Origin of the sequence: Paraburkholderia ginsengiterrae (assembly GCF_001645125.1) — a bacterium.
GTDB classification, from domain to species: Bacteria; Pseudomonadota; Gammaproteobacteria; order Burkholderiales; family Burkholderiaceae; genus Paraburkholderia; species Paraburkholderia ginsengiterrae.
This window is the reverse complement of record NZ_LXKA01000349.1, coordinates 115,343-171,802: the sequence shown is the minus strand read 5'-3', so window position 1 is coordinate 171,802 and position 56,460 is coordinate 115,343. Positions and strand designations below refer to the sequence as shown.

General features: G+C 62.1%; 55 protein-coding genes (2 of these 55 only partly in view). 23 read left to right on the top strand and 32 right to left on the bottom strand.

The features are described from left to right. The 3 genes from A6V37_RS30810 to A6V37_RS30800 all read left to right on the top strand — a co-directional run. A protein-coding gene (locus tag A6V37_RS30810) for an NAD(P)/FAD-dependent oxidoreductase (protein ID WP_242665864.1) crosses the window boundary here: on the top strand, positions 1 to 623 show its 3' end. 715 nt of this gene lie to the left of the window's left edge; only the last 623 of its 1,338 coding nucleotides appear in the window; its start codon lies off the left edge, out of view; the stop codon is at positions 621 to 623. Between the two features lie 10 nt (positions 624 to 633). Further along, entirely contained in the window at positions 634 to 1,038 is a 405-nt protein-coding gene (locus tag A6V37_RS30805; protein ID WP_064269789.1) for a RidA family protein, read from the top strand. A gap of 98 nt (positions 1,039 to 1,136) precedes the next feature. Further along, positions 1,137 to 2,684, top strand: coding sequence for a methyl-accepting chemotaxis protein (locus tag A6V37_RS30800; RefSeq protein ID WP_064286675.1), 1,548 nt, complete (start codon positions 1,137 to 1,139; stop codon positions 2,682 to 2,684). Between the two features lie 190 nt (positions 2,685 to 2,874). On the opposite strand, the gene A6V37_RS30795 is transcribed toward A6V37_RS30800, so the two are convergent. Then, positions 2,875 to 3,726 (bottom strand): phytanoyl-CoA dioxygenase family protein, encoded by an 852-nt coding sequence (locus tag A6V37_RS30795; RefSeq protein WP_064269785.1) that lies wholly within the window; start codon positions 3,724 to 3,726, stop codon positions 2,875 to 2,877. 230 nt (positions 3,727 to 3,956) lie between these two features. On the opposite strand from A6V37_RS30795, the gene A6V37_RS30790 reads away from it, so the two are divergent. Then, positions 3,957 to 4,541: a TetR/AcrR family transcriptional regulator C-terminal ligand-binding domain-containing protein gene (locus tag A6V37_RS30790; protein ID WP_064269783.1), complete on the top strand. Its 585-nt coding sequence runs from the start codon at positions 3,957 to 3,959 to the stop codon at positions 4,539 to 4,541. A 185-nt stretch (positions 4,542 to 4,726) separates the two neighbouring features. Here the strand turns inward: A6V37_RS30790 and A6V37_RS30785 are convergent, their stop codons facing one another. From A6V37_RS30785 to A6V37_RS30775, 4 genes are all read right to left on the bottom strand, one after another. Further along, a complete protein-coding gene (locus A6V37_RS30785; RefSeq protein ID WP_064286701.1) occupies positions 4,727 to 5,842 on the bottom strand; it encodes a helix-turn-helix transcriptional regulator in 1,116 nt (371 codons plus the stop codon). A gap of 352 nt (positions 5,843 to 6,194) precedes the next feature. Then, positions 6,195 to 6,359, bottom strand: a complete 165-nt coding sequence (locus tag A6V37_RS43260) for a hypothetical protein (RefSeq protein ID WP_157447912.1) — start codon at positions 6,357 to 6,359, stop codon at positions 6,195 to 6,197. Then, the gene (locus tag A6V37_RS43255; protein WP_425262290.1) at positions 6,356 to 6,541 is read right to left on the bottom strand and encodes a methyl-accepting chemotaxis protein; all 186 of its coding nucleotides are present in this window, start codon (positions 6,539 to 6,541) and stop codon (positions 6,356 to 6,358) included. Before A6V37_RS43255 ends, A6V37_RS43260 begins: the two co-directional genes overlap by 4 nt. 40 nt (positions 6,542 to 6,581) lie before the next feature. Continuing rightward, positions 6,582 to 7,040, bottom strand: coding sequence for a porin (locus A6V37_RS30775; protein WP_242665863.1), 459 nt, complete (start codon positions 7,038 to 7,040; stop codon positions 6,582 to 6,584). Here A6V37_RS30775 and A6V37_RS30770 point away from each other — a divergent pair. After that, positions 6,987 to 7,541, top strand: coding sequence for a winged helix DNA-binding protein (locus A6V37_RS30770; protein ID WP_064269963.1), 555 nt, complete (start codon positions 6,987 to 6,989; stop codon positions 7,539 to 7,541). The genes A6V37_RS30775 and A6V37_RS30770 overlap by 54 nt on opposite strands. A 292-nt stretch (positions 7,542 to 7,833) precedes the next feature. Here A6V37_RS30770 and A6V37_RS30765 read toward each other — a convergent pair whose 3' ends face one another. Beyond that, complete coding sequence (locus A6V37_RS30765) at positions 7,834 to 10,047, bottom strand: penicillin-binding protein 1A (protein WP_064286674.1); 2,214 nt, start codon at positions 10,045 to 10,047, stop codon at positions 7,834 to 7,836. Positions 10,048 to 10,258: 211 nt separating this feature from the next. Beyond that, positions 10,259 to 10,537: a hypothetical protein gene (locus A6V37_RS30760; protein WP_064286673.1), complete on the bottom strand. Its 279-nt coding sequence runs from the start codon at positions 10,535 to 10,537 to the stop codon at positions 10,259 to 10,261. A 325-nt stretch (positions 10,538 to 10,862) separates the two neighbouring features. Here A6V37_RS30760 and A6V37_RS30755 point away from each other — a divergent pair, with 325 nt between their 5' ends. Beyond that, positions 10,863 to 11,483, top strand: a complete 621-nt coding sequence (locus tag A6V37_RS30755; protein WP_064269962.1) for an outer membrane lipoprotein — start codon at positions 10,863 to 10,865, stop codon at positions 11,481 to 11,483. Positions 11,484 to 11,634: 151 nt separating this feature from the next. Here the strand turns inward: A6V37_RS30755 and A6V37_RS30750 are convergent, their stop codons facing one another. The 4 genes from A6V37_RS30750 to A6V37_RS30735 form a co-directional block, all read right to left on the bottom strand. Beyond that, positions 11,635 to 12,834 (bottom strand): porin, encoded by a 1,200-nt coding sequence (locus tag A6V37_RS30750; protein ID WP_064269776.1) that lies wholly within the window; start codon positions 12,832 to 12,834, stop codon positions 11,635 to 11,637. Positions 12,835 to 12,908: 74 nt separating this feature from the next. Further along, a complete protein-coding gene (locus A6V37_RS30745) occupies positions 12,909 to 13,739 on the bottom strand; it encodes a 3-oxoadipate:acetyl-CoA acetyltransferase (protein WP_064269773.1) in 831 nt (276 codons plus the stop codon). Positions 13,740 to 13,797: 58 nt separating this feature from the next. Further along, positions 13,798 to 15,105 (bottom strand): shikimate transporter, encoded by a 1,308-nt coding sequence (gene shiA / locus A6V37_RS30740; RefSeq protein ID WP_064269772.1) that lies wholly within the window; start codon positions 15,103 to 15,105, stop codon positions 13,798 to 13,800. A gap of 228 nt (positions 15,106 to 15,333) precedes the next feature. After that, complete coding sequence (locus A6V37_RS30735; protein WP_064286672.1) at positions 15,334 to 16,221, bottom strand: shikimate dehydrogenase family protein; 888 nt, start codon at positions 16,219 to 16,221, stop codon at positions 15,334 to 15,336. A 137-nt stretch (positions 16,222 to 16,358) separates the two neighbouring features. On the opposite strand from A6V37_RS30735, the gene A6V37_RS30730 reads away from it, so the two are divergent. After that, the gene (locus A6V37_RS30730) at positions 16,359 to 17,129 is read left to right on the top strand and encodes an IclR family transcriptional regulator domain-containing protein (RefSeq protein ID WP_064286671.1); all 771 of its coding nucleotides are present in this window, start codon (positions 16,359 to 16,361) and stop codon (positions 17,127 to 17,129) included. A gap of 77 nt (positions 17,130 to 17,206) precedes the next feature. Here the strand turns inward: A6V37_RS30730 and A6V37_RS30725 are convergent, their stop codons facing one another. Next, positions 17,207 to 18,286: a porin gene (locus tag A6V37_RS30725; protein WP_075643583.1), complete on the bottom strand. Its 1,080-nt coding sequence runs from the start codon at positions 18,284 to 18,286 to the stop codon at positions 17,207 to 17,209. A 291-nt stretch (positions 18,287 to 18,577) separates the two neighbouring features. Further along, positions 18,578 to 19,465 (bottom strand): LysR family transcriptional regulator, encoded by an 888-nt coding sequence (locus A6V37_RS30720; protein ID WP_064269765.1) that lies wholly within the window; start codon positions 19,463 to 19,465, stop codon positions 18,578 to 18,580. Positions 19,466 to 19,785: 320 nt separating this feature from the next. Between A6V37_RS30720 and A6V37_RS30715 the strand changes: the two genes are divergently transcribed. The 3 genes from A6V37_RS30715 to A6V37_RS30710 are packed head-to-tail and all read left to right on the top strand — an operon-like array spanning position 19,786 to position 20,920. Beyond that, positions 19,786 to 20,316: a flavin reductase family protein gene (locus A6V37_RS30715; protein ID WP_075643582.1), complete on the top strand. Its 531-nt coding sequence runs from the start codon at positions 19,786 to 19,788 to the stop codon at positions 20,314 to 20,316. A gap of 46 nt (positions 20,317 to 20,362) precedes the next feature. Next, positions 20,363 to 20,623: a CDGSH iron-sulfur domain-containing protein gene (locus A6V37_RS43250; RefSeq protein ID WP_075643581.1), complete on the top strand. Its 261-nt coding sequence runs from the start codon at positions 20,363 to 20,365 to the stop codon at positions 20,621 to 20,623. Between the two features lie 21 nt (positions 20,624 to 20,644). Continuing rightward, positions 20,645 to 20,920 (top strand): CDGSH iron-sulfur domain-containing protein, encoded by a 276-nt coding sequence (locus A6V37_RS30710; protein WP_064269761.1) that lies wholly within the window; start codon positions 20,645 to 20,647, stop codon positions 20,918 to 20,920. A 201-nt stretch (positions 20,921 to 21,121) separates the two neighbouring features. On the opposite strand, the gene A6V37_RS30705 is transcribed toward A6V37_RS30710, so the two are convergent. The 5 genes from A6V37_RS30705 to A6V37_RS30685 all read right to left on the bottom strand — a co-directional run bounded on the left by A6V37_RS30705 (position 21,122) and on the right by A6V37_RS30685 (position 25,488). Further along, positions 21,122 to 21,496 carry a cupin domain-containing protein gene (locus tag A6V37_RS30705; RefSeq protein WP_064269760.1) on the bottom strand — a complete coding sequence of 125 codons (375 nt, stop codon included), beginning with the start codon at positions 21,494 to 21,496 and terminating at the stop codon, positions 21,122 to 21,124. Between the two features lie 38 nt (positions 21,497 to 21,534). Next, positions 21,535 to 22,764 (bottom strand): MFS transporter, encoded by a 1,230-nt coding sequence (locus A6V37_RS30700; protein WP_082902780.1) that lies wholly within the window; start codon positions 22,762 to 22,764, stop codon positions 21,535 to 21,537. Between the two features lie 229 nt (positions 22,765 to 22,993). Then, positions 22,994 to 23,941 carry a catechol 1,2-dioxygenase gene (catA, locus tag A6V37_RS30695; RefSeq protein WP_064269759.1) on the bottom strand — a complete coding sequence of 316 codons (948 nt, stop codon included), beginning with the start codon at positions 23,939 to 23,941 and terminating at the stop codon, positions 22,994 to 22,996. Between the two features lie 77 nt (positions 23,942 to 24,018). Next, positions 24,019 to 24,309, bottom strand: a complete 291-nt coding sequence (gene catC, locus A6V37_RS30690) for a muconolactone Delta-isomerase (protein ID WP_064269758.1) — start codon at positions 24,307 to 24,309, stop codon at positions 24,019 to 24,021. Positions 24,310 to 24,351: 42 nt separating this feature from the next. Next, complete coding sequence (locus A6V37_RS30685; RefSeq protein WP_064269757.1) at positions 24,352 to 25,488, bottom strand: muconate/chloromuconate family cycloisomerase; 1,137 nt, start codon at positions 25,486 to 25,488, stop codon at positions 24,352 to 24,354. Positions 25,489 to 25,844: 356 nt separating this feature from the next. Here A6V37_RS30685 and antA point away from each other — a divergent pair, with 356 nt between their 5' ends. The 4 genes from antA to A6V37_RS30665 all read left to right on the top strand — a co-directional run bounded on the left by antA (position 25,845) and on the right by A6V37_RS30665 (position 29,886). Further along, positions 25,845 to 27,233, top strand: a complete 1,389-nt coding sequence (antA, locus tag A6V37_RS30680; protein ID WP_064269756.1) for an anthranilate 1,2-dioxygenase large subunit — start codon at positions 25,845 to 25,847, stop codon at positions 27,231 to 27,233. A 3-nt stretch (positions 27,234 to 27,236) separates the two neighbouring features. Further along, positions 27,237 to 27,734 (top strand): anthranilate 1,2-dioxygenase small subunit, encoded by a 498-nt coding sequence (gene antB, locus A6V37_RS30675; protein ID WP_064269755.1) that lies wholly within the window; start codon positions 27,237 to 27,239, stop codon positions 27,732 to 27,734. A 16-nt stretch (positions 27,735 to 27,750) separates the two neighbouring features. Further along, entirely contained in the window at positions 27,751 to 28,791 is a 1,041-nt protein-coding gene (gene antC, locus A6V37_RS30670) for an anthranilate 1,2-dioxygenase electron transfer component AntC (protein ID WP_064269754.1), read from the top strand. A gap of 96 nt (positions 28,792 to 28,887) precedes the next feature. Next, on the top strand, positions 28,888 to 29,886 hold the full coding sequence (locus A6V37_RS30665; RefSeq protein WP_064269753.1) for an AraC family transcriptional regulator: 999 nt from the start codon (positions 28,888 to 28,890) through the stop codon (positions 29,884 to 29,886). A gap of 113 nt (positions 29,887 to 29,999) precedes the next feature. Here the strand turns inward: A6V37_RS30665 and A6V37_RS30660 are convergent, their stop codons facing one another. Then, the gene (locus A6V37_RS30660) at positions 30,000 to 31,451 is read right to left on the bottom strand and encodes a carboxylesterase/lipase family protein (RefSeq protein ID WP_064269752.1); all 1,452 of its coding nucleotides are present in this window, start codon (positions 31,449 to 31,451) and stop codon (positions 30,000 to 30,002) included. Between the two features lie 216 nt (positions 31,452 to 31,667). Between A6V37_RS30660 and A6V37_RS30655 the strand changes: the two genes are divergently transcribed. Next, positions 31,668 to 32,606, top strand: a complete 939-nt coding sequence (locus A6V37_RS30655; RefSeq protein ID WP_064269751.1) for a LysR substrate-binding domain-containing protein — start codon at positions 31,668 to 31,670, stop codon at positions 32,604 to 32,606. Here A6V37_RS30655 and A6V37_RS30650 read toward each other — a convergent pair. The 5 genes from A6V37_RS30650 to A6V37_RS30625 form a co-directional block, all read right to left on the bottom strand. Continuing rightward, positions 32,603 to 33,697 carry a porin gene (locus A6V37_RS30650; protein ID WP_064269750.1) on the bottom strand — a complete coding sequence of 365 codons (1,095 nt, stop codon included), beginning with the start codon at positions 33,695 to 33,697 and terminating at the stop codon, positions 32,603 to 32,605. The genes A6V37_RS30655 and A6V37_RS30650 overlap by 4 nt on opposite strands. 483 nt (positions 33,698 to 34,180) lie before the next feature. Next, on the bottom strand, positions 34,181 to 35,674 hold the full coding sequence (locus A6V37_RS30640) for an aldehyde dehydrogenase (protein ID WP_064286670.1): 1,494 nt from the start codon (positions 35,672 to 35,674) through the stop codon (positions 34,181 to 34,183). Positions 35,675 to 35,732: 58 nt separating this feature from the next. Further along, positions 35,733 to 36,104, bottom strand: a complete 372-nt coding sequence (locus A6V37_RS30635; protein ID WP_064269747.1) for a cupin domain-containing protein — start codon at positions 36,102 to 36,104, stop codon at positions 35,733 to 35,735. Between the two features lie 73 nt (positions 36,105 to 36,177). Further along, a complete protein-coding gene (locus A6V37_RS30630) occupies positions 36,178 to 37,470 on the bottom strand; it encodes an NAD(P)/FAD-dependent oxidoreductase (RefSeq protein ID WP_064269746.1) in 1,293 nt (430 codons plus the stop codon). 11 nt (positions 37,471 to 37,481) lie between these two features. Then, positions 37,482 to 38,603 carry a polyamine ABC transporter substrate-binding protein gene (locus A6V37_RS30625; protein ID WP_064269745.1) on the bottom strand — a complete coding sequence of 374 codons (1,122 nt, stop codon included), beginning with the start codon at positions 38,601 to 38,603 and terminating at the stop codon, positions 37,482 to 37,484. Between the two features lie 279 nt (positions 38,604 to 38,882). Between A6V37_RS30625 and A6V37_RS30620 the strand changes: the two genes are divergently transcribed. The 4 genes from A6V37_RS30620 (at position 38,883) to A6V37_RS30605 (ending at position 43,641) form a co-directional block, all read left to right on the top strand. After that, a complete protein-coding gene (locus A6V37_RS30620) occupies positions 38,883 to 39,725 on the top strand; it encodes a helix-turn-helix transcriptional regulator (RefSeq protein ID WP_064269744.1) in 843 nt (280 codons plus the stop codon). Positions 39,726 to 39,983: 258 nt separating this feature from the next. Continuing rightward, positions 39,984 to 41,174: an amidohydrolase family protein gene (locus A6V37_RS30615; protein WP_064269743.1), complete on the top strand. Its 1,191-nt coding sequence runs from the start codon at positions 39,984 to 39,986 to the stop codon at positions 41,172 to 41,174. Between the two features lie 300 nt (positions 41,175 to 41,474). Continuing rightward, positions 41,475 to 42,695: a cyanate transporter gene (locus tag A6V37_RS30610; RefSeq protein ID WP_064286700.1), complete on the top strand. Its 1,221-nt coding sequence runs from the start codon at positions 41,475 to 41,477 to the stop codon at positions 42,693 to 42,695. Positions 42,696 to 42,870: 175 nt separating this feature from the next. Beyond that, a complete protein-coding gene (locus tag A6V37_RS30605) occupies positions 42,871 to 43,641 on the top strand; it encodes an ABC transporter substrate-binding protein (protein ID WP_064269742.1) in 771 nt (256 codons plus the stop codon). A 79-nt stretch (positions 43,642 to 43,720) separates the two neighbouring features. Here the strand turns inward: A6V37_RS30605 and hutU are convergent, their stop codons facing one another. From hutU to hutH, 3 genes are read right to left on the bottom strand one after another with little or no spacing between them, the layout of a single operon-like run. Continuing rightward, on the bottom strand, positions 43,721 to 45,409 hold the full coding sequence (gene hutU, locus A6V37_RS30600) for a urocanate hydratase (protein ID WP_064286669.1): 1,689 nt from the start codon (positions 45,407 to 45,409) through the stop codon (positions 43,721 to 43,723). Positions 45,410 to 45,463: 54 nt separating this feature from the next. Then, positions 45,464 to 46,159: a histidine utilization repressor gene (gene hutC / locus A6V37_RS30595; protein ID WP_064269615.1), complete on the bottom strand. Its 696-nt coding sequence runs from the start codon at positions 46,157 to 46,159 to the stop codon at positions 45,464 to 45,466. 25 nt (positions 46,160 to 46,184) lie between these two features. Then, positions 46,185 to 47,708: a histidine ammonia-lyase gene (hutH, locus tag A6V37_RS30590; RefSeq protein WP_064286668.1), complete on the bottom strand. Its 1,524-nt coding sequence runs from the start codon at positions 47,706 to 47,708 to the stop codon at positions 46,185 to 46,187. A 326-nt stretch (positions 47,709 to 48,034) separates the two neighbouring features. On the opposite strand from hutH, the gene A6V37_RS30585 reads away from it, so the two are divergent. The 4 genes from A6V37_RS30585 (at position 48,035) to A6V37_RS30570 (ending at position 51,150) form a co-directional block, all read left to right on the top strand. Then, positions 48,035 to 48,808 (top strand): ABC transporter substrate-binding protein, encoded by a 774-nt coding sequence (locus A6V37_RS30585; RefSeq protein ID WP_064269741.1) that lies wholly within the window; start codon positions 48,035 to 48,037, stop codon positions 48,806 to 48,808. A 127-nt stretch (positions 48,809 to 48,935) separates the two neighbouring features. Further along, entirely contained in the window at positions 48,936 to 49,625 is a 690-nt protein-coding gene (locus A6V37_RS30580; protein WP_064269959.1) for an ABC transporter permease, read from the top strand. Beyond that, on the top strand, positions 49,622 to 50,335 hold the full coding sequence (locus A6V37_RS30575) for an ABC transporter permease (RefSeq protein WP_064269740.1): 714 nt from the start codon (positions 49,622 to 49,624) through the stop codon (positions 50,333 to 50,335). Before A6V37_RS30580 ends, A6V37_RS30575 begins: the two co-directional genes overlap by 4 nt. A 47-nt stretch (positions 50,336 to 50,382) precedes the next feature. After that, the gene (locus A6V37_RS30570) at positions 50,383 to 51,150 is read left to right on the top strand and encodes an ABC transporter ATP-binding protein (protein ID WP_064269739.1); all 768 of its coding nucleotides are present in this window, start codon (positions 50,383 to 50,385) and stop codon (positions 51,148 to 51,150) included. A 97-nt stretch (positions 51,151 to 51,247) separates the two neighbouring features. On the opposite strand, the gene A6V37_RS30565 is transcribed toward A6V37_RS30570, so the two are convergent. The 5 genes in view from A6V37_RS30565 to A6V37_RS30545 are tightly spaced (at most 32 nt apart) and all read right to left on the bottom strand, a layout consistent with a single transcriptional unit that may run on beyond the window. After that, a complete protein-coding gene (locus A6V37_RS30565; RefSeq protein WP_064269738.1) occupies positions 51,248 to 52,699 on the bottom strand; it encodes an amidohydrolase family protein in 1,452 nt (483 codons plus the stop codon). 21 nt (positions 52,700 to 52,720) lie between these two features. Continuing rightward, entirely contained in the window at positions 52,721 to 53,926 is a 1,206-nt protein-coding gene (locus A6V37_RS30560; RefSeq protein ID WP_064269737.1) for an amidohydrolase family protein, read from the bottom strand. Continuing rightward, positions 53,923 to 55,401: a sodium:solute symporter family protein gene (locus A6V37_RS30555; protein ID WP_064286667.1), complete on the bottom strand. Its 1,479-nt coding sequence runs from the start codon at positions 55,399 to 55,401 to the stop codon at positions 53,923 to 53,925. The genes A6V37_RS30560 and A6V37_RS30555 overlap by 4 nt, the downstream gene beginning before the upstream one ends. Then, a complete protein-coding gene (locus A6V37_RS30550) occupies positions 55,398 to 55,616 on the bottom strand; it encodes a DUF3311 domain-containing protein (RefSeq protein WP_064269735.1) in 219 nt (72 codons plus the stop codon). Before A6V37_RS30550 ends, A6V37_RS30555 begins: the two co-directional genes overlap by 4 nt. A gap of 32 nt (positions 55,617 to 55,648) precedes the next feature. After that, positions 55,649 to 56,460 carry the 3' portion of a porin gene (locus A6V37_RS30545; RefSeq protein ID WP_064286666.1) on the bottom strand. The gene runs 274 nt beyond the window's last position, so only the last 812 of its 1,086 coding nucleotides appear in the window; the start codon falls outside the window, past its right edge — the gene reads right to left on this strand; its stop codon occupies positions 55,649 to 55,651.

Here is a 56,460-nt window from a genome sequence, read left to right as displayed (position 1 = left end):
AACGCGTCGTCATCTGCACCAACGGGCACGCAGGCAATCCGTTCTTCGACGAACTGGCGCGCACGCAGTTTCCGCTGGTGGCATGCGGGATGGCGACCCGTCCTTTGCCCGCATCGCTTCTCGACAGCATCAACGCGACACGCGCGGCCGTCACGCAATATCCGACCGGCCTCTATCCGATGGTGATCGACGGCCGCAACCGCATCATCACCGCGACTATTCCGCATCCAGGCCGCGCACACGATGCCCAAATTTACTTCGGCTACTTCCTGCGCCACCTGCATCGCATCTACCCGCAGACGCGCGGCGTCGACATCGAATTCGAGTCGTACTGGACCGGCATGACGGCGAATTCGTCTTCGGTCTACCACGCCGACTATCCGAAGCTCTATGCGGTCGCCGACGGCGTGCTCGCACTGATGAACCTCGGAACCTGGGGCAACGTCATGGGCCCGCAGCTCGGCATGAGCCTCGCCCACGCGATCGCAGAGGACCGGCTCGCGGACTGCGTGCTTCCGCTCGAAGCGCCGAACGCCGTGCGCTTCCCGCGTCTGTTCGAGTACAAGACCCGCCACATCATGATTCCGGTCGCGAGACTCGTCGACCGCCTCAACCTTGCCTAAAGGAACTACCATGACCATCGAGCACATCAACCCTGACCGCCTGCTGAAATTCGCCCCCTTGAGCCAGGTCGTCGTCGCCCATGCCACCCGGACCGCGTATATCGCGGGGCAGTCGGCCTGCAACGAGAACTACGACATGGTCGGCACCGACCATTACGAGCAGTCGCTGCAGGCGCTAAGAAACCTCAGGACTGCCATCGAAGCCGCAGGCGGCACAGTCGACCGGATCGTCAGCAGCACCGTTTATCTGAAGAACCTGACGCCGGAGGCGGGTGGCCGCTTTATCGATGCGTTGTCGAGCGCGCTGGACGGCCAGCCTTTTCCCGCCCATGCGTTTTCGATGATCGGTGTGGAGGCGCTCGCCAGCCCTGAAGCGTTGGTGGAAATCTCCGCCATCGTCGCTCTGCAAACCTGAGCACCGCCTCTCGCCAACAATGCCGTCGGGCGCCTCGACGCGCCTGGCGGTCTGTAAAGGCACCCTCGAAGTTTCGCGTGCGAAGAACAAGGAGAAGCATGAACCGAGGCATCAGCATCAGATCGCGGTTGACGTTCGTCACAGCGGCTCTGTGTCTGCTTCTGACCGGTATGGGCATTTTCGGCTTGAGCAGCCTGAGCAGGGCAAATGGGTCATTGAAGGCCATGTACGAGAACCGGCTCGTTGCGATGGGGCAGCTGGATTTGATGGTGCGCGTGCTCAACCGTGTGCGCTATAACGTCGCCGCTGCGTCGGGCAGCGTCGATGCCTCCGCGATCGACGAGAAGCTGAACCAGTTGAAGAAGGACCTGGCTGCCGGCGAAGCGGCATGGGCGGCCTACCGCAGCGCCACACTGACGCCGCGGGAAGCCGCACAGGCAAACGAATTCGCGGCGGCCTACCAGAGGTTTTTCGAGGAGGCCGTAAAACCCGCGCTGGCCGCCTTGCAAGCCCACGACATGGTGCGAGTCGCGATGCTCGTCGACGGGCCGATGGAGTCGCGGTATCCGTCCGTGCAGAACGCCCTCAACGCCCTGATTGCAACTCAGCTCGACGCCGGCCGACGGCAGTACGAAGGCTCGCAGCAAACGTATACGACGGTATTCATCGTGTCGATTGCCGCCATCGCGGCTGGCGCGGTAGCCGCTGCGTGCATAGGCTGGTGGCTCATTCGCGCGATTTCGGTGCCGCTCGACCGGGCGGTCCGGGTCGCGCAGTGCGTCTCGCAGGGCGATCTGACGCAGCCAATCCAGGTAGGCCCGCTCGACGAGACCGGGTACCTGCTGCAGGCGCTGAGCGACATGAGGCACAGCCTGACCGGGATGGTCCGCGCAGTCCAGGCGTGTACTGAAGCTATCGACGGCACATCGAACCGGATCGCAATGGACAATTTCGACCTGTCGTCACGCACGCGTCATCAGGCAGCTTCGCTGGAGGAAACCGCGCTGTCCGTGGCGCAATTGATCTCGACGGTCAGGATGAATGGAGAGAACGCCCGCCTGGCCGATGAACAGGCGCGCGCGGCGTCGGAGGTGGCAGCCCGAGGCGGGGACGCGATGTCCAGGGTGGTGCTGACCATGAGTTCGATCGAGCAATCGTCGAAGCGCATTGTCGAAATCATCAACGTGATCGACAGCATCGCGTTCCAGACCAATATCCTCTCGCTTAATGCGGCGGTCGAGGCAGCACGTGCCGGCGAACACGGCCGCGGCTTTGCGGTCGTCGCGACCGAGGTGCGTGGCCTCGCTCAGCGTTCCGCCGCGGCGGCAAAGGAGATCAAGAACCTGATAGACGATTCGGTCGCCAAGGTCGATGCCGGCAGCCGGCTAGTTCACGAGGCGGGCGGCACGATTACGGAGGTCGTGGCCGGCACCCGTCGCGTAGCCGACATCATGATCGACATCACTGCGGCCAGCCAGGAGCAGTCGCACGGCATCGAAGAGATCAATCGGGCGGTCATGCAGATCGACGGTGCCACGCAGCAAAACTCGGCGATGGCCGAGAAAGCGACCGTCGCCGCACAGGCGCTTCGGGACGAGGCATCTCAACTGGCGCTAGTCGTTGCGGCATTCAAGCTGGAGGGCTGACGCCGGGGCACGGCTAAGCGTGCGTGCAGTGGCGGCTGCGCCGCCGCATCCGTATTGCGTGGGTAAGCCGGTGTTGCAGCGGCCGGCGCACCCGCCATACGCCGCCCCCAAACCGGCAAGCGAGCGCGCCCGGCCCGCAAGCGGCGCTCGCGCAGACGGCTACGCCTCGCATAGCCGTCCGGGAAAGGCATCAGAGTTGCCCGGCGTTGAGCAACTCGATCGGATCGCGCATGTCCACCATACCCAGGTAGCCACCCTGGATCTTGATTGCGTCATGCACGCCATAGCCGATCAAACGCTGAGCGCGGTTCGAAAGCCGGCGTGCTTGCGCGGGCGGAATCGCCAGCATGTTGTTCTCTTCCGTGCGCAGCCAACCGAGCGTATAGCTCATGTGGAACCCGCGCCGCCACTCGTTGGCCGTCGTGTTCGCACCGCCCGCATGCAACGTCGTCCCAAGGTAGATCACCGCCGACCCCGCCGGCATGTCGGCATACGCGTATTCGGCTTCGGTGGCTTCGCGCTCCTCGGGCCAGCGATGGCTGCCGGGAACCACCACCGTCGCCCCGTTTTCCCGGGTGAAATCGACCAGCGCGACCACCGATGCAAGCTGGAGCAGCGGGCGCGGCGGCTGGTAGTGCTTCCACACAGCCTCGTCGCGGTGAATCATCTGCCCGTGCGCACCCGGGCCACGTTCCATCAGGTGTCCCAGGTTCAGTTGATACTCCGCGCAGTTCGGCAGCAGAAAGCGATCACAGAGTGCCAGATACACCGGATGACACATCACGCGCTCCGCAAAGATCTCAGACTTGCCGGCGAGTCCGGTCAGGTGCCGCACATGCGTCCCGTAAAACGCCGCTACCCCCGGATTCAAATGCGCCATGGCCGGGTCCGTAGCCGCGACGAGCGGATCGAGTTCGCGATTGATCTGCTCGACTGTCGGGGCGTCGAGGAGCCCTTCGACGATCACTGCCCCATCCTGCTCCAGGCTGTTGCCGATGGTCTCCAACGGCGTCGTAACGCTGTACCGGGCAATGTTGGCCATATCTCACTCCTTCGTTTGATGATTTGATGGCCTGCGCCGGCAAGGCGGCAAGCCGCAATGGTCCGGGGCGGACTGCACCGCCCCGCTACGGCATCAGCGTGCAGGCGATCCCGCTTGCCTTCGGCTTGACGATGCCACTAATGCATCTCATGATGCATTAGTGGCATCGTAGCTTTGGCCCGCAGGTGCGTCAAGCTATGATGTCCGGCTTGTGCAAAGGAATGCATGGAATGGATACGAGTGTCAGGAAAGGCCCGGGGCAGACGCGGCCTGGCGGCCGAACGGAACAGGTGCGCAAATCCGTCGCGGCCACAGTCCTCGCGTTGATCGAGGCGGGGCAGCTGGACTTCGAGATACAGGAGGTGGCACGGCTTGCGAACGTCCATCGCACGACCCTTCATCGGCGCTGGCCGGACCGTGCATCGCTGATTGCAGAGGCACTGAGCGAGCACACCTCGCGCATTGACGTCACATTCACCGGCGACTGGCGCGCCGATCTTGCCAGCGTGGCGTTCAAGCTGCGGGACTTTCTGAGCGACCCGGTGGAAGTGACGATGAATTCGCTGCTGGCCAGCACGGGCAATGCGGAGTTCCGCGCCTTGACGTCGGCGCATTGGATGCCCGTGCTGGAGCTCTTGCAGCAGCCAATACGCGACGCCCAGGCGCGTGGAGAAATCGACGCGCGTCACGATGCAGAAATCCTGATTGCGATGCTGATTTCCCCGATCGTTTCGTCGATCGTCTTTCTCAAGCGAACGCCGGATGACGGCTATATCAGCCGGCTCGTGGCGCAGCTGATCGAGGCGTGCGGCTGAAGCCGGAAGGCGCTAGCTTCTGATCCGAAGGGATGAATTGCGCCGCATAACGCCGATGGGTCCGGCACCCGGAGGGTGTCCCTGCATACGGCGTCAATCCGGGTGTCGTCGCGACGCAAGCATTGAGGGCGACACTGCCCGATGCCGGTGAACTTGAAACTCGCTGCGAAACTGCATGATTCCCGTCAGCGGACATCCACTGGCGCGGTCGCTGAAGTGCCAAGGAGCATGACGCTATTGAGGAAAAAGCGCACCAGTTCTGTCTGGCGACGCACACCCGTCTTCGAAAAAATCGACCGCAGATGCGCACGGGCTGTATTGCGCTTAATGTTGAGTGCCACGATAGCTTCTTCCAGCGACAGACCATTGGTCAGCTGGATCGCGAGGGCGGTCTCCGCCGGCGTGAGATCAAAAAGCTGCTGTGCGAGCTTGACCGGAGGATGCGACGCGCTTTCGGGGTCGCGCACGAGGATCGCCGCGACCGGGCGATGGTTGCCTTCCGGACACGCGTCTTCCGCCAGCCTGCGCACGACGACGCCCCAGCCCACCCGGCCCGATGGTCGGCTCACAGCCATCGCATCGAAGTAACAGTGCGTCGCTTCGGCCTGCAGCGCACCGACCACAAGGCGCTGCAACTTGTGATTGTCCGCCGGGTAGACTGCAGCCACGCGGTTACCCACGATTTTCAGGCCATCGCCGGCCTGCAGCACCTTTCTCCCAATCGCGTTGCATTCGAGAATCCTGCCGCTCTCGTCGAGTACGATCACGCCGACCATCAGTTGCACCATCGCCTCGCTATACAGCGAAGCGATACAACGATTCTGCTGAGTCGACCGACGCAAATCGAGAGCGCGCTTCAAATGACGCACGAGCCGCTCACAGAGCGCACGATCGTCGTTCGAAAACGGTGATGCGCTCTCTGGCCGCGTGAGCCGGACTCCGTATAGCGACTGGTCGCCGGCCGAAAAATCAATCGCCATCACGTGAAATACGCCGCGCGGCGCGCACCACGCCTGGTAATAGCTCGATGCGCGCCAGTCCGCATCCGAAAGCATGTCGCCGTTCGTCACGACCATGTCGACCGGCAATGCCGAAAAAGGGCTCTGTGCAAGGTGAGGATTGCGCCGGTCCACGATGCGTCGGTCTGCGCTGCCGGAGAAGATAAGACTGTCCTCCCGCGTAGGCGCAGATCGACGAACGATCAGCGAAGCATAATTCGCGGAGAATTCGTTGCATACCTCCTCGAAGCAACGGCCCCACTTCGTGGCATCCATGGCCGCGTCGTAAATCGTTTCCAGCATATGGCTGAACCTGTCCACTGAAATCGCTGGCACGCGCCCGGTATACGTATCCACACTCACCTCAACTCCCCACAAGTTATTTGCCCAGTGTGACGAGCGTCACCCATATCGTCACGGTAAAGACCTAGGGCGGCTCTTTCAATTTGCCATCTCGAACGGCCGCCGCTAACTTGATAACGACCGCGAGGGCTTGTTCGCGCCAAAAAGAGAACCCGGCTGCGCAAACTGAAGGCGGCAACCAGGTGCGCGAGCTGAGCGGTTTGGTTACGCAGCGAAGTCGCCGCGGCAGCCGCCTCCTCGACGAGAGCGGAGTTTTGCTGGGTACCCTGGTCCATCTGTATAACGGTCCGCTTCACCGGTTCAATGCCCACCGGGGCTGCTCATGGCTCGTTGCCGTGATCTCCCCCATGATGGCCGTCACGCGGTGCACGCTTTCGACGACCTCGATCGTCGTCGTGCCGGCCTCGCCCACGCGCGGGCTACAGGCTTCGACCGCGATCGCCGAATCGTCGATCAACGCCTTGACGTCCGTGGCCGCCGGCGCCGAACTCTCGGCGAGCCCGCACGTGCTGCTTCCACCGCGGCGTTCAATGCAAGGATATGGGTCTGGAATGCGATTCCATCAATCACCGCGATGGCATCGACGATCTTCCCGGATAATTGGTTAGGCAAACTTATCATCTCCACGATCTGCGACACCGCCGAGCCGCCACCCACTTCGCTCGGGCCAGCGGAAAAGTCACATCCGCAAGAGCAGCAACTGCCGGGCCGTGATGCATCTCGGCCGATTGCCCCTGAGAGACGTCGGGACGCCGCTAGTGATCGTAGTGATCGAACCGTTTGCGAGTGAGACCTGATTGACCAGACGAAATTTCGCTTTCAGGCCACCGCCGAGGTCCTCCGCTCCATCCACGCCAAAGATATTCGGAACAGCAATGTCATCCGCCATCTGCCAATTCGACTTACCGCCCCGCTTGCTGATATATGACACACCGACGTCCAGCAAGCCGAAAATCCCGACACTCCTTTGAGCATGAGCGATCGGCGCAGTGAGGCAAAGAACTGCTGACGTCTTTGGACTTGAAAGTCTTACGCATACTTTACCTTCCAAGTAAAATTGGACTATCAGTCCGCGGATGAACAAATGACGAAGAAAACGAGCGAAAGCAAGAAAACGGAGCCACTGGCGAAGCAGCACGGTTGGCACCTGGCAACGGACGAATTCGGAGTCGAACTCACTGACCTCGAGTACGCGGTGATGCGCGTTTATCAATCGTTTTTACGCTGGCAATCTGAATGCATGGCCGGGGTGACAGGTATTGCCCTGAGCGGGCAGGAAAATACGCTGATGCACATTATCCGCATGCACGATCGGCCAAAGACGATCAAGGACCTGATGCACTTAACAAATCGTCAGGACACCCAAAACATGCAATACGAATTGCGTAAGCTGATAAAAGCGGAACTCATTGATAAATACGGCTCGGCCCGCACCGGGATTTACTACGTTGCCACGCCAACAGGCATCAAAGTCTGCGACGACTATGCGAAGCTGCGGCGCGAAGTATTGCTCGAGGCCGCCCGCAGTGCCAGCGGAATTCCCGGCAGCGCGCGGGCCGTTACGGTTTGCCTGGAACAGATGGAAAAAGCCTACGAATCGTCCACTCGGGAAGTCGCGACATTTCACCGCCGTCGCTGAACGCCTTCGCGCCCTTATTCCTACGTCCTGCTGTGCGCCCTCCACCGCTTTAGATGAATTTTTAAAATGAAATTCAATTTAAACGCATAGTAAGCAACAAACCCCTTCTTGACAAGGAGTTTTCCCATAGGGGAAACACCGAGCCCCGATGAACCATCAGAGGCGCTTACGTAGATGCCTCTCGGATTGCAAGACGGTTTCGCACGTCAATCTGCAGGTCAAGACAGAACGCTATGGCCGGCCTTTGGCCGATCGCCCTCACGCGTTCGCAAGCCTGCGCTTCACAAGTGCCTCAGAAACTCCAGAAGAGGAAATGGTGACGCTTGCGCACACGAGGTGCGCGCTGCGTAACACGCCCTGGGGTCAACTGTTCGTGTGCATCGATAACTCGAGCACGCAGCGCCGCGTCATAGAATGCGCCGACCACTGGCAAGGCGCTGTGTGCACCTTCACCCCAGTAGTCGTCGCGTAACGTCACGCGTGCGTCGTCGAATCCCACCCATGCACCGGCGACCAGCTGCGGGTGGATCAGGATGAACCAGCTGTCCGTGTTGTCCTGTGTCGTTCCCGTCTTGCCGGCCACGTCGGCACGAATCCCGAAGCGCGTCCGGATGTCGCTACCGGTGCCACGGTCGACGACGTCGCGCATCACGTCGACCAGCTTCAGTGCCGCAGTTGCCGGCAGCGCCTGCTCCGACCGCGCGGCCGGAAATTCAGCGAGGACGTTGCCGTTGCGATCCTCGATGCTCGTCACCATGCGCGGCTCGACATAGGCGCCGCGGTTCGCGATCGTGCAATACGCCGAGACCATCTCCCTGAGCGTGACCGGGCTCGTGCCCAGGGCGAGCGACGGCACCGGATCGAGCGGGCTCTCGCGCACACCCATCACCCGCGCGAGCGCGGCCACCTTTGCGGGCCCCTCTCGCACCATGAGCTGGGCAGTCACGCGGTTCCGTGAAAAGGCAATGCCGTCACGCAGCGTCATCGGCCGGCCGGTCGGTGGCTCCGGGTCAGTCGGCTTCCATACCGCAGTGCCTTTCAAGGGGATCGAGACGTTGCGATCAACGATCGTGTCACCCGGCTGCGCGCCATCCGCGAAGGCGGCGCCATAGACGAAGGCCTTGAACGTGGAACCAGGCTGCCGTCGTGCCTGCTGAACGTGATCAAAAGGTTCGTCATGAAAATCGCGGCTGCCGACCCATGCCTTGATGTCTCCGTTGCGCGGATCCATGGCGACGAATCCCGCCTGAATCTGTGTCTTGCTGTGACAGAGGCCATCGACAAACGATGCGTCCATCGCGAGTTTTCTGACGGCGTCCTGATCCGACAGTCCGGTATCCCGTACAGTCCGATACTCGACTGTTTGCCTGATGAACGACTGGAACAGCGCGTTGCCTGGCCAGCAGCCGGTCCGCGTGTTCCACGCGTCGTTGGAGATCGACTGCAACTGGCTGGTCTGCCACGCAACCGCTTGCGTTGCCATTGCCTGAAGCCGGGAATCGATGGTCGTTCGCACGACCAGCCCGTCGGAATAGATGTTGTAGTTGTTGCGATCCGCCCAGGCAGTCAGCCATCTGCGCAACTGGGCTGCGAAGTGCGGAGCGGAGCCAACGGCCTCCGACTGGGGCTCGAAGTTGACATTGAGCGGCTGGCGCATGAGCCACGCGTATGCACCCGGTTCAAGTTTGCCGAACTTCACCATCTGCTGGAGCACCGTGTTGCGGCGCTCCAGTGCGCGATCCGGATTGAGCACCGGGTTGTAGGCGCTGTTCGCTTTCAGCATCCCCACGAGCGTCGCACTCTCGAGGATATTCAGCTGCGCGGCGGGCTTTCCAAAGTACGTGCGGGCAGCCATCTCTACGCCGTACGCGTTGTACAGAAAGGGCACCGTGTTCAGGTACGTCTCAAGAATCTGGTCCTTGCTGTACACGGATTCGATCTTGAGAGCAGTGATCGCTTCCTTGAGCTTGCGCGTCAAGGTTGGCGCGCGGCCGATTTCGTCCGGATACAGGTTGCGTGCAAGCTGCTGGGTGATGGTGGAGCCACCCTGGCGGCTGCCGGTGAACGTATGGAGCGCGGCCGCCGCAAGGCGCTGGAGGTCGATCCCGTGGTGGTCGTAGAACCGGTGATCCTCGGTCGCAATCAGCGCGTCCACCACGTGCGGCGAAATCTGGTTGAGCGTGACCCATTCGCGATTGACTGGCTTGAACTCGGCGAGCTGGTAGCCGTCGGCGGAGAGGATCAGCGCGGGACGATCGACGCGGGCCTTACGGATGTCCCCGAGGCGAGGGGTGAATGGAACCAGGGCCAGCGTGTAAGCCAGCGACAGCGCCGGCAATATCGCAACTGCCAGCGCGATGCCGTGACGGGTTGGGTGGCGCACGCCGTGCAGCGCAGCGCGGACAAGGCCGCTTGCCTTCGCGCCGGCCGTGGCGGCAATCGAGCGGACACGGCTCACCCAGCGTGCGCAGAGTTCACGAAATAGCGACACATACGGGTGATTCACGATAGCTGCGCAAGGAACGAAAGGCCGGATCGTATCAAAGCGCAGGCGACTTTCTGCCGGCAAAACAGGCTTGCATGCCCGCTGCTAACAGATGATTACACTTGTTTCGAATCTGTCGCGCTGCCGACGAAGAATGGGCGTCGGCAGCCACGTACTTCCGGAATCCATATGCCTTGTTCACGCGATACGTTTGACCGGAAGCGAAGTCTGATTAGCACTCGCCTTTCTTGGCGTGTCCGGGCGGGCAGTGCCAACCCTTATCATGATGATGGTGCTTTTCCCAGTCGTCGCGTTCCCAGTAGCGATGGCCATCCCAATAGCGGTCGCCATGCCAGCCAGGCGTAACGACGATCGCGGCAGGAGGCGCCGGCGCAACCACGACAGGGGTACCCACGTTGATGCCTACATTGACATCGGTCGCGTGTACCGCGCTGGTCAGGCCGATTGCAGCGGTAGCAAGTGCCAACCGTGCGAGTGCTTGTTTCGTCATGGAACGGTCCCCAAAAATATTAACGTGTGCCCGGGTCGGATTACGCTGGACAATAAAAAACCCACTCGAAGGCGGGTTCATTGGCACGACGATTCTAGCCGGATTCGCGCGGTTTTTGCTCCTCTATTCGTCGTCCCCGACCGCCAACGTCTTCGTAACGTCGCCGCGATCTGGTTATTGCGGCGCCCGCGGCCAGTCACCCGGCAACGTACTTTACATGTTGTTACCGTCGCGCAGCAGACGTCCACGCGGGCTTTCCTTATACTGCCGCGCAATCGCCGTCCTCGTCACGTTTGCCGTGTGCGGCGTCAATGCCAACCACACAGTGATGCCCATGCTCTCTACCAGGTCCGCCCTTACCGCCGCGCTTCTCGCTGCAGCAAGTCTTTCGTTGTCGGCATGCGTTGCCCCAGGCTATACGCCGTATGGCGCGCAGCAAGGCTACCAGGGCCAGTATGCAGCCGCCCCGTATAGCCAGCCCGCTTACGCGCAACCAGGCACCGTGCAGCAACCCGCCTACGCGCCACCGCCTGCGCCGCAACAGCCGTATGACGCGCAAAACAACGGCCAGTACGGTTCGCAGTACACCTCGCAATACGGCAACCAATATGGCACGCAGGTAGGCACGATCTCAAGCATACGGCCATTGAGTAATGCCACGGGCACCTCAGGCATTGCCGGAACCGTGGTCGGCGCGCTGGTTGGCGGTGTTCTCGGTAATCAGGTCGGTGGCGGCCATGGTCGCGATGCCGCTACCGTCATCGGCGCGCTCGGCGGAGCCTACGCAGGCAACCAGATCGGCCAACAGATGGGGCAGCCCGCTGGATACCAGATCGACGTGCAGCTAAGCGACGGCTCAACCCGCGCGTTCAACGTGCCTACGCCCGGCGACCTGCGCCCGGGCGACCGTGTGCAGGTCAACGGCAGCCAGCTCGCGCGCTACTGATCCCGGCCGCTATCGCAGAGCGCAAGTGGCGGGACTCCTGACATCGAAGCCTGAGCCGAACTGCTGTACGTCCTCGCAGTCGGCCGGCTCTTTGCTTTCGCCCGCGATGGCGCGTGGCGGAGTACCGCTACGCCGCCACGCCCCTACCCGGTTAGAACCGGTGAATAATGCCCACACCCGCAGCAAACTGGCTGCGTGACGACGACGGCGCACCGTTCTGGCCGTCGCCGATATCGGCCGTTGCATTGATGATGCTCTTGCCGTTCGAGCCGATCGTCTGGCCACCCGCGCGCTGATACGCCTCCAGCGCATACAGACCCGTACGCTTGGACAGGCTGTAATACTGCGAGAGGTTGTACTGCTGATAGCTCGCCGCGCTGGTAATGCCATTCGACTGCGTGGCGCGCGTGTAGCTGAAACCGGCGGCCAGATCCAGCGCCGTCAGCGGCTTGAAGTGCACCACCGCGCCGCCCGTATTGAAGGTCGCCTGGCTGCGGAACGCCGAGTTGGTGCCCGGAATGTATTGCACGTTCGAGTACGAGAACGACACGTCCCACTGCGAGCTGAACGCGTAGCCGCCCGTCACCGCCACACGCTGCTGCGCCTGTGCCGTCTGGTAGCCGTTGTTGATACCCGAGACGCCCGGCTGCGAGCCGTTGTTCGACGCCGTGGAGTCGGGGCCCCACGCACCACCGCCCGATGTCGAGTTGTTGATGCGCTGGAAGCCCGCCGCGATGCCGAACGGACCGTTCAGGTACTGCAACGCCGCGCTCCACGTCGAACCGGCGTTGAAGCTGCCTGCCACGCCGCCCAGCGAATACGAGCCGCTGGCCGTCAGGCCGTGGAAGTTCGGCGACGTGTACACCAGCGAGTTGTTCACGCGATACAGCGTGTCGAGCGAATCGATATCGCCCGGGTGCGAGCCGTACGCGCCCGTCAGCCACGTGGTCGGGCTGTACGGCGAGAGCAGCGTGTAGTACGACGTATATTGACGGCCTGCCGTGAACGAGCCGTAGTTAGCGTTCGTCACGCCGACATAAGCCTGACGGTTGAACCCGAGACCCGGCACCGACTGCGCGCCGGTCGCGCTGTTAAAGCCCTCTTCCAGCTGGAAGATCGCCTTCGTGCCGCCACCCAGGTCCTCGCCGCCCTTCAAACCGAAGCGGCTGCCCGCCCAGATGCCGTTGACCATCTTCACGACCGAGCGGCCGCCGGTCGTCGAACCGAGCGACGTCTGGCTGCTCTGATAGCCGATACCCGTGTCGACGATCCCGTACAGCGTCACGCTGCTCTGCGCGTGCGCGCCGAGGGCGACCAACCCAAGGGCCGAGGTTGCTAATGCCTTCTTCATTTGTACTCCTCTGTAAAGATTTTTTATCAACTTCAAACTACGTGGCGTGACCAGCAATCGTCTGTCTTATGCGTTCAAGCCGGAACAAGACCCAATAGCTCACGCGCTTGCGCAGCGGTGGCCACGGGGCGCTCATATTCGCCGCACAGCGAAGCCACGCGTGAAACGAGCTGCGCGTTGCTGGTCGCGAGCGTGTCCTTGTCCCAGCGGACATTGTCTTCCAGACCGGTGCGGCAATGCCCGCCCATCTGCAGGGTCCAGTGGTTCACCTCGAGCTGATGGCGGCCAATGCCGGCTGCGGTCCACGTTGCGTCGGGCAGCAGCGCGGCGAGCTGCGCCACTTCGAACTCGAGAATCTCGCGGCGTGCGGGCAGCGCGTTCTTCACGCCCATCACGAACTGAACATGCACCGGCGCTTTGAGCAGACCCTGCTCGACCAGGTCCACCGTGCTGTACAGCATGGCCAGATCAAAGATCTCGATCTCCGGCTTCACGTCATGCTGCAGCATCGACGCGGCAAGCGAGCGCACGAAGTCAGGGGGATTCTCGTACACCGTGGTGGGGAAATTCACGGAGCCCGTTGCGAGCGACGCCATATCCGGCTGTAGATCGAGCATCGCGCCGCGCTGCTCGAACGATCGCCCGCGGCCGCCCGTCGAAAACTGCACGATCATCCCCGGGCAATGCCGGCGAATGCCGTCCTGGAGTTCGGCGAAGCGCGAGCGATCGGAGCTCGAGTTCTCCTGCTCATCGCGCACGTGCAGATGAACAAGTGTTGCGCCTGCCTCAAAGGCTTCGTGGGTGCTCTCGATCTGTTCGGCGATCGAGATGGGCACGGCGGGGTTGTCCTTCTTGCGCGGCACGGAACCGGTAATGGCTACAGTAATGATGCAAGGTGAACTCATGTTGTGTCTCCGTGATAGATGATGGTGTCGGCCGGCGTGGCGCTACCCAACGTACCTGTCAGCGCTTTTTCATGCGCGCGGCGACGACTAGTGACAACAGGCAGCCGATCACGAGATAGCCGGCTACGGGATGCCAGGAACCTCCCGCGAGGCTGACCAGTCCGACCGCGATGAACGGCGTGAAGCCACCGCCCACTACGCTGGCCACCTGATAGCCGACGCCCGCGCCGCTATAGCGATACTCGGTGCCGAACAGTTCAGTGAACATCGGCTGCTGGACGCTGACCACCATGTCGTGTGCGATGTTGGCGAGCAGCACGGCGAACACCACGATCCAGAGCGTCGAACGCGCGTCGAGGGCCACGAAGAACGGCACGGCGCTCAGCATGCCGACGAGCGCGCCGATCATGTAAATGCGGCGACGTCCGAAGCGATCGGCAAGCAGCGCGAAACAGGGAATCGTCACCACGCTCACCACGCCGACCAGCAAGCCAATGTTCAGAAAAAACTGGCGCGGCATGCCGAGGTTGGTCGTCGAGTAGCTGAGCGCGAAGGCCGTGACGATATACATCGTGAAGAGTTCGGCCAGACGCAGCGCAATGATCAGCAGGAAGGACTTGGGGTGTTGACGCAACGCTTCGACAATCGGCATGCGGGCGCGATGATGCGGCTTTTCCACCTTCTCGACGAATTCCTTCGACTCCTCCATGCTCGAGCGCACCCACAGGCCAATCAACACGAGCACGACGCTGAAGATGAAGGGAATGCGCCAGCCCCACACCCTGAAGCTTTCGTTGTCCATGGTCTGGCTCAGGATCGACACGATGCCGGTGGCGAGAATCAGACCGACGCCATACCCCACCTGAACGCCGCTGCTATAGAACGCCTTCTTTTTCTCCGGCGCGCTTTCAACCGCCATCAGCGCCGCACCGCCCCATTCGCCGCCCACGGCGAACCCCTGGATGGCGCGCAGCAGCACGAGCAGCGCCGGCGCCCACCAGCCGATCGACGCGAAAGTCGGCAACAGCCCGATCAGCGCGGTGGACAGGCCCATCATCATGACCGTCAGCACCAGCATGCGCTTGCGCCCGAGGCGGTCGCCGTAATGCCCGAACACGAAGCCGCCGAGCGGGCGAAACAGGAAGCCCACGCCGAAGGTGCCGAACGCGGCGAGCGTGCCCATCGCGGGACTGACCTGCGGAAAGAATTCGCGATTGAAAATGATGGCGGCGACGATGCCGTACAGCAGAAAGTCGTACCAGTCGACGACAGCGCCGACAAAGCTGCCGAGCGCCGCCTGGCGTGCGCGGCTCTTTTCGGAACGGACCAGGGTATGGGCTTCGGTAGATCGAATAGCGAAGGTCATGGAGGTGTCTCGAATGTGTCTCGTTTTGCGGATTCGGCTTGCGGCTAACCGGTAGAAGCGTTCGCTACGCTGACGGTAACTACAGGATAGGGAGCCGTCTTCGGGCGGGCAATGTTTGTCCACTACTTGCCGATCGATAATCGAACGCAAGCGCGCGATTAGCGCTCATTTTCAGGGATTGCACCAGGCCCCTGCGGGGTCCGGGCGGGCTCCCGGCAGTCGGCGGTTTCACGGGCAAGTCGCGAGATTGCCGCGCGACATCATGTCGGCGGGCTGCAGCATGTCGCGTAGATAAGCGTCGTCGGAGCGAACCGAGGCCGCCAGCTCGGGATACCCGAAAAACTCCAGGTACAAAGGGGTCTGCTGAATCAGCATGTCGAAGCCCGGCTCGGCCACGAGACCACGCGCCCGCGCCGCGCGCAGCAACGGAGTCGGCTGATTTTTCATCAGAATGTCGCACACGGCCGCGTGCGGCTCGATTGCGGTGACGTCGACCGGTAGAGAATCGGATTGTTTCAGGCCAAGCGGCGACGCGTTGACGACCAGGTCGAAGCCGCGCGGATCGTTATTGGCGAGGCACACGGCCCGAATGCCGCATGCTTCGCGCAGCACCCTGGCGAGTTGTTCCGCCCTGCTCTGGTCCGGGTCGTACAGGGCGATTTCCGCGAAGCCCGACGCTGCCAGTGCGGTGGCGAGCGCCGACGCTGCTCCGCCTGCGCCGATCAGAAGCACGCGCCGACCCACATAAGCGATCGCGGCGCGATCGAGCGAGCGCCTGAAACCTTCGCCATCGAAAAGCTCGCCTTCCAACGCTCCCTCCGAATTTCTTCGGACCGCATTCACCGCGTTGGCAACCGTCGCGGCAGGAGAGCGGCTGTCGACGATTGCCGCCGCCGCGGCCTTGTGCGGAATCGACAGGGACACGCCGCCGACCGTCGGCGATGCGAGCAGCGTTCGCAAGGTGGCTTCGAGATGAGCGGCCGGCACGCGCATCGGGACCATCACGGCGTCGGCGTTGTGCCGCGCAAATACCTCGTTGAAGACCTCAGGCGCGCGCACCTGATCGATCGGGTCCGCTATGCAGTAGAAGACCCTTGTCCGTCCGGTAATTCTCATCGCCGCTCCAGAGTGTTGGCGTTTCTGATGACAGAAGCTTATTGGCGCAACAGCCGCACTCCCAAGCCCAACGCGCGTGATTCGGGCGATAATCGCGCATTACCGTGCGTTGAGCGCGCAGAATGAGGGTTTTCTCTATGACACGACCAGCGTTGGACAAGCGTGACTGGATCGCCGGTCTGGAAAAAGGACTGGCCATTCTCGAGTCGTTCGACAGCGAGCATGCGCGCATGACACCTAGCCAGGCGGCCGAGCGGACCGGCATGACACGCACCGCGGCGCGCCGCTATCTGCTGACCCTCGAGCATCTGGGATACGTCCAGGGCGACGGCAAGCAGTTTGGCCTGACACCGCGCGTCCTGCGGGTCGGGTGGTCGTACTTCGATTCGGCGCGTTTGCCGAAACTGGTCCAGCCGTACCTGCAGCAGTTGAGCGCGGTCATCAACGAGTCGGTCTACGTCAGCGTGCTCGATGAATGGGAACTGGTGTTCATCGCCCGCAACGGCACCTCGCGCGTCATGACGACAGGCTTCGTGCTCGGCGCGCGCGTGCCGGCGCGGCTTGCGTCGCCGGGCGTCGTATTGCTTGCCTATCGGCCCGAAATGGATTCGGTGCGCGTATGGCTGGATGGCACAGAGCTCACGCCTTTTACGCCCCATACGCTGACCAACAAGACGCGCCTGATGGAAACGATCCGCCAGGCACGCGCAGATGGTTTCGCTGTCATTGAACAGCAACTTCAGATCGGCGTGCGAGGTATCGCTGTGCCGTTGAAGAACCGGCATGGCGAAGTCGTCGCGGCGCTCAGCACGAACATGCCGATGGGCAAGGAAAAGACCGAGGCCGCGCTAGGCCGCGTCTTGCAGCCTTTGCAGGAGACGGCACTGGCGATGCTTAACGTGCTCTAGCGGAATGACCGATGCTGCCCGGCTGCTGTGCGATTCAGGTGAACTTCAGCAGCCGCGCGCGGATTTCCGGATTCTCTCTAGAAGTAGTGACGTATGCCGATTGCCGCGACTCCCTGCGCGGAACTCGAACTGAGCGACATGCCGAATATCTGCGCCTGACGGCCACCCGTCGCATGCTGAAAGACGTAGGTCGCGTAGATATCTGTTCTTTTACTAAGCCGGTAATCGTAAATCACGCCATACGTGCTTCGAACACTCGCATAGAAGACATTCTTGGGACCGTTGTTCTTGTCGAGGAATGTGTACTCCAGGCCGACCACCTGGAACGGCGTGATGTTGTACCGTACGCCGACATCGAAAATACTGGCGACGTCCCCTGTCAACGTCCACCTCGAGTTGGTGTAGAGCGCATTGACCATGAAATCGCCCACCGAGGTCGTACCGCCAATGCCCAGCGTTCGCAATGTTCCTGGCGTCAGGTTGTCTTTGCGCGTGGTGTAGACAGCGCCCACTAAAGTGCCGGTCGTGGTCCATGTCGCACCATAGCTTTGGGTGCTATTGGGCGAGCCGATGCCAGGGGCGTCGCCGAAACCGTACATCGCGCCAAAGTTCAGTGACTTCACCGGACTCCACGTTGCCTTGACCGAACTGTCGACCTCCCCTCCTCCAATGCGGTCAAGCGAAGGATTGCTGCCGTTGTTTCCAAAAAAGTTGGCGTTGATCGCCGGGTGAAACTCCAGCGACGTACCATACCAGGAGTTCGCCGTCGTCTGCATGTAGTCCAGCATGAAGTCGGGTTGTCTGCCGAAGAGCACCTGCACCTGATCGTTCGCCAGTCCGACATAGGCGTAACGGCCGAATATTCGCTGGGCAGTCGCCGTACTCTGACCTAATGTCCCATTGTTCAGCGAGAATCCGCTTTCCAGCTTGAATACCGCCCTGAGTCCGCCGCCGAGATCCTCACGGCCGAGGAGACCCCATCGATCCCCGCGCATCATGCTGCTCGCCTCCTGCACACTATGATGCCCACCCTGATTGGTCGTGTACTGAATCCCAACGTCAAGGATTCCATACAATGTGACTGAACTCTGGGCGTGTGCGATGGGTGCAACCGTCGCAATGGCGGCGGCTACGCCAGGATAGAGCCATGACTTCACTTGTTGTCCCCTTGATTTGAAGTGTTATACAAAATCGCTGCTTGCGCGACGGCACACTTCATCGACCGTATTGACCATGAGCGCCCGTGCAATGACTCAAAAGTGCCCAGCCATTAATTGGCGCACAAGGTCCCGGGCTGGAACACCAGATTCCCGATCTGGTCATCCGGGTTTTCACGGTAACGGGGAGACAGGCACGACAACAGCAACGCCCGCTGCAACCTGGACGCACATGGCATGCTGACGCAAAGGAATTCCCCTTCCCGGAGAAGGGGTGCAGCATTGCGGGGTTTACCGCTTTTCGCTGTTAAGACGAGAAGCCAAAAAATCCACGAATGACCGCACTTTCGGTGACAGCGTTCTGTGCCGTGGGAAAACAGCATTGATCTCCCGCTCGCCTCTTTCCCAATCCGGCATCACCCCCACCAGTCTGCCCTCTTCGATATCCTGACGACACAGATAGTCAGGCAGCCAGGCCAGGCCCGATCCAGACAGCAGAACCGTCCGGAGCGTGCTCGTGTCATTGGCGAAGAAGCGCGGATGAACCGCGATCGTCGATATTTCTTCAGCGCGGCGCAGGCGCCACTCGTTCGGGCCGTCGGCAATGTCGAGGAGAAAGTGCGCCGGGAGGTCAACGGGTGACTCGGGTGTGCCATTCGCACGGAGATAGGCGGGCGTCGAAACCAGCACCAGCCGTGCACTCCCAAGTCTCTTCGCAATCAGCCTGGAGTCTTCGAGGGCGCCCGTGCGGATCACCACATCCATTTCGTCCGTCAACGGCTCTATTTTGCTGCTGGTGAGTTCCAGCGACACCTGGACGTCGGGATAAGCCGCGAGATATTCAGAGACAAGCGGTGCGATCATGAACTGACCAGGGGTAACGGGCGAACTGACTCGCAGAAGTCCTCGCGGGGTGAGCCGCACCTGTCCGACCTTTTCTTCCGCTTCTTCTACTTCGTTGAGTATCCGTTTTGCGGATTCGGCAAACAGCACGCCCGTATCGGTCAACGCCACCTTGCGATTGGACCGGATGATCAACGCGACACCCAGATGCTCCTCGAGCCGCGCGAGCGACCGGCTGACAGAAGACTTTGGCATTGCGAGCACGCGGGCTACTGAACTGAAGCTCATCAACTCGGAAAGCTTCGAAAAGACGCGAATGTCGATGAGTTCAATCATATGTTTCTGGTTGCTTAACCATTCAAGCCTGCATCATTCCCGTTTGCAACAAAATGAACTTCAATCGGCCAATCGCAGGTCAAACCCTTCGTAAGGACTGTGTAACGACGACAATAATATCTGTCAAACCGGGGTTTCCAGCACACCTCACGCGCCGCGGCATCGCTTGAATCGGCGCATTGACCCACCGTCTCGTTCCCATCGCGGAACACCACGTTTCGTGGATTCGTCTTGATATCGCTACGGGCGAGTGCAACGATAGGACTTAGAAAGCGCATACAGGTGCGCACTCCAGCCAAATCCCAACCACGAGGTTCGTATTGAAAGTCGATCCCGAAGAGTTCCGCAAAGGACTCCGAGCCTTCACGACAGGCGTCACTGTCGTTTCAATGCCTGACGGACGGGGCGGCATGCACGCCATGACCGCGAGTTCATTTGCGGCTGTTTCAGTCGACCCGCAACTGGTGGCGGTCAGCATCGCCAAGACCGCGAAGTCGCATGCACTGCTATCAAGCGACAACTATTACGCAATCAATATCCTCGCTGAACACCAGGGTTTTCACGGCCACTACTTCGCGAACCGGATACCTGAGCGTTGGGATCCTCCGCATGAATGGATTGCGGATACCCCTATTCTCACCGGCACGATGGGCTGGTTTCTGTGCCGCCGCTGGGCTGCGTACGAAGGCGGCGACCACACTATTCTGGTCGGTGAAGCCTTGCAGATTCACCGCACCGACGAACGGCCGCTAGTCTGCAATCGCGGCACATTCTATTCGCTGGGCCCACCAGTTGAAGCCGTTCATCCCGATCTTTCGCACGCCGGAAATAGCGCCGAAAAATCCAGCTGACAGCGGCCGGGCGACGCCACTTACCACGATCAGGCAGATATTCTCCATGACAAACAAGGTTCAGATAATCGACAACGGTCCCATGCAACTGACGGGCGAATTCGAACTTGTCGATGACAACGGCCAGATCGTGCGCGCCCGCAAGATCTACCGGTTGTGCCGATGCGGCCTGTCGGCGCGGCTGCCGTTTTGTGACTCGTCGCATGAACATGCGGGATTCTCGAGCTCTCCCCGAGCACCGCAATGCGGGCACAGCGCCGATCCTGCGCCCGCTTCTACTTCGAATACCCCCGCCCCCTCGCAATAATCTGTCTCCACTGGCACCGCTATGTCAATCGTCAAAGGTCAAATCATGAACGCCGGCCCGCTTCACCTGGTCGGCGAATTCGAAATCGTCGATGCGCTGGGCAACCGCTTTCCCAACAGCGGCATCTTCAGTCTCTGTCGATGCGGGCACTCGCAGAGCAAACCCTATTGCGACGGTGAACATCGGGCGCAACGATGGGCGGGATGCGCGGCGCCTGCTGCGTCCGCGCAAACCTTGGCTGACGTGCCCACGTCGAACACGTCGAACACGTCGGTGGACCAATCGCTGCAAAGCTAAGACGTTCTCGAACGCGCCGGCCGCGATCCGCCGCCGCGCTCTCCGGAAATCGGACACGAATGGAGGCCGATCTTGCATTCCGCAAGATCGGCCTCTTTACTCTCTACGAATCAGCCGCTCAAGTCTGCCTTCAATCCGGCGTTGCGAGCCATGTCCGTGCTCGCAACGTCATTAGCTACCGCACATCCGACGACAAGCAGTTCAGGCGGCTTCCACGTCCTTCTGCTTGCGGATGCGTGGGGGGTCGTAAATGCTGAGCAACATCAGCCAGCCCTCACCGATGTTCCGGATAGCATGCACAACGCCGCGCGGAATCCGTACCACTGAGCCCGCCTTGACCTGATAACACTTGTCGGCGATGTCGATTTCTCCTTCGCCCTCGAGGATATAAAACGCGTGGTTATCCTGGTCGATATGCAGGGGCGAATATCCACCCGGCGCAACCTTCGCAATATCGATGTTATAGGCGTCGGTGTACTCGGTCCCGAGAATGTTGAAGATGAATTCGTAACCGCGTGAACCTTCAATCTGATGCGATCGCCACGGCGTATCGAAAGTGTGCGTAATGTGGATCATTGAAGTCCTTTGATCTTGATGTTGGCGGCCTACCGGATTTACTGGCCGGTCTGTTCCTTGACAAACAGCATGCAGATCGCGCCCAGCAGCGGACCCAGCGCGAGCGTGGCAAAAGCCGACTGAAAAGAATGAGTCGCCTGGAATACGAGGCCCACCACAGCCGGCGACATCGCCGAGCCCGACTGCCACACCGCATTTGCGATCCCTGCAGCGGAGCCGGCCCGATTGATGCCGCTCTGCTCTGCAACCAGCGTCACCAGCAACGGGCTATACACGAATGCACCGATGCCGATAAACGGAGCCGCGAAGCGAAATGCACCAAGATCCGAAAGCTGCCCAAACATCAGCAGAGCGACAAAGAAGAACAGAAAGGAAACTACCGTCAGTGCCTTCCGGCGTCCGCCCAGCCTGTCGGATAGCCAGCCGATCGACGGCTTGCTGGCCAGCCCCGCAACACCGGCGATCGCCACAATGAATCCTGCTTGCACTGGGGCCATGTGATGGCCCTTTACCATGAGAGAAATCGCCCACGACGCGAAGCCGAGCGTGCCCCAGAACCCGCCGCAACCGGCCAGTCCGAGCAAAATGAAATTGCGATTGAGGAACGCTGCTGCACGCAGATTCTTTGCGCCGCGCTCCGGCGCCTGCTCGTTGGCCGCGACGGAGTGATTGCGAACGATCACGGCCGTCAGGACCGACAGAACGAGCGCGCAGATGCCCAGGCCATGATAGGTGTTGCGCCAGCCAAGGTTCGTCGCAACGCCAGGCAAAACCGCATTGGTCACGATAACGGCCATGGATGACGCGCTCATGAGCAAACCGACGGCGCGTCCGCGCTCGTGCCTCGCAAACCATGTTGAGACGAGTTTCACTCCGGCGGCGTAGTCGGCTCCTGCTGTAAGTCCCATGACACATTGCAATACAAGCCCCACGGCGAGCGACGGCGTGTAACCAAAGCAGAACGTTGCAAATGCGAGTCCGAGCAGAGACACGGACAGCGTCGCGCGGCCTCCGATCCGATCGGTCGTGACACCGCCTACGACATTGGAGAGGACATAGCCCACATAAAACGCCGTGACAAATACCCCGAGGGCCGCAATGGGCAGTCCGAGCGACTGCCCAGCGGGAAGCGCGAGCGTGCCCCATGCGAGACGGCAGACCGTGCTGAGCATGAGTCCGGCCCAGGCAAAGAACAGGACCACCCAGCGGAATGTGGCGACGTCCGCTTCGTCGCTACAGCCTGTTGGTGTTGGAATGACCGCTTGCATAACGTCTCCTCACTACGACTATTGGCTCGCTTCCGCGAGCTGGAATAGTGTCTATGATCGTGCGAAACGGTAGAGAACGAAATTCGTCTGCTGGAAAACCGTGTTCCTGGCGAGGAACGATAGTCGCCCTGCATTCCTTTCTGCGGACGCGTTCGGGGTCACGCACATGCAGCGTATGCCGTGTGTGCGTGACCCCGCCTCGCGGCGCGACAACCGCCATCCCGGCCCGTTACGCCGTCGCCGACACACGCGGGCGGTTGACAATCTGGTTGTCCTTGCCCTGCACTCGCGGCGTCAGAACGATGTTGAATTCGATGTCCTTATACGCATCGGTCTTCATGCCCAGCGCCGCGCCACCCGTCTTCTCGACAACGTGCGGAATCAGCTCTTCGCGGGTCGCGTAGGCGAAGTCGTCCCAGATCAGCGGATCGCCCTCGATATTGAACTGCGTCGTCAACTTACGGTGATCGTCGCTGGTAATGAAGAAGTGCACGTGCGCCGGACGATTGCCGTGCCGGCCGAGCCCGTCCAGCAATTGCTGCGTGGCGCCCTGCGGGGGGCAGCCATAGCCCACCGGCATCAGCGTACGGAATTCGTATTTGCCGTCGGCGCCCGTCCTGACAGCGCCGCGCAGGTTGAAGCCGGTTTGCGCGCCGGTCGGGTCGAAGTGCGAATAGAAGCCTTTGGAGTTGGCATGCCAGCATTCGACCAAGGCGCCGGGCACAGGCTCGCCGTCCGTATCCGTGACGGTGCCGCGGATAACGAGCGGGCCGGCTTCGGCGTCTTCGTTGATGTCGATCTTCGACACGCCTTCGCGCACCGGCGCGCCGGCCACGTAGAGCGGGCCTTCGATGGTGCGCGGCGTGCCGCCGTCGAGTCCGACGGCCTTGTCCGCGGCATCCAGGCGGATGTCGAGATATTTCTCCAGGCCGATGCCCGCCGCGAGCAGCGCTGCTTCGCCATCCTGACCCAGTTTGTTCAGATAGTTCACGCCTGCCCAGACTTCGTCGGGCGTGATGTCGAGATCGTCGATGGCTTTGAACACGTCGCTCAGCAGGCGGTGGACGATCTGCTGGAAACGGGCGTTGCCGCTGTCGTTGCTGTTATCGCCGCCCAGGTTCGACGCGACCTTCAGCAGGTCCTGCACCTCCTTGGTATCGAATACTTTGACGCTCATGATTGTTGTCTCCACATGTCTTGGGGGAAAAATGGGCCCAGCGGCGCTGCCTGACTAAAAAAAGCAGCTCCCCAGGTTCAGGCATCGCCGTCATGAATCGACGACGGGTGGCGACACAACGGCGTCACCGAAATCTTCATGTACGGGAATAGCGGCAACGCGGTGAGGATGTCGTGCAGTTCGGCGTTGCTCTCAACATCAAAGATGCTGTAATTCGCGTACTCGCCGACCAGACGCCAGATGTGGCGCCACTTGCCGCTGCGCTGCAGTTCCTGCGAATACGCCTTTTCGCGCGTCTTGATCTCGTTGGCGACCTCGGCGGGCATGTCGCCCGGAAGGTTCACATCCATGCGTACGTGGAAAAGCATCGTCTGCGTCCTGTTGTTTGCGTCCTGCTGGGGGATGCGGAATTAGCGGGTGACTTTCGTCAGCCCGTTGCGGGTAAAGCGCTCGACCCTGGCTTCATCCAACTCGATGCCAAGGCCCGGGCCGGCGGGCACGGTCAGTTCGAAGTCGCTGTAGTCGAGCGGCTTCGTCAGAATCTCTTCGGTGATCAGTAGCGGTCCGAACAATTCCGTTCCCCACTGCAGGTTCGCGAAGCTCGCGAACAGATGGGCGGAAGCAATCGTGCTGAACGCGCCTTCGAGCATCGTGCCGCCATACAGTTCGATGCCTGCCGCGTCGGCAATCGCGGCCACGCGCTGCGCGGCAAAGAGCCCCCCGCTCTGTTCGATCTTGATCGCAAACACGTCCGCGCCTTGTTGCTTTGCGATCTCGAATGCACTGTCCGGGCCCTGCAGGACTTCGTCGGCCATCAGCGCGACCGGGAAGCGGCGCACCAGACGCGCAAGCGCGGCCGCCGACGCCACCGGCTGCTCGACCAGCTCGCAGCCCGCGTCGGCCAGCGCCGGGATCGCTCTGGCGGCCTGTGTCTCGCTCCAGGCCATGTTCACGTCGACGCGCACGGCGGCGCGCTCACCCAGGGCCTTCTTGATTTCGGCGACATGCCTGATGTCCACGTCGGGGGCCTTCGCGCCGATCTTCAGCTTGAAGACTTTGTGGCGGCGCACTTCGAGCATCTGCTCGGCTTCGGCGATGTCTTTCGCGGTATCGCCCGAAGCGAGCGTCCACGCAACCGGCACGCGCTCACGGCGGCGGCCGCCGAGCAGTTCGCTCACCGGCACCCCAAGGCGCTTGCCGTGCGCGTCGAGCAGCGCCGTTTCGAGCGCGCTCTTCGAAAAGTGATTGACCCTGACGAGCTTGCCGAGGTGCGCCATCAGCGTCTGAATGCGCGTGGCGTCCTGACCGACCATCGCCGGCGCGAAATAAGTGTCGATGGCGACCTTCATCGCTTCCGGGCTTTCAGGACCGTAGGCCATGCCGGCGATCGTCGTGCCTTCACCGATGCCGACCACGCCGTCGCTGCAGTACACCTTCACCAGCATCAGGGTTTGCCCGTACATCGTCGCAACGGAAAGCTTGTGCGGCCGGATCGTGGGCAGATCGACGAGGCGGGTTTCGATGCGTTCAATCGTCGGATGGGTCATGGCGGAAGCTGAGTGGTGTTGTGAACCCGGTGGAAGTACGCCGGTACCGGCGGCCAGTCTCGGAGCCTCGCCCGGTGCGTCGATGGGCGTTGGCAGGCCGTCGGTAGCATTGAATACCGGGTGTGGCGCACGCGCTATCCACCTGGTTTGCGTTCCTTATCCACTTTTTTTGCCGTGCGATCCGCGGCACTCTCCGGCGCCCCGCCGGGACCCGTCCGCCCAACGTCCAGGGCCCGCATCAAAAAAAACGGATAGTGACTGTCGAGTAGGCGGATAGCGCCCGCGCCGCGTCCGGTATTCAATCCGTCTCATCAAGGACCTGGTCGCAAGACCGCTTATCGGGAGGAGACCCCATCATGAGCGCGGAGAAGAACACTTCGGAGTGGCAGGAATTTATTGGCGGATGCCTCGACTTTCGCCCGGCGGAAGGCGTCTATCGCATCGCGCGAGAGATGTTCACCGAGCCGCAACTGTTCGACCTCGAGATGGAACTCATCTTCGAGAAGAGCTGGATCTACGCCTGCCATGAGAGCGAGATTCCGAAACCGCACGACTTCATGACGATGCGCGCCGGCCGCCAGCCCATGATCATCTCGCGCGACGGCAACGGCCAGCTCAACGCGATGATCAACGCGTGCCAGCATCGCGGCGCGACGCTCACACGCATGACCAAGGGCAATCAGTCCACCTTCACGTGTCCGTTTCACGCCTGGTGCTACAAGAGCGACGGGCGCCTCGTCAAGGTGAAGGCTCCGGGCGAATATTGCGAAGACTTCGACAAATCCACTCGCGGCCTGAAAAAAGCGCGTATTGAGAGCTATAAGGGCTTCGTGTTCATCAGCCTCGACGTTGAAGGCACTGACACGCTCGAAGATTACCTCGGCGATGCGCGCCTCTTCTTCGACATGATGGTCGCGCAATCGCCCACGGGCGAGCTCGAAGTGCTGCCAGGCAAATCCACCTACACCTACGATGGCAACTGGAAGCTGCAGAACGAGAACGGCCTCGACGGCTATCACGTGAGCACCGTGCACTACAACTATGTCGCCACGGTGCAGCATCGCCAGGAATCGAACGCGCAGAAAGGCGGCCCGGCGAGCGGCACGCTCGACTACAGCAAGCTCGGCGCGGGCGATACCGAGACCGACGACGGCTGGTTCGCCTTCAGGAACGGCCATAGCGTGCTGTTCAGCGACATGCCGAATCCGAGCGTGCGGCCCGGCTACGCGAGCGTGATGCCGCGCCTCGTCGAAGCGCAAGGTCAGGAAAAGGCCGAGTGGATGATGCATCGGCTGCGCAACCTGAACATCTATCCGAGCCTCTTTTTCATGGACCAGATCAGCTCCCAGCTGCGCATCGTGCGGCCGGTTGCCTGGAACAAGACCGAGGTCACCAGCCAGTGCATCGGCGTGAAAGGCGAATCGGATCAGGAGCGCGAAAGCCGCATTCGTCAGTTCGAGGACTTCTTCAACGTGTCGGGCATGGGTACACCGGACGACCTCGTCGAGTTCCGCGAACAACAGCGCGGCTTCCAGGCACGCCTCGAACGCTGGAGCGACATCTCGCGCGGCAACCACAAGTGGGTGGAAGGCGAAACGGCGAATACGCGCCTGCTCGGCATTGCACCCGCGCTGTGCGGCACGGAACTCACGCACGAGGGCCTGTACGTCAACCAGCACCGCACGTGGCAAGGCTCTCTCCTGAAGGGTCTCGCGCAGCAATCGAACAGCAAGAAGGAGGCTTGATCCATGTCAGTCACGCATACGCTCCAACAATCGGTCGAGCAGTTTCTCTATCGCAAGGCCGAACTTTGCGACGCGCAAAGCTGGGACGAGTACCTCGACCTGTTCGACGAACACAGCGAATTTCACGTGCCGCAGTGGGACTCCGAGCACGTGTACACGATCGATCCGAAACGCGGCATGTCGCTCATCTACTACACGAACCGCACAGGTCTCGAGGATCGCGTGTTTCGCCTGCGCACCGGCAAATCGGCGGCATCGACGCCGCTGCCGCGCACGCTGCACCAGATCACCAACGTGCGCATCGCCGAGCGCGAAGGCGGCGAGCTGGAGGTGAAAACCAACTGGGCCACGTTCTACGCGCGGCAAGGCATTGGCGAGCATTTCTTCGGGCGCGCCACGTACCATCTGCGCGCTGACGGCGACAGCTGGAAGATTACGCGCAAGCATGTCCTTCTGCTGAACGACACCATCAACGCGGTGCTCGATTTCTATCATCTGTAAGACGGAGTCCCATGCCATGAGCCACAAGGTCGCCTTCAGTTTTGCAGATGGCAAGACAGTATTCTTCGAGACCCGCGCGGGCGAACTCCTGCTCGACGCAGCGCTGCGCAACGGCGTGAACATTCCGCTCGATTGCCGCGAAGGCGTGTGCGGGACCTGCCAGGGCCGCTGCGAATCGGGCAGCTATACGCAGGATTACGTCGATGAGGAAACGTTGTCCGACGACGACCTCGCCGCACGCAAGATGCTGTCTTGCCAGACGCGCGTGCAATCGGACGCTTCGTTCTACTTCGACTTCGATTCGAGCTTGTGCAGCGCGGCAAGCCTGGCGCAGCTCTCGGGGCAGGTCACCGCCGTGAAGCAGGTGTCCGAAACGACGGCGATCCTGCATCTCGACGCGAGCGCCCATCCGGGCCGGCTCGATTTCCTGCCGGGACAATATGCACGCCTGAAGGTGCCTGGCGCGGACGTGTGGCGCTCGTATTCGTTCGCCAACCGGCCCGACGAGGGAAACCAGCTGCAATTCCTGATCCGCCTGCTGCCGGACGGCGCGATGAGCAACTATATGCGCGAGCGCTGCCAGCCCGGCCAGACGATCGAGTTCGAGGCGCCGCTCGGCGCGTTCTATCTGCGTGAGGTCGAACGGCCGCTCGTGATGGTCGCAGGCGGCACGGGCCTCTCCGCATTCCTCGGCATGCTGGACGATCTCGCGCACAAGGGCGGCTGCGGCCAGCCGGTGCGGCTCTACTACGGCGTGACGAACACTCGCGACCTGTGCGAACTCGAGCGCCTGAGGGCCTACGAAGAGCGCATCGCCGACTTTTCGTGCGAGATAGTCGTGATGAATCCCGCCGAAGGATGGCAAGGCAAGACGGGGCTCATACCCGAGCATTTCGACCGCGCGTTTCTCGAAGCGAATCCGTTCGACATGTATGTGTGCGGACCGCCACCGATGGTCGAGGCGATCAAGACGTGGCTTGCGGGAGAACGTATCGACAGCCACCGGCTGTACTACGAGAAATTTGGGGACAGCAACAGCGCGCAGCAGGCATCGTGAGGCGACGGAGCGTCCCGCATTCGGGATGCTCCGGTATTTTGTCGAAGCGCGGCGTGGTTTACCATTGGAGACTCGTCAATCGCTCAATACCACGCCATGGCCTCCCCCGCCGTCAACGAAAGCCGCGGACTCGACGCTTTGCTTCACGACCTCGAGGGCGCGCGCGACTGGATGGCGGCGATTTGCGGGCCGCACATGTTGCAGGTGCGCAGCCCGCAACAGTTGCAATTCCATCACTCGGGCACGGTGATGCGCTCCATGGCGAGCACACTCGGCTATGTCGAGTACGGCACCGATGTCACCGTCTCGGTGCGCAACGAGACGCCGCTCAATTGCTATAGCGTGAGCCTGCCGCTCACAGGGCAGCAGGAGCTCGCAGCGCGCGGGCGCCTATGGCTGTCGGACCAGGACAAAGGCCTGATTCTGTCGCCGCATGAAACGCAGGATCTGGCTATCACCGGCAACTGCCGCAAGATCATCGTGTCGATTCCGCACCTCGCGCTGCGGCAGGTGCTTGAGACGTTGCTGCAAAAACCGCTCAATACCGCGCTGACGTTCGAGCCATACATGGACGCCGCGAACGGTGATCAGTCCGCCTGGTGGCGCATGGTCAAGTTCATGCTGGCTGAAATGGAGCGATCCGGACCGCTGCTCAATCACTTGCACATGGCGGGAGATCTCGAGCAGGCGCTGCTCAAGGGACTATTGCTGTCGCAGCCGCACAATTACTCGGAGGCGCTCGCCGAGGCGATGCGTCCTTCTTACCCGCACTATCTGTTGCGCGCGAAACAGTTCATCCACGACAACGCACGCGAAGATATCGCGCTCGAAGACATCGAGCGAGCCGCGGGTGTGTCGCGCTACAAGCTTTTCGACGGCTTCCGGCAGCACTTCGGCTACGCACCCATGGCTTACCTGAAGAAGTACCGGCTGGAAGCGGTACGGCGCGACATGCTCGCGGACCATTCGGAGGGCAACGTATCTTCCATCGCGATGGGCTGGGGTTTTTCGCATCTCGGCCGCTTTTCCAGCGACTACAAACAACTGTTCGGTGAGACGCCCTCGCAGACACTCAAGCGCGTCACGGGCCGCTAGGCCGCCGGAATGCAGCGAAGCCGGACCGTCCGCTTGCGACTGGCCCGGCTTCGATAGCGCCGGCCTGATGATCAGGCCAACGATCAGGTTCGCTAACGTTGTGAAAGTACCGGCTATACGCCGCTCGTAACCGACTCGATAAGCTCGCCAAAATGCATGGTCTTGCGTCCATGCAGACGATCATAGACCGGCCATGCCGGCAAATCCGCCCCGTTGGGATCGCCCGTCTCGACGAAATTCAGCACGTACTCCTGCATGCATGCCGATAGCGAGCGTGCTGCCGCGAGGTCAATCCCGTTCAGCATCGGCGCATTGGCCCAGTTTTCGAAATTGCCCAATAGGAACGGCAGCTCGAAGCAATGGCAAGCCCCCACGTCTGCCTGAGGCGACTGGAAATCGAACTGATACGCGAAGACGTTGCTGCCCGCCGACTCCATGCCCGCGGCAAACCTGATCGATGGAAGTTTGATCAGTTTGTCCGAACCCAGATCCACCAGCGCGTGATAAGGCCGGCTGTTCACGCGACGCTTGAGTGCCCGCCTGTAGTTCTGCTTGCCCTGCTCACCGAACTCCTCGCCATATTTCTTCAGCGTCTGCTCTTCTGTCACATCCAGCATGGCAGGGTTGCTCGCGAAGAAACTGCCCATTTCCTCCCGGGTCCAGCCAATCATGAGCGGCTTACCGGCAAAGCGCTCCGCGGCCTGCGCAGCCGGATTCGCTGGAACGTCCGCGTCGAAAACAGTCCGGAACAGAACAGGCACCTCTGCGAACACGCTTTGTGCGCGCAGCATGGCAGTCTGCAACTCCAGGACGCGTTCCACCGGCATCGTGCGCAAAGCTTCACCAGATGAATCTACTCCCGCCATTGCGCAGAACTGCTCCGCCAATGTCTGTGCCGCGTCCGGCGACAACGGCGGCAGTCCCGGATAGCTGAGCATGATGCCGCCTTTGACGAGCGGGCTGGTTGACTTCATGGCGGCAAGCAATTGCGTAAACCACGCGCCCGCGGATTGTCCGGCCAGCACGATGGATTCCGGATCGCCCCCGAAAGCAGCGATATTCGACTTGACCCACTGCAGCGCCATTTCCAGATCCCGAACGGCCAGGTTCCCTGGAGAAACGCCCTTCATGTACAGATTGCCGAGCAATCCAAGCCGGTAGTTCATCGTCACCACAATTGCGCGGCCGCTCCTCGCGAGCTGGTCGCCGGAGTAGCATTTGAGCAAGCCTCCCCCCGTGAGGAAACCGCCGCCGTGAATCCAGAAGATGACCGGCAGCTTGCCCGACAGTGATGGCGTGAAAACGTTGAGTCGAAAAGCGTCTTCTGACATGTCCACCCCATGCGCCGTCGGGCCCATTACAAAATCGAGGCGGCTCGGCAACTGCGGAAACACCGGTCCCGGCTGCGTGCAGTCACGCGTGCCGGACCAGGCAGCCGGAGGCAGCGCAGGAAGAAACCGGCCTGCAGCTGCGGCGTACGGAATATTGAGGAACGTATGAACACCGTTGTCCAACAGGCCTTCGAGAACACCTTGCGCGCATTGTGTGATGGTTGTCTTCGTCATTAATCTTGCTCACTCGTTTCCATGTGGAGGGGCGCCGCGTTAGCGAACGCACCGGTTCAAAATCCCTGATCCGATGCACCGTTCTCCTGATATTCTTATCGCTCCTGGCAGGGGTATGCGGGCTTGCATCGATTGCTGATAGTCCCGCAGTTGTGGCCGAAACAAAATGGAAAATTTGGCTTACCCCCCTTGAAGAAAACTCACGAGCGACTGCCCATGAATTCATTGCAACAGCGTCTGAAACTCCGGCATATCTCGGTAGTGCTGGAAATAGCGCGATGCGGGAGTCTGCAGAAGGCCACCGAGGTGCTGATGGTGAGCCACTCGGCCATATCGAAGGCATTGGCGGAGATCGAGGCGATCGTGGGCGCGCAGTTGTTTGAACGTACGCCGTCAGGCATGCGCCCGACGACTATCGGCGAGGCTCTCGTGCGGCACGGTTACCTGATCGCCGCCGACGTGCAGAGGGCTGAAGCGGAACTCGACGCGCTGCGGGAGGGCGACATGGGAACCCTGTCGATCGGGATATTCTTTCCGCTCAACTGGTGGGAAACCCTGGCCGACTGCATTGCCGACTTCTCCACGAAATTGCCTCGAATACGCCTGAGCGTGCGTGAAGATTCGATGGAGACGCTGCTTGAGCGCCTCGACCAGGACCTGATAGACGTCGTGATAGGTCGTCTTGCGAGTGGCTTTGGTGGAAATCAGTATGCGCAAGAATCGCTTCGCGAAGATCATCCCCTATTCGTCGCCCGGCAAGGGCACCCCCTCACCCAGAAGCAGGTGACGCTGGAGGACCTGCTCCATTTCCCGTGGATCTTGCCGGAACAGCCGAACATTATTCGGCAGCAACTGGAATTCGCCGTGCGCGATATGGGATTGAGCTTTGGCGCAGATGTGATGTCTTCGCAGGTCTCCTCCCTGACGTACCGGCTCGCAAGCAGGAGCGATACGCTGATCCTCGCGTCCCAATGCATCACGGACGAGTTGCATGCCCTGTACCGCCTGCAACCCGTGCTTTGCCAGTTGCCGCTGCATCTGGGTCCGCTGGTCGCCGTCACGCGCAAGGATAAGCCGCTGAGCAGAGCGGCCTCCCTGTTTCTGCAGCAACTCAAAGAGGCGGTGAGCCCTGCCCCGGCTGCTGGAACGCGTTAGAACTTCTGTTGCAGACCCGCCATCACGCCAAGCTGGTTCATGCCGACGCCAACCGTGCCACCAGCGGCGACCGCATTCGCAGCCTGTGCGCTATTGAACATGTACCCCACCGACGTGTACACCATGGTGCGTTTCGAGAGGAGATAACTTGCGCGTCCGATCAGTAACGTCGACGTTGCATCTTTCTTGCCGTCTCCCCCGCGCTGGAGATAGCGCACGCCTTGAGCGTCGAAGATAAGCGCCGGCGTGGCATAGTAGGTCGCGCCCGCGAAGAATATATCTGTCTGCAAGTGAGTTGCTACGGCCAGATTGTTTCTGATCCAGCCGAATCCGACCTTGGTGAGGCCAAGCACAACGTAGCCGTCGACAATGTTGTGCGTATCGGTGTAGGCGCTCCTGTTAAGCGGCGGTGTAGCGCCTGTGCCGCCACGCTGCACGTCATAAGAAGCCGCTACGCCGAAGCTTGTCGAGTCGTACGCGAGGAGCGCGGTGTATTGCCGGCACGCAAGCATGTTGCCTGGCACCTGCCCTGGACAGTTGGTTGCACCAGGACCTGCCGGACCCGCAGCGTCACGGCCAAAGCTATATGTGCCGCCCACCGTGAAGCCGTGAAACTTGCCCAGGTAGCCAATCGCGTTGTCGCTGCGGGCGTTGGGAAGATACGAATCGAAGACGCTGAGAGAATGAATCGACGGGCCGATCACGTCTGCGTTCATCAGCGCGTACATCGACATGCCCAACTGCCGGCCCAGCGTGATGGACCCGTAGTCGCTGCTGATGCCCACGTTTGACTGAATGCCAAAGAGACGGCCACCGTAATTCAGCGTGCCGTTGCCCGGTTGGAAGCCGTTTTCGAGCACGAAGAATGTCTTGAAGCCTCCCCCCAGATCCTCGGTTCCTCTCAGTCCCCAGCGAGAGGGCAATCTGCCGGTCAAGGAAGCCATTCCAACAAACGTCCCGCCATTCGCCGTCGCGTGGTTATAGTACGAAATCCCCGTGTCGATGATGCCATACAGCATAACGCTGCTTTGGCCATACGCAAGCCCCGTCGCGGTGGCGAGCAGTACCGCCGCACTCCATTTCATTCGCATGACGAACTAATCTCCAGATTTTATGGCGTGGCGCCTGGTTTTCATATGACTTGAGGCCACGGGTTTCCCGCGCCCTGGCCAAGAATGTCGCTGGAGATAGTCCCGCAGGTCGCGCGGAAACAAAACGGAAAGTTTCGCCAGCCCCCCTTGAAGAAAACTCAAGTGGCCGCCGCGACAGATTTATTGTTGAAGTGTTTGGCGCTTGACCACCTTGCAGTGGTACCGGCCGTAGCGCAGCGGGGGGATGGGCCGGAGATGGCGGAGCAACACATCCCCGTGGTCAAAAAAAAGCCGCAGATTTATCTGCGGCTCCAACACGCCACGACATAGAGATCACTTGTCGCCAGAGAAGCATAGGAACCAATCCTCCGGCACACAATGCCCAAATGTTGCCGCTCTCACATTCGCGTCCAGATATCTCACCCATGACCGCGGCACGGGTTTCATCAGACAATAGCGAGCCCGGCGGATGGCCCGCAAGGCCTAGCGAAGCCGCACTATCGTCGACTTCAACTCCGTATATTTATCGAACGCGTGCAGAGACTTGTCGCGGCCGTTGCCCGACTGCTTGTAGCCGCCGAACGGAAAACTCATTTCGCCGCCGCCTTCGCCGTAGCCGTTGATCCAGACTGTTCCCGCACGCAGACGGCGCGCCACCTCGTGCGCGGTCGTCAGATCGCCGGACCACACCGCGGCCGCGAGCCCGTATTCGGTGTCGTTCGCAATACGCACCGCGTCGTCGACGTTATCGAACTCGATGACCGACAGAACCGGGCCGAAGATCTCTTCGCGGGCAATTGTCGCGTCGGGCTTGACTTCGAACACGGTCGGCTGGAGATAGAAACCGCCGGTTTCTTCGCGCACGGGCGCGCCGCCTGTCACCAGCCGGCCTTCACGGCGCCCCGCTTCAATGTAGGCGAGCACGCGCTCGAACTGGATGCGATCGACAATCGCCCCCATCGTCACGGCCGGATCGAGTGGATGACCCGGCTCATAGGCACGCGCGGCGGCGACCACCTTCGCGATGAAGGCGTCCTTGATGTCCCGGTGGACGAGGAGCCGTGAACCCGCGGTGCACACCTCGCCCATATTGAAGAAAATCGCGTCGGCAGCGGCCTTCGCCGCGCGATCGAGATCCGGGCAATCGGGCAGCACGATGTTGGGCGACTTGCCGCCGAGTTCGAGCCATACGCGCTTCAGGTTGGATTTCGCCGCGCATTCCATGATCGCTTTGCCGGTTCTCGTCGAACCGGTAAACGCGATGCAATCGACGCCGTGGTGCAGCGCGAGCAGCCTGCCCGGTTCCGCGCCTCCCGGCACGACGTTGAATACGCCTGGCGGAAAACCTGCCTCGTGCGCCAATTGAGCGATGCGAACGGCCGTGAGCGGCGACTTCTCCGACGGCTTGAGAATCACGCTATTGCCAACCGCGAGCGCCGGTGCAAACTTCCACGCCGCCATCAGGAGCGGAAAGTTCCACGGCACCACCGCGGCAACCACGCCTACGGGCTCGCGCGTCACCAGACCGACAAGATGATGGTCGGCCGGCACGACTTCACCACCCACCTTGTCAATCGCTTCGGCATACCATTCGATGCATTGCACGGCAGCCGGCACGTCGATCGCCGTTGTATCGCCGATCGGCTTGCCGGTATCGAGCGTCTCGAGCAGCGCCAGCTCGTCGCGGTGCTCCCGTATCAACGCAGCCCAGCGCAGCAGCACGGCCTTGCGATCGCGCGGATTCATGCCCGCCCAGCTCTGCGTCTCGAATGCCCGCCGTGCCGTCGCCACCGCTGCGTCGACATCCGCCTCGCCGCACTCGGCGACCCGCGCCAGCACGCGGCCATCAATAGGACTCACGCAGGGAAATGTCTTTTCGGTGGACGCGTGACGTGGCGCGCCATCAATGAATGCGCGTCCTTCGATCTGCATGACGGCGGCTTCAATGCGCCAGTCCGAGAAAGTTTTCTGATTCATAAGGATACCTATGTTACGTTCCGTTTGACAGGCACGGGACTAGTGACCGTTCACATCGTCAATGTCCAGCCTGCGGGGCGTGCGACGCATAGATCTTTCTACACGTCTCGACCACCTCCCAGGTGCCACGAAAACCGGAAGGAATCACAAAGCGATCGCCGGCGCGCAGCACCTTTTCGCTCCCCTGCATGTCGCGCACGACCGCTACGCCGCTCAACATCTCGCAGTACTCCGATTCGTCGTATTCGATCGTCCAATGACCGGGCGTGCTTTCCCAGATTCCGGAGCTGAATTGTCCGCACGGGCTGATGTAGTGATGCGTGAGGGTCTGCACCGGATTGCCGGCCAGCAGCAGGCCGCGCGGCACGCGGGACTGGGTCAGCTCCGCCGTGTCGCGCATCAGGTCGACGATCGTCGTGATATCGGTCATTAACGCCTCCAGGTTAGGCAATGTTCAAGATTGGTGGGGTGCCGCGCGGCCACGCGAGCCGGCTGGCGCTGAATCACAGCGCGTCCATCATGCTGTGCCAGCTCATCGCGAGCATCAGCATCGGCTGGCGCAGCAGACGCCCACCGGGAAAGTCGCGATGCCGGATCTTGCCGAACAGGTCAAAGCGGGCGGCCTGCGAATCGATCGCCTCCGCGATCAGGCGGCCGGCGAGCGCCGTCACGTTCACGCCATGCCCGGAGAAACCCTGCGCAAAGTACACGTCGGGTTCAAGGCGGCCGAAATGCGGTGCACGGTTCATCGTTGCATCGACGAAACCGCCCCACGCATAGTCGATCTTCGCGTCGGCGAGCTGCGGGAACGTCTTCAGCATGTCGCGCCGCATGGCGGCGGCGAGTTCGCGCGGCGCGTGCGTCGAGCTGCTGGCCTTGCCGCCCCACAGCAACCGGCCGTCTTTCGACATGCGGAAATAGTCGAGCGCCGCATTGCAATCGCAGACCGCGACATCGGATGGCATCGTGCTGCTCGCCCTCGCCTCGCCGAGTGGCTCGGTTGCGATCAGATAAGTCGCGACCGGCATGATCTTGCGCGCGAGCGCCGGCGCAAGCCGGCCGAGATAGGCGTTGCCCGCCAGCACGACATAGCGCGCGTCCACCTGCCCGCGCGCGCAAGTGACCCGATGGCCTTGCGCGGTCTTCGTCAGCGCTTGCGCGCTGGTGTCCTCGTAGATCGACACACCCGCGCCGCGTGCCGCGCGCGCAAGGCCGAGCGTGTAGTTCAGCGGATGCAGATGACCGCTGTCGGCGTGATAAAGGCCGGCCACGTAGCGATCCGACGCGACATGCAGTTTCATCTCGTCTTGCGCGACATACCGGTACGCGCGATAGCCGAAGCGCGTCTCGGCAGCGTCACGCCAGGCACGCAGCGCCTCGGCATGGCGTGGCTTGTTGGCCGCGACCACGTAGCCAAATGTCAGGTCGCAATCGATCCGGTGTTTTTCGATGCGTTGCTTGACGATCTCGACCGCTTCGACACCCATCGCCCAGACGCGCTGCACGTCCGTTTCCGGCATGAAAGACGAGAACGTATCGATGCCGCACGAATAGCCGGTGATCAACTGGCCGCCGTTACGGCCGCTTGCGCCCCAGCCGATCTTCGACGCTTCGAGCAGCACGACCGAATAACCGCGTTCCGCGAGATCGAGCGCGGTGGAGAGGCCAGTCATGCCGCCGCCGATCACGCAAACGTCCGTGGAGACCGCCGCCTCGAGCGGTGGATGAGACGTCCGGTCATTCGCGCTGGCCGCATAGTAGGACGGGACATGCGCCTGGTTTTCGAACTTGAGCATGATCGTCTGCCTCAACTGCCGGACTTCAACTGCAGCCACAGACGGTTCTGCAAGCGCGCGATCTCGACGCTTCTTGGCAATGCGAGCGTCATCTTGCCGAGCATGCTGTCAGACGGATAGACGCCCGGATCCTGCGCGATCTGCGGCTTCACGAACGCACGCGCGGCCTTGTTCGCGCTCGGATAGGCGATTTCGTTCGTGATGGCCGCGTTGGTTTGCGGATCCTCGATGTAGTTGATCCACCGCAACGCCGCCTCCGGATGCGGCGCGTCCTTCGGGATCGCCATCACGTCGAACCACAGCAGCCCGCCTTCCTTCGGATTGGCATAGCGAATTTCGTACGCGCGCTTCGCCTCCTGGTTGCGCCGCCGCGCGACGCCGACGTCGCCGGACCAGCCGAGCACGACGCACACGTCGTTGTTCGCGAGATCGTCCGCGTAGCCCGACGAGTTGAACTGTGTGACGTACGGGCGAATCGTCTTCAGCACGCTGTAGGCCGCCTGATAGTCCGCGGGATTCCCGCTGTTCGGATCCTTGCCCATGTATTGCAGCACCGCCGCGAACGTCGCGTCCGGCGCGTCGAGCAGCGACACGCCGCAGCCCTTGAGCTTCGAGACGTTCGCCGGATCGAACAGCAGCGCCCAGCTGTCGGTCGGCGCGTTGTCGCCAAGCCGCTTCCTCACCGCCTCGACGTTGTAGCCGACGCCTGTCGTGCCCCACACCCACGGCACGCCGTACTGGTTGCCTGGATCGGCCTTGGCGAGCATCTTCATCAGCGCCGGATCGAGAATGCCAAGGTTCGGGATCTTCGACTTGTCGAGCTTCTGGTACACGCCCGCCTGGATCTGCTGCGCGAGATAGTTCGACGTGGGCACGACGATGTCGTAGCCGGAACTGCCGGCGAGCAGCTTGGTCTGCAGCGTATCGTCGCTGTCATAGCTGTCGTAGCGGACCTTGATGCCGGTCAGCTTCGTGAAGTTCGGCACCGTGCCCGGCGCGATGTACTCGGACCAGTTGTAGACGTTCAGTTCGGTATCGCCGGCCCGCACGGGCAAGCTGGCCGCGAACATGAAGCCGGCCGATGCGGCAAGCACGAGCCTCGGGACCGGGCAGCGACGAAAACGGGCACGCATGAAAAATCTCCTGATAGGACGCACCGGCCGCTCCAGTCGAGACAGATGCCGCCGGCAAGCAAAGTCGTAAGTGCGCGGCAAGGCGATGGGCTATGTGGCTAGCGTCCCCTTGCTTTACGCTTTTAGAGCACTGTAAAGAGCGCGGCACGCATCGTCTGTCCCTGAAATGAAGGACAAGCCTGGCCTACGACAACGCCGTTTGGGTGAATCCCCCTGTAGGCATGCGGAATTTTTCGTGATACCAGTAGCGCCATTCCGACATCATTGAGAACACAGGTTATGAACGCCGCGCCCTCTTCCCCGGAACTCCAGTTCAGCCAGGTCGCCTTCATGACCGAGATGTTGGGCGACATTGCGCAGGCCATCGGCACGCCGCAATTCATGCAGGTGGTGTACGAGCGTCTCGTGCGTTTCGCCGACTTCGACGCGGTACATCTCGACTACGACCGCGTGTCCCCGTCCGGACAGCGGGGCATTGGCTGGATAGGCAGCTACGGCCGCGATCGTGAGCTCGTCGAGCGGGTCATGCGGCAGTACTACCGCAGCTATGCCACCGAGGACGCCACCTACCAGGGAATCGGCGGCGAGGACGACATGAAGCTGATGCAGATCTCCGCGCAGAAAGTTGGGAGCGAGCTCCGGCAGATGTTCTTCGATATCGGCGACATCCACGACGAGTGTGTGATCGCAGGCGTGACGAACGGCACGCGGTACTCGATATCGATGGCGCGCTCGCGATCCCTGCCGTCGTTCTCGCTGAAAGAGCTGACCCTGCTCAAGCAGCTCGCGCACGTGGTGCTGCCGCTTGCGGCGGCACATAAACGGATAATTGGCGCGATCTCGCCGGATGACGGCCGCCCGGATACGTCGGACAACAATCTGCTTGCGCAGTGGCTTCCGCAATTGCACGGCAAGCTGACGTCGCGCGAAACGCATGTGTGCTCGTCGTTTATCCAGGGCATGACGACGCCGGCGATCGCGCAATCGATGGGACTGAAACCGTCGACTGTGGAAACCTATGCGAAGCGGGCATTCGTGAAACTCGGTGTGGAGTCGCGGCGGCAACTGATGGCGCTCGTGCTGAAGAACGCGCCGCAGCGGCATGACAGCGACGGCGCGTAGCGGCGCCTGAATACGCTCCGGCGCAATTGGTCCGCACCGGCCATTTTTCGCATTTTAAATGGGATATCTGATTGTTTTTTATCGAAGAGCGATTGCAAACTATCTAAATAATGAATGTTTTGTATTTCAACATTTAATTTGTAGATAGTACGGGGATTCGTTATGGTACGAAGATCCATCCCCTATAGGGTCCTGCAGTGCGACGCACTCGACGGCATTCGAAGCGCAGAGCGGGTCCCGATTTGCAGAGGCAGCACCATGATCGACCGCGTATTCGTCAATGCCTTGGACGCAGACGGCAACCCCGTCAACCTCGCCGTTCAGAACGGCCGCTTCGCCGCCATCGCCCCCCAACTCCCCGCCGCCAGCAACGCCGACATCATCGACCTGAAGGGGGGCCTCGTGTTGCCGGGTTTCGTCGACGGACATATCCATCTCGACAAAAGTATTGTCGGCGACCGCTGGCGCCCTCACCGTCCTGTCGCCAGCCTGCGCGAGCGTCTCGCCATCGAGAAGCAGGAACTCGCGTCGGCGCCGCCTATCGCCGAGCGTGCCAATGCGCTGATCCGCCAGGCGGTGTCGTTCGGCACGGTTGCCATGCGCAGTCACGTCGATGTCGACGCGACAACCGGCCTCGCCAACCTGCACGCCGTGATGGAAGCATGTGAGAAGTGGCGCGGTATTGTGGACATCGAACTGGTGGCGTTTCCCCAGGCGGGAGTGGTTTCCTCTCCGGGCACCGCGGAGATTCTCGATGCTGCGGCCCGTGAAGGCGCTGAAGTGGTCGGCGGCATCGATCCGACAACGCTCGACGCCGACGCTGACGGCCAGCTCGATATCGTCTTTGGCATTGCGGAAAAGCGTGGTGTGAAGATCGACATCCACCTGCACGAACCTGGTCTGCAGGGCATCGAACAGCTGCATCGCATCGCCGCGCGCACGCGCGCGGCGGGCCTGAATGAGCGCGTCGCGGTCAGTCACGCCTATGGCCTCGGCGATGTCGCGCCGGACGTGGTCGATCGGGTTGCCGAAGCACTCGCGCAAGCCGGCGTATCGATCATGACGAATGCACCCGGCGACCGGGCCTTTCCGCCGATTCTGCAGCTTCGCGCGGCCGGCGTGCGCGTTTTTGCGGGCAACGACAACATTCAGGATGCCTGGTGGCCCTACGGAAATGGCGACATGCTGCAGCGAGCCATGTTGATCGGCTATCGCTCCGGTTTCTATACCGACGCTGAACTGCATGTCGCGCTGCAGATGGTCACCGAATCCGGCGCGGCAGTGATGGGCAAAAGCGGTTACGGGCTCAAGACTGGCAACGACGCAACCTTCGTCGTCGTGAAGGCGCCCAATGCGGCGGCGGCCGTGGCGGCCGCGCCTGCGGACCGCGCGCTGGTCCTCAGGGGGCAATTCTGGGCCGACGCGTCGCGCATGCACTTCGAACAGTAGACACTTAACCACGGTATCGCCGGCTGAATTCATCGCACACGCCCGCCGCTGTTGCGACACGCCCCGAGGCTTTGCCCGCGACGGCACCCGTTAACGCCAATACCATTGCATTAGCCACTGACGGCCAGTCGAATATTTAATTTCCACATAGTGGCGTCGGCGCTTACGCTTGCAGCAGGGTGGTTCAACCGCCCTGCTTTTAACTCTCGGGAAGCATCCGAATGATTGACCTCAGAACGCCGCTGCGTGGCACGCCACCCCGCTCCACCCGCCATGGCGGACAACAAAAGGGCGTACGTCATGCCTGATTTCGGCGCGGCGAGCGCTCCCCGTCCTTCGCGCACGCTCGATGCGTCGCTCGGCGCACTGGTCCTGCTCGTGCTGCTGGGCCTGAACCTGCGCCCGTTCCTGACCTCCGTCGGCCCAGTGCTGGATCTCGTGCGCAACGACACCGGCCTTGGCTTCCGGGCCGCCGCGATGCTGACCACGCTGCCCTTCGTCCTGATGGGCGCGGTCGCCGGCGTGGGTGTGGGGCTGGCGCGGCGTTTCGGCGCGAAAGCCACCCTCACCACCGCGCTGCTGCTGCTCGCGGCCGGTTGCGCCTCGCGCATCGGGGCAAGCACCAGCGCCAGCCTGATCACCGGAGCGGGTATTGCCGGCGCCGGCGTGGCGGTCATTCAGGCGCTGATGCCGGGGCTCGCCAAACGCTGGTTTCCTGACCGGGTGCCGCTCGCTATGGGGCTTTACTCGGCGGCGCTCGTCGGCGGCGGCGCATTCGGCGCCGTAACGAGTCCCTGGCTCGCCGCTCATGGCGGCTGGCATCTCGCGCTCGCCATCTGGGCGCTGCCGGCACTCGGCACGCTCGCGCTGTGGATCACCAGCGCGCCGCCCGACGCTGTCCAGCTTGCCGCCACGCCGGCCCCGGTCAAGGTGACGGGCTTCTTCGGCAATCTGCGCGCCTGGCAGCTCGCGGCCTATTTCGGTCTTGCCAACAGCGGCTATTCGGGCCTCGTCGCGTGGCTGCCCTCTTTTTACCGCCAAACAGGCATGAGTGCCCAAGGGTCCGGCAACCTGCTCGCATGGATGGCCGTGTTCCAGGCGACAGGAGCGTTCGTAATGCCGATGCTCGCCCGCCGCTCGACGGACCGGCGCACCGCGTTGTGGCTAACCCTGGCGCTTCAGGCCGTGGGCTTCGCCGGCTTTGCCCTCCTCCCGACATTCGCGCCGTGGTTGTGGGTGGCGAGCGCGGGTCTTGGTCTGGGCGGCTTCTTCTCGTTGAGCCTGATCGTGACGCTCGACCATCTTCCCGACGCCCAGCGCGCCGGTGCGCTGGCCGCGTTCGTGCAGGGGGTCGGTTTTCTGATCGTCGCGACGGGGCCGTGGCTGATCGGCTGGCTGCGTGACGCCGGCGGCAGCTTTGCCACCGCGTGGTCCATGCACGTTGCCGTAGTCCTGGCGATGGCGGCGCTGACCACCGTGTCCTCGCCGGCCAGCTACGCGCGCAGCATGGCGCGCAAGTAACGCATATTCAGTGAAACGAACCTGATCGAGCTCGGGTGCACGCACGAGTCTGACTGCGTGTGCGCCGCGAGTTCGATCACAGGCATGCAGCGAGGCCGGCTGCCGGCTGGAATCAGCACCAGGCCAATTTGCAATTTATAAACTAAGCATTACTTATCATAAACATGGAGACAACATGAAGAAACTGGCAATTGCGGTTGCCGTGGCCCTCGCGGCCGGCGCCGTGCAGGCGAAGGAGTTGACGGCAATTCGCTTCGGCGTGGACCCCAGCTACGCGCCGTTCGAGTCGCTCGCACCCGACGGCAAGCTGGTGGGCTTTGACATCGACCTCGGCAACGCGATCTGCGAGCGGCTGAAGGTCAAATGCGTGTGGATCGAAAATTCGTTCGACGGCATGATTCCCGCGCTGAAAGCACGGAAATTCGACGGCGTACTGTCGTCGATGAGCGTCACCGAGAAGCGTCAGGAGCAGATCTCCTTCACCGATAAGATCGACAACGTTGCGCCGCGGTTGGTCGCAAAACAAGGCTCGAACCTCCTGCCGACGCCTGAATCGCTCAAGGGCAAGAGTGTCGGCGTGGAACAGGGTTCGACGCAGGAGACCTACGCGCGGACCTACTGGGAACCGAAGGGCGTCAACATCCACACGTACCAGACTCAGGACCTCGTCTATCAGGACCTGCTTGCCGGCCGGCTGGACGCCGCGCTGCAATCGTCGGTGCAGGCCGATCTGGGGTTCCTGAAAACGGCAAACGGACGCGATTTTGCCTTTGCCGGACCCGCGTTGCATGATCCGAAGACGCTGGGTGTGGGCGCCGCCATCGGCGTGCGCAAGGACGACGACGATCTGCGCTTGCAGATCAACAAGGCGCTGGCCGGCATCATTCAGGACGGGACCTACCAGCGCATTTCCCGCAAGTACTTCTCGTTCGACGTTTATAACTAATGCGAAACGGCGGATTGCGCTAAGCGCAATCCGCCGTCGTGGTCCGGGGGCGGTCAGTGCGGCCGAAAGGCCGCCGTCATCAACGTCCCAGCATCGGCAGCTTGAGACCCGCCTCGCGCGCCGTGTCCTGCGCGAGTTCATAGCCCGCATCCGCGTGACGCATCACGCCGGTGGCCGGATCGTTGAACAGCACGCGGCCCAGGCGCTGCTTCGCCGCGTCCGTGCCGTCCGCCACGATCACCACCCCCGAGTGCTGGCTGAAGCCCATGCCCACCCCGCCGCCATGATGCAGCGACACCCACGAAGCGCCTCCCGCCGTATTCAGCAGCGCGTTCAGCAGCGGCCAGTCGCTCACCGCGTCCGAGCCGTCCTTCATCGATTCCGTTTCGCGGTTCGGGCTTGCGACCGAACCCGTGTCCAGGTGATCGCGGCCAATCACGATCGGCGCCTTCAGTTCGCCATTTTTGACCATCTCGTTGAACGCCTGGCCCAGACGATAGCGATCCTTCACGCCCACCCAGCAAATCCGCGCCGGCAGGCCCTGGAACGCGATCCGCTCACGCGCCATGTCGAGCCAGTTATGCAGATGCGGATCGTCAGGAATCAGCTCCTTGACCTTCGCATCGGTCTTGTAGATGTCCTCAGGATCGCCCGACAGCGCCACCCAGCGGAACGGTCCCTTGCCTTCGCAGAACAGCGGCCGGATATACGCCGGCACGAAGCCCGGGAAGTCGAACGCGTTTTCCACGCCCATTTCCAGCGCCATCTGGCGGATGTTGTTGCCGTAATCGAGCGTGGCCGCGCCGCGTTCCTGCAGCGTCAGCATCGCCTGCACCTGCTTGGCCATCGACTGCTTGGCCGGCTGCACGATGCTCTCCGGCACCGTCTTCTGACGCTCGCGCCAGTCCTCGACATTCCAGCCCTGCGGCAGGTAGCCGTGAATCGGATCGTGCGCGCTCGTCTGGTCCGTCACGCAGTCCGGTGTGATGCCGCGCGTCACGCACTCCGCGAACACGTCCGCGGCGTTGCCCAGCAGGCCGATCGACACCGGCTTGCCGGCTTTCTTCGCTTCCTCGAGCATGGCCAGCGCTTCGTCCAGCGTCGCTGCCTTCTTATCGACGTAGCGCGTCTTCAGACGGAAGTCGATGCGCGTCTCGTCGCATTCCACCGCGATCATCGAGAAGCCCGCCATGGTCGCCGCGAGCGGCTGCGCGCCGCCCATGCCGCCCAGCCCGCCCGTCAGGATCCAGCGGCCCGACGGGTCGCCGTTGAAATGCTGGTTCGCCACCGAGAAGAACGTCTCGTAGGTGCCCTGCACGATGCCCTGGCTGCCGATGTAGATCCAGCTGCCCGCGGTCATCTGCCCGTACATCATCAGGCCCTTGCGGTCGAGCTCGTGGAAATGCTCCCACGTCGCCCAATGCGGCACCAGGTTCGAGTTCGCCAGCAGCACGCGCGGTGCGTCCGCATGCGTGCGGAACACGCCCACCGGCTTGCCCGACTGGACCAGCAGCGTTTCGTCCTCGTTCAGGTCCTTCAGCGACTGGAGAATCTGGTCGTAGCAGTCCCAGTTGCGCGCGGCACGGCCAATGCCGCCATACACCACCAGCGCGTGCGGATGCTCGGCGACTTCCGGGTCCAGATTGTTCTGGATCATCCGGTAGGCCGCTTCCGCGATCCAGGTCTTGCACACCTTTTCAGCACCACGCGGGGCGCGGATCGTCCGGGTCGGGTCGAGTCGGGGGTCGATGTGTTTCGGGTTGTTCATGGTGGCTCTCAGAAGGCTTGAAGATGTCGAAAAGATGCGGAAAAAGCGGCGAAATCAGAAATGTCCGGTGAAGCGATAACGGCTGCCTGGGTGCCACAGATTGGCGATTGAAGCGACCTGGCTTTGCGACCACGTACGACGATGCAGCACGAGGCAAGGCTCGGTTTCGTCCATGGTCAGCAGCTCACGCGTATCGGCATCCGCCGCCAGGGCCTCGATGCGATACTCGACCCGCTGCAACGGCGCCACCCGCACGAGGTACTGGTTCGGCGTGGTGTTCGTGAAGTCCTGCAGCGCATACTCGGGCGCGACCGCCGGATTGACCCAGCGCTCTTCCAGCTGCACCGGCTCATCGTTTTCGAAATGCAGCACGCGCGAATGAAACACCGGACTGCCCGCGCTCACCAGCATCTCTTCGGCGAGCGCCTCGTCGGCGATGCTCGCGCCGACGTGCAGCACCTTCGCCTGATAGCGATGACCGCGCGCGACGATTTCGTCGGAAATGCTGCGGATCGCCACCAGCGTGGATTCGTACTTGGGACGGGCCACGAAGGTGCCCGAACCCTGCACGCGCGTCAGGACCTGCTCCGAAGTCAGCTCACGCAACGCGCGATTGACCGTCATGCGCGCCACGCTGAACTCGCGAGCGAGCTCGTTTTCAGAGGGCACCTGGTCGCCTTCAGCCCATTCGCCCGCATGAATGCGCGCGAGGATAAAGTCCTTGATGCCCTGGTAGGCCGGTGCGTTCATTGTTGTGTTGTGCCTTGTGGTGTGCTTACTGTTCGGACACGAACGAGAGCGGGCTCAGCTTCGCGATCGTGCCGTCCTGCACGAGGCGCGTGACCGCCGCGATGTCCGGTGCGAAGTAGTGGTCGAGTTCGTAATGCGCGACGTCCTTGCGCACCACGTCCATCACCTTCTGCAGGCTCGGGCTGGTCTGGTGCGGGGCGCGCAGATCGACGCCCTGCGCCGCGGCGAGCAGCTCGATCGACAGGATGTTCGCGGTGTTCTCCGCGATGTCGCCCAGCTTGCGCGCGGCGAACGTCGCCATCGACACGTGGTCTTCCTGGTTGGCGGACGTGGGCAGCGAATCGACCGACGCCGGATGCGCCAGCGTCTTGTTCTCCGAGGCGAGCGCGGCGGCCGTCACGTGGGCGATCATGAAGCCCGAGTTCACCCCGCCGTCACGCACGAGGAACGGCGGCAGGCCCGACAGCGTCGCGTCGATCAGGAGCGCAATGCGGCGCTCGGCCAGCGCGCCGATTTCCGCCGCGGCAAGCGCGAGATTGTCCGCCGCGAACGCGACCGGCTCGGCGTGGAAGTTGCCGCCCGAGAGCACTTCGCCCGTGTCCGGGAAAATCAGCGGGTTGTCCGACACCGCGTTCGCTTCCAGCAGCAGCACGCCGGCGGCATGGCGCATCTGGTCCAGACACGCGCCCATTACCTGCGGCTGGCAGCGCAGGCTGTACGGGTCCTGCACCTTGTCGCAGTCGGCGTGCGAGACGTTGATCGCCGAGCCCTGCAACAGCGAGCGGTACGCCGCCGCCGCGTCGATCTGGCCTTGATGGCCGCGCAGTTCGTGAATGCGCGCGTCGAACGGCTTGACCGAACCCATGGCCGCGTCCACCGACAGCGCGCCCCCCACCAGCGCGGTGCGGTACAGGTCCTCGATTGCGAACATGTTGTAGAGCGCGAGCGCGGTCGAGGCCTGCGTGCCGTTCAGCAGCGCCAGACCTTCCTTCGCCTGCAGCGTGAGGGGCTTCAGGCCCACCAGCGCGAGACCTTCGGTGGCCGGCATCCGCTCGCCCTTCGCGAACACGTCGCCCACCCCCAGCAGCGCCGCCGACATATGCGCGAGCGGCGCGAGGTCGCCCGAAGCGCCCACCGAACCCTTGACCGGAATCACCGGCAGCACGTCCGCGTTGAAGAGCGCGATCAGCGCTTCCATCACTTCGCGGCGGATGCCCGAATGACCACGCCCGAGGCTCGAGAGCTTCAGCGCGATCAGCAGACGCACGACCGGACGCGACATCGGCTCGCCCACGCCGACCGCGTGCGAGAGCACCAGATTGCGCTGCAGCAGTTCGAGCTGCTCGCGCGGGATGTGGGTGCTCGCGAGGCGCCCGAAACCCGTGTTGATGCCATAGGCCGGCTCGCCCTTCGCGGTGATGTCGGCCACGGCCTGCGCGCACGCATCGATGGCGGCGTGGCTGGCGGGATCGAGCTTCAGCGAAACGGGCTCGCGTGCGATCTGGCGCAGTTGCGGGAGGGTCAGGTGGCCGGGCTTCAGAGTGATCATGGTCGATTCCTGTATAGACAATAGAACGGAGTCTAGCGCCACATTCTTGTATATACAAGTACGATGTTTACCCTGACTTTTCCACAGAACCTCTTTAAACCACCCGAAAGCAAAGCGTAATAGCCCGCATTTACAAGCGAAAACCCTATCTATCGCGCTATGCGTTATCGAGATATCTTGTATGTACAAGTTGATGTGTTTAGTGCGGCGCGTGTCACTCAGTCCAACTTGTCCATACAGGATGAGCGAATCCAGACGCACGATGCTCCCGCTAACCTGAGTCTTGCAGAACCCTGACCTTCACCTCGTCAATCCATGGAGTTTTCATGAAGAAGTTTGTCCTGAGCATCATGTTCGCCCTCGCTGCCACCGGCGCCTACGCAAAAGACTGGTCCACCATCCGGTTCGGTGTCGACGCCAGCTATCCGCCGTTTGAGTCGAAGGGTGCCGACGGCAAACTCACAGGGTTCGACATCGTCCTCGGCAACGAAATCTGCGCGCGCCTGAAGGCCAAGTGCGTGTGGGTCGAAAACGACTTCGACGGCATGATCCCTGCGTTGAAGGCGAAGAAGTTCGACGGCGTGCTGTCGTCGATGTCCATGACGCCGCAACGTGCCGAGCAGGTTGCTTTCTCGTCGAAGCTGTTCAACACGCCGACGCGCCTTGTAGCGAAGAAGGGTTCGACGCTGCTGCCGACGCCGGAATCGCTCGCGGGCAAGTCGGTCGGTGTGGAACAGGGCACGATTCAGGAGACCTACGCAAAGACTTATTGGGAACCGAAGGGTGCGCGGATCGTGCCCTACCAGAACCAGGACCTGGTCTATACCGACTTGCAGTCGGGCCGCCTCGACGCGGCGCTGCAAGACGCGGTGCAGGCTGACATCGGCTTCCTGAAGACGCCGCGCGGCGCGGGCTTCGCCTTCGTCGGCAAGGACATCGACGATCCGAAGACCCTCGGCAACGGCGCAGGCATCGGCATGCGCAAGGACGACACCGATCTGAAGGCGAAGATCGACAAGGCGATCGCCGACATCATCAAGGACGGCACGTACAAGAAGCTCGAAAAGCAGTACTTCGACTTCGACGTGTACGGCGGCTAAGCGCTTCCTGTCACGACGGACGATCCCCTTTCCGGCGGCGGCAACGGCGCAGCGCGATCCCCCACCATAACCGGTGGCGGGCTACGCGCTGCACGTCGCCGCGCCGGGCATTCAAGGAACCACAGACATGTTCTTTCACGGCTATGGCCCGCTCCTTCTCGCGGGCACGTGGGTCACCATCAAGCTCGCCGTGCTGTCGCTCGCCGCGGCGTTCGCGCTGGGTCTCGCGGGCGCAGCGGCCAAGCTGTCGCCCAACCGGGTCTTCTCGCGGCTGGGCACGCTCTACACCACGCTGATCCGCGCGGTTCCCGATCTCGTGCTCATGCTGCTGCTGTTCTACGGCATCCAGATCCTGCTTAACGACGTGACCGACCTCATGAACGTCGATCAGATCGACATCGACCCCTTCGTGGCCGGGGTGATTACGCTCGGCTTCATCTATGGCGCTTACTTCGCGGAGACGTTTCGCGGCGCCTTCCTCGCGGTGCCGCGCGGCCAGCTCGAAGCCGGCTTCGCCTACGGCATGAGTTCATCGCGCGTGTTCGTCCGCATCATGTTCCCGCAGATGATGCGTTTCGCCCTGCCCGGTATCGGCAACAACTGGCAGGTGATGGTCAAGGCGACCGCGCTCGTGTCGATCATCGGCCTCGCCGACGTCGTCAAGGCTTCGCAGGACGCGGGCCGCAGCTCGCTGCAGTTCTTCTTTTTCACGCTGACCGCCGGCGCCGTCTATCTCGGGATCACCACCCTGTCCAACCTCGGCTTGTTCTGGCTTGAAAAGCGTTATTCCACCGGCGTACGGAGGGCCGTGCTGTGATCGACATCATTCGCGAATATTGGCAGAGCTATCTGTACACGGACGGCTACCGTTTCAGCGGCCTCGCCATCACGCTGTGGCTGCTCGTCATCTCGATCGCGCTGGGCTTCGCACTCGCCGTGCCGATGGCGATTGCACGCGCGTCGAGCAACCGCTTCATCTCCGGGGCAGTCTGGCTCTATACGTACGTCTTTCGCGGCACGCCGCTCTATGTGCAACTGCTGCTCTGCTACACCGGCATCTACAGCCTGCACGTCGTGCACTCGCACGCCATGCTCGACGCCTTCTTCCGCAACGCGATGAACTGCACGCTGCTCGCTTTCACGCTGAACGAATGCGCGTATGCGACGGAAATCCTGGCCGGGTCGATCAAGGCAACGCCTTATGGCGAGGTCGAGGCGGCGCAGGCCTACGGCATGTCGAAGCGCAAGGTCTACACGCGCGTGATTCTTCCGTCCGCGCTCCGGCGGGCCCTGCCGATGTACAGCAACGAAGTCATCCTGATGCTGCACGCCACCACCCTCGCCTTCACCGCCACCATTCCCGACATCCTGAAGGTGGCGCGTGACGTCAACGCCGCCACCTACGCGTCCTTCCAGGCCTTTACGATTGCCGCCGTGCTGTATGCCGCGATCGTGTTCGTGCTGCTGTGGGGGTTTCGCCGGATGGAGCGGCGTTTGCTGGCGTTCCTGAAGCCGCAAGGACATTGAAGGACATTGAACAAGGCTGCCCGCAGCCTGGATGGAGAGTATTGAATATGTACAAACTGACTGTCGACGATTTGCACAAGAAGTTCGGTGACAACGAGGTGCTCAAAGGGATCTCGCTCAAGGCGAAAGCCGGCGACGTCATCAGCATTATCGGTTCGAGCGGGTCCGGGAAAAGCACGTTCCTGCGTTGCATCAACTTTCTCGAACAGCCCTGCTCGGGGCGCATCACCATCAACACCGAAGAGATCCAGACCACTCGCGACCGCAATGGCGCGCTGCGCGTGAGCGATCAGAAGCAGCTGCAGAAAATGCGCACGCGGCTGTCGATGGTGTTTCAGCACTTCAATCTGTGGGCGCACATGACCGTGCTCGAGAACATCATCGAGGCGCCAGTCAGCGTGCTGGGCTTGAGCCGCGCCGAAGCGGAGGCACGGGCGCGCCGGTATCTGACCAAGGTCGGGCTGACCAGCGCAATGGAATCCAAGTATCCGTCCCACCTCTCCGGCGGCCAGCAGCAGCGCGTGGCGATCGCGCGCGCGCTCGCCATGGAGCCCGAAGTCATGCTGTTCGACGAGCCCACTTCCGCGCTGGACCCGGAACTGGTGGGCGAAGTGCTGAAAGTCATGCAGGCGCTGGCGGAAGAAGGCCGCACGATGATCGTGGTCACGCACGAAATGGGCTTCGCCCGCAACGTGTCGAACCACGTGGTATTCCTGCATAAAGGGAAGATCGAGGAAGAAGGCGCACCCCAGGACATCCTGGTCAATCCGAAAAGCGAACGCCTGCAGCAGTTTCTGTCCGGTCGCCTCAAATGAAAAAGTCCTCCGGCGCAGCGTTTGCAAGGCTGCGCCGGAGGACTGGTTTGGTGTTGAGCTCAGGTGCGCGTGAATGAACTCCGCACGCTTGCGGACCTTAGTAGTGGCTACGCCGCCAAAGCGTCGGCGGTTCGTCGAGGAGATGCTGCAAGCCGCTGCGCTCGAGCATCAGTTGCGCCGCCGCGCTGACGCGCTCCAGTATCTCGCCTTCGTCGACCGTCAGCACGCGGTGGTTTTCCATCAGGATCCGGCCACCGACCATCGTCATGCACACGTCAGCGGCATTCGCGAAGCAGGTGACGCGGTGCACCGGCATGTTCATCGGCATCATGTGCGGCTTGAACAGATCGACCAGGATGATGTCGGCCTTCTTCCCCACTTCGAGCGAGCCCAGTTCGTCATCCATCGACAACGCTTTCGCGGCATCGATCGTGACCATTTCCAGCACCTTGCCGTGAGGCAGCACATGCGGATCACGAAAATGCCGGCGATGGTAATGCATGCATTGCCACATATGGCGGAACATGTCGTAGCCCCGGTCCGGTGCCGCGGCATCTGAACCGATCGCCACGTTGACTCCCGCATCGATCAGCTCGGGTACCGGACAGCGGCCAATAATCGACATGATCGCGCTGGGATTGTGGATGATCGACGCGCCCGACTCCTGGCATGCGGCGATGTCATCGTCGGTCAGGTCGATAGCATGCGACATGAACGACGACTCATTCAGCAGCCCCAGTTCGCGATGCGCAAAAGCCAGTGTGCCGCCGCGGTGGCCATCCTGCGTGAACGTCAGGCCGCGTTCGCGGCATAGCGCCATGTAACGGCGCGCCTGGTCGCGGAACTCGCGCTCGTAGGCGGTCAGCTCAGGATCGTAGTCGGGCGCGTAGACCGGCAACGTCAGCGCGATGCGGATTCGTCCATCCGCGTCGCCGTGGCATGCGTCGACGATATCCGCGCACACGTCGTACATGGTGTCGAAGTCGATGTTGCGCGTCACGCTCCCCTTCGACAAATGCTGCGTGTAGGTTCGCGGGGCCGGCGGCCGCGACGGACCGACCGCGACGATCGAGCGGGTTCCCGTTTTCACCACCGCGTCGCAATGACGCCGCGCGTAGACCGGGTCGTCCACGCGCATGATCGAGTTACCGCCGCCCAGCAGCGAGACGCCGGTGGTGACGCCCGCCTTCAAACGCTCCAGCGCGGCCAGGTGCGATTCGACTTCCCAGAAGTTTTCGTCGGACGCGCGTGTATAGATCGTCTCGCATGCGGCCGTCCAGGCGTCGCCATCCGCACCGCCGATGGTTCGGAGCATCGCGTGCCCCGCATGCGCGTGTGCGTCGATCAGCCCTGGCAGTACGGCCTTGCGGCGTGCATCGATCACGCGATCCGCCACGTACTTCGACGCAAGTGCGGAGGTCTCTCCGACAGCCACAATGCGATCGCCCTTCACTGCGACCGCACCGTTGTCGATCACACGGCGCTGCGGATCGACGGTGATCACACAGCCGTTTTCGATCAGTACATCGACTCTTTCACGATTGTCCATGTCGGCCTTGTTCTCTGTTCATCACGCAGCAACAACCAGTTCGCCGTCGCGCGCGACGACGCGGCCGTTTGCCACCACCAGCTTGCGTTTGGGCCGAGCGGCCACCGCCTGCGCGATCGTCTCCGCCTCGACCAGCACGAGATCGGCGCGCGCACCGGTATGCAAACCGTAGTCGCTGAATCCGCAACCGCGAGCCGCCGCCGCGCTGACGCAGTCGAACGCGATCGCCAGTTCATCGTCGCGGCGCATGTCATAGCGCAGGCCAATCAGCATCGCGCGCTCGAGCATGTCGGGCGACCCGTACGGCGACCAGGTATCGCGGATGCCGTCATTTCCGCCAAAGATGGTGACGCCTTTTTCCCTGCAGGTCTTGAGCGGCGGAACCGGACGCGACGGTGGCGCCGATGTCAGGAGCGCCACGTTCAGGCGCGCGATCCGTTCGAGCATGGCATCGCGCTCGCGCTCCGGCAACGCGCCGAGACAGAACGCATGGCTCACCACCACCTGCCCTTGCATGCCAAGCGCCTCGACGCGATCGAGCAGCAGTTTAAAGGTAAAGGCGCCGACTTCGCCGGGCTCGTGTAGATGGATGTCGATCGGCTTGCGATAGCGCTCGGCCAACGCAAACGTGACATTCAGCGAAGTGACGGGATCGCCGTCGATCAAGGCCGGGTCGAGCGCGCCTAGCACGTCCGCGCCGTCTGCGAGCGCGCGCGCCAGCAGTTCGTCCGTGCCCGGACGGCCGAGCAGGCCGGACTGCGGAAACGCCACGATCTGCATGTCGAGCACGTCGCGCAGGGTCTGGCGAGTCTGAAACACGCCTTCGAGGTAGCGCAAACCGGCATCGGTATCGATGTCGACGTGCGTACGCAGACGCGTGGTGCCGGCCTGCACGAACGCGCGAGCCAGTGCGAGCGACTGCGCGCCGGCGTCGTGCCCCGACTCCTTGCGCCAGTGGCGCTCGTTGTTGATCCGGTCGAGCAAGGTCGCCGCGACTTCGTTGCGATACCAAGGTCTGCCCCAGTTGCTCTTGTCGATATGCGTGTGCCCTTCCACGAAACCGGGCAGCAGCAGCGCGCCGCCGCCGTCTTCGAGCGCGGCGCCGGCCGGCGGCACGAGGTCCGGACCGAGCGCCGCGATGCGCCCGTCGGCAATCGACACGGCTACCGGCTGACCGTCTGGCAAGCGGACGTTGGAGATGACGAGAGAACGAGGAGTGGATGTCATGATGATTTGACGGAAGTAGCCATACGGGCGCGCAGCGCGCGCTGCACCGCGCTGATCGCGATGAAGACTGCCGCGTTCACGAACAGCGCGACGAGGCCCGTATTGATTGAAGTGAACGCGTCGGGCGCGCCGGGGAACAGGGACGACAGGGTCATGCCGCGCCAGTTGAACAGTGCGAGCACGATGGCGCCTGCGGCGATCCCGCCGAAGGCGGCCTCGCGAGTGCCGAACGGGCGCTTCAGGAAGCTCGACGCGAGCATCGGAAGAAGTTGTGTCAGCAGCGACGACGAGAAGATCGCCAGCGTGACGAAAGTCGCGCCGCCCAGCAAGGTGAAGTAGACCACGACCAGCGTGAAGAGCGGCAGCGCGATGCGGGCGACGCGCGCAACCTGCTGCTCGGTGGCGTGCGGCGCGAAGCCTTCACGGTAGACATTGCGCGCGATCGTGGTGGACGCATTGAGCATGATCAGCGAGCCCGGCACGAGCGCGGTCAGGAGCCCCGCCCCGCTGACCACGCCGACGAACCACGGCGAGAACGTCTGCTTGACGAGCCGCAGCAGCGCCAGATCGGTCTGCGCGCCTTCGAGGCCGTGAACGGTCAGCGTGGCGGCAAATCCGACGAGAAACAGAAACGCGATCAGCACCTGATAGATCGGCATCATCACCACGTTGCGGCGCAGCGCCTTTGCGTCGCGCGCCACATAAACGGCCGTGAAGCCGTGCGGGTACAGGTAGTAGCCGAGCGAGGTCAGCAGGATCGTCGAGTTGTACCAACTGAGGTTGAGGCCATGCTCGGGCATGCGCAACAGTTCGGGATGCACCTCGTTGATGCGCGTGAACATCGCGCCGATGCCGCCGTAGTAATGTAGCGGCAGGTAAATACCCAGGAAGATTGCGAGCCCGAGGATCAGCACGTCCTTGACGACCGCGATGCTCGCCGAGCCGTGAATGCCGGACACGGTCATGTACACCGCCATCAGGATCGCGCTGATCCAGATCGCGACGGCAGGCGGAATCGAACCATAGGACATCTCCGAGACGATGATGCCGAGCCCGCGCAACTGGATGATCAACAGCGACACCATTGCGAATACGGCGACAACGGACACGAGCACGCCGATCCCGCGGCTGTCGTAGCGCGAAGCGAAGTAATCGGCGAACGACACGAGGTTGCGCTCTTTCGCGTAGCGCCAGATCGCGGGCAGCATCCAGTAACCGATCACGTACGCGAGACAGCCGTACGACAGGATGTAGAACGCAGGAATGCCTTTACTATACGTCCAGCCACTCGCGCCGAGGAAGGTGAAAGTCGAAAACGCCTCGCCGGCCATCAGCAGGAAGGTGAGCAGCGAGCCGAAACCGCGTCCGCCGACAGCCCATTGCTCGAGGCTCAGCTTCTTGCCGCGACGCGCAAACACACCGATTCCAAGCGCAAACGCCGCGAACAGGATGATGATAACCAGTGCCGTGTTCATGACTGGCCTCCTGTCCGGCTGCCGTCGTGCTTCGCTTCATCGCGGGTGTCGAGATAAAGGAGCAGCGCGAGAACCGCGGCCGTGGCGGCCATCCAGATCAGGTTCCACGACAGCAGGAACGGCATCCCGAACAGCATCGGCAGATGCGCGGCGAGCGAGCCGCCGGAGTACATGCCGATGAACGGCAGCGCGGCGAGGAAAAGTCGGAGTTTCATAGGAACCTTGCGCGAGTAACTGGAACGCTCAATCAGAACTTGTGACGAATGCCGGCGACCACCGCCACCTGCGAGGTAGTGGACGACGGCGCGGTCACGCTTTCGATCCACGCCTGACCGATGCTCGACGAGGCCTTCTGATAAAGCACGTTCACATAGAGGTCGGTGCGTTTGGACAACAGATACTTCGCGCCCGTGGACGTCTGGTTGAAATGCCCGGACAGCGGCCCTTGCGTGACGTGCGTGTACACCTGTGCGATCGCGAGCGCCACGGTCGGCGTGACGTAATAGACGAGGCTGCCCTCATAGTTGTCGAAATGCACCGATGAGGCGGCCGGCACGTCGAAGCGTGAACCCGTGTACAGCAGTCCGAACAATGCGGAACCGAGCGCATAGGTGCCGCCCGCGCCCCAGATCTGCTGGCGCGTCGCACTGCCGAGCGGCGTGTTGAACATCGACTCGCTGCCGTAGTAGTTGTCGGACGCAACGGCGCCCACTGCGGTGCTGGCGGGGTTGTTCATCCGCGCGTAGGCCGCGCCGAGGGCAAACGGACCATTCTGGTAAGTGAGCCCGGCGCTCCAGCTGTTGTTCTGCGAAAAACCGGTCGAGTTCGAAAAGCCATACACCAGATTGGCCTGCAGGCCGGCGAACATCGGCGAAACGTATTTGGCCGCGTTGTTGATGCGGAACGTGTTGTTGATGTCGTCGTTGTCGTGCGGGTGAGCGGAATAGCCGGTCAGCGTGCCGCTGATCTGCAGGTTGCCGAGAATGTCCTGAACGGAGTTGTATTGACGGCCGAGCGTCACCGTGCCCAGCTTGTCGCTGCTCAGCCCTACGTAGGCCT

Excerpts from the sequence above, each read along its gene's own strand:
- A6V37_RS30720 (WP_064269765.1), bottom strand. The coding sequence starts at position 19,465 with ATGATTGAACTCATCGACATTCGCGTCTTTTCGAAGCTTTCCGAGTTG.
- A6V37_RS30605 (WP_064269742.1), top strand. The coding sequence starts at position 42,871 with ATGAAGAAACTGGCAATTGCGGTTGCCGTGGCCCTCGCGGCCGGCGCC.
- A6V37_RS30745 (WP_064269773.1), bottom strand. The coding sequence starts at position 13,739 with ATGAGTTCACCTTGCATCATTACTGTAGCCATTACCGGTTCCGTGCCG.
- catA (WP_064269759.1), bottom strand. The coding sequence starts at position 23,941 with ATGAGCGTCAAAGTATTCGATACCAAGGAGGTGCAGGACCTGCTGAAG.
- A6V37_RS30650 (WP_064269750.1), bottom strand. The coding sequence starts at position 33,697 with ATGCGAATGAAATGGAGTGCGGCGGTACTGCTCGCCACCGCGACGGGG.
- A6V37_RS30795 (WP_064269785.1), bottom strand. The coding sequence starts at position 3,726 with ATGGCCAACATTGCCCGGTACAGCGTTACGACGCCGTTGGAGACCATC.
- A6V37_RS30800 (WP_064286675.1), top strand. The coding sequence starts at position 1,137 with ATGAACCGAGGCATCAGCATCAGATCGCGGTTGACGTTCGTCACAGCG.
- A6V37_RS30790 (WP_064269783.1), top strand. The coding sequence starts at position 3,957 with ATGGATACGAGTGTCAGGAAAGGCCCGGGGCAGACGCGGCCTGGCGGC.
- A6V37_RS30655 (WP_064269751.1), top strand. The coding sequence starts at position 31,668 with ATGAATTCATTGCAACAGCGTCTGAAACTCCGGCATATCTCGGTAGTG.
- A6V37_RS30630 (WP_064269746.1), bottom strand. The coding sequence starts at position 37,470 with ATGCTCAAGTTCGAAAACCAGGCGCATGTCCCGTCCTACTATGCGGCC.
- A6V37_RS30735 (WP_064286672.1), bottom strand. The coding sequence starts at position 16,221 with ATGAGAATTACCGGACGGACAAGGGTCTTCTACTGCATAGCGGACCCG.
- A6V37_RS43250 (WP_075643581.1), top strand. The coding sequence starts at position 20,363 with ATGACAAACAAGGTTCAGATAATCGACAACGGTCCCATGCAACTGACG.
- A6V37_RS30620 (WP_064269744.1), top strand. The coding sequence starts at position 38,883 with ATGAACGCCGCGCCCTCTTCCCCGGAACTCCAGTTCAGCCAGGTCGCC.
- A6V37_RS30750 (WP_064269776.1), bottom strand. The coding sequence starts at position 12,834 with ATGAAGAAGGCATTAGCAACCTCGGCCCTTGGGTTGGTCGCCCTCGGC.
- A6V37_RS30685 (WP_064269757.1), bottom strand. The coding sequence starts at position 25,488 with ATGACCCATCCGACGATTGAACGCATCGAAACCCGCCTCGTCGATCTG.
- A6V37_RS30610 (WP_064286700.1), top strand. The coding sequence starts at position 41,475 with ATGCCTGATTTCGGCGCGGCGAGCGCTCCCCGTCCTTCGCGCACGCTC.
- A6V37_RS30625 (WP_064269745.1), bottom strand. The coding sequence starts at position 38,603 with ATGCGTGCCCGTTTTCGTCGCTGCCCGGTCCCGAGGCTCGTGCTTGCC.
- A6V37_RS30770 (WP_064269963.1), top strand. The coding sequence starts at position 6,987 with ATGACGAAGAAAACGAGCGAAAGCAAGAAAACGGAGCCACTGGCGAAG.
- A6V37_RS30710 (WP_064269761.1), top strand. The coding sequence starts at position 20,645 with ATGTCAATCGTCAAAGGTCAAATCATGAACGCCGGCCCGCTTCACCTG.
- A6V37_RS30550 (WP_064269735.1), bottom strand. The coding sequence starts at position 55,616 with ATGAAACTCCGACTTTTCCTCGCCGCGCTGCCGTTCATCGGCATGTAC.
- A6V37_RS30635 (WP_064269747.1), bottom strand. The coding sequence starts at position 36,104 with ATGACCGATATCACGACGATCGTCGACCTGATGCGCGACACGGCGGAG.
- A6V37_RS30760 (WP_064286673.1), bottom strand. The coding sequence starts at position 10,537 with ATGACGAAACAAGCACTCGCACGGTTGGCACTTGCTACCGCTGCAATC.
- A6V37_RS30560 (WP_064269737.1), bottom strand. The coding sequence starts at position 53,926 with ATGACATCCACTCCTCGTTCTCTCGTCATCTCCAACGTCCGCTTGCCA.
- antB (WP_064269755.1), top strand. The coding sequence starts at position 27,237 with ATGTCAGTCACGCATACGCTCCAACAATCGGTCGAGCAGTTTCTCTAT.
- A6V37_RS30565 (WP_064269738.1), bottom strand. The coding sequence starts at position 52,699 with ATGGACAATCGTGAAAGAGTCGATGTACTGATCGAAAACGGCTGTGTG.
- A6V37_RS30615 (WP_064269743.1), top strand. The coding sequence starts at position 39,984 with ATGATCGACCGCGTATTCGTCAATGCCTTGGACGCAGACGGCAACCCC.
- A6V37_RS30705 (WP_064269760.1), bottom strand. The coding sequence starts at position 21,496 with ATGATCCACATTACGCACACTTTCGATACGCCGTGGCGATCGCATCAG.
- A6V37_RS30700 (WP_082902780.1), bottom strand. The coding sequence starts at position 22,764 with ATGCAAGCGGTCATTCCAACACCAACAGGCTGTAGCGACGAAGCGGAC.
- antC (WP_064269754.1), top strand. The coding sequence starts at position 27,751 with ATGAGCCACAAGGTCGCCTTCAGTTTTGCAGATGGCAAGACAGTATTC.
- A6V37_RS30585 (WP_064269741.1), top strand. The coding sequence starts at position 48,035 with ATGAAGAAGTTTGTCCTGAGCATCATGTTCGCCCTCGCTGCCACCGGC.
- A6V37_RS30785 (WP_064286701.1), bottom strand. The coding sequence starts at position 5,842 with ATGCTGGAAACGATTTACGACGCGGCCATGGATGCCACGAAGTGGGGC.
- A6V37_RS30805 (WP_064269789.1), top strand. The coding sequence starts at position 634 with ATGACCATCGAGCACATCAACCCTGACCGCCTGCTGAAATTCGCCCCC.
- shiA (WP_064269772.1), bottom strand. The coding sequence starts at position 15,105 with ATGACCTTCGCTATTCGATCTACCGAAGCCCATACCCTGGTCCGTTCC.
- A6V37_RS30665 (WP_064269753.1), top strand. The coding sequence starts at position 28,888 with ATGGCCTCCCCCGCCGTCAACGAAAGCCGCGGACTCGACGCTTTGCTT.
- antA (WP_064269756.1), top strand. The coding sequence starts at position 25,845 with ATGAGCGCGGAGAAGAACACTTCGGAGTGGCAGGAATTTATTGGCGGA.
- hutC (WP_064269615.1), bottom strand. The coding sequence starts at position 46,159 with ATGAACGCACCGGCCTACCAGGGCATCAAGGACTTTATCCTCGCGCGC.
- A6V37_RS30730 (WP_064286671.1), top strand. The coding sequence starts at position 16,359 with ATGACACGACCAGCGTTGGACAAGCGTGACTGGATCGCCGGTCTGGAA.
- A6V37_RS30580 (WP_064269959.1), top strand. The coding sequence starts at position 48,936 with ATGTTCTTTCACGGCTATGGCCCGCTCCTTCTCGCGGGCACGTGGGTC.
- catC (WP_064269758.1), bottom strand. The coding sequence starts at position 24,309 with ATGCTTTTCCACGTACGCATGGATGTGAACCTTCCGGGCGACATGCCC.
- hutU (WP_064286669.1), bottom strand. The coding sequence starts at position 45,409 with ATGAACAACCCGAAACACATCGACCCCCGACTCGACCCGACCCGGACG.
- A6V37_RS30555 (WP_064286667.1), bottom strand. The coding sequence starts at position 55,401 with ATGAACACGGCACTGGTTATCATCATCCTGTTCGCGGCGTTTGCGCTT.
- A6V37_RS30660 (WP_064269752.1), bottom strand. The coding sequence starts at position 31,451 with ATGACGAAGACAACCATCACACAATGCGCGCAAGGTGTTCTCGAAGGC.
- A6V37_RS30640 (WP_064286670.1), bottom strand. The coding sequence starts at position 35,674 with ATGAATCAGAAAACTTTCTCGGACTGGCGCATTGAAGCCGCCGTCATG.
- A6V37_RS30570 (WP_064269739.1), top strand. The coding sequence starts at position 50,383 with ATGTACAAACTGACTGTCGACGATTTGCACAAGAAGTTCGGTGACAAC.
- hutH (WP_064286668.1), bottom strand. The coding sequence starts at position 47,708 with ATGATCACTCTGAAGCCCGGCCACCTGACCCTCCCGCAACTGCGCCAG.